Raw genomic sequence first — 53,577 nt, forward strand, 5'->3', positions numbered from 1 at the left:
TTAGCACAACTGATGATAGAGTATGGCCTAGGAGTAATAGAAACAAAACAGTACTCAACATATAAACTTGATTCAGATTATCTTGGTGAAATCTAGTAATATTTTTGCCGACACCTTAGACAACTCCATGCCATCAGCCCTGCATGATCGCCGGGCTTTGTATAAATATCACCAATCACTGAGCTATGTTAAAACAAGCAAAAACCAAGTTACAAAATGAGCGACGCTTAACCCATGCCTATAACAATACTACTTTATGTCATTTTTAAAGAAAAAATCTGCGACTTCTTTTATAAATGGCTCGCTACCATGATCCGCAGCCATGATCATGACATTTAGATGATCATCAATGACTTTGAGTTTTAAATCAGAATAATGAAAATTTAAAAACACTCTAAACCTCAGACCCAATATATAAAACTCAAAAAAATTAAATGATTCTCTAGCGTGACATGAAGGAACTGATATCATATCGCTCAACCCTTCATAAGTATTGACAGAAATCATTACTAGAGACTCTTCAAGATGGGTAAGCCCTCCCAACAGATATTCTTCTACTTTCCTCATGCGTTCGCAACTAACTCGCACATCAGCATCATCGAAGTTGCAGTCCTCACCAGGCCATTTTATTGCACGCCATACGACACTGACAGCAAAATAATGTAAAGATCTAACAATAAATTGATCCAAGTCTTCAGTTGCATATCCATAGCTTTCACCACGCGTACTTACTGGGGAAAGCTTCTGAAGAATATCCAAAAGAGGGAAATCCCCCCCTCTCGCCCAGAGTTTTGAAATTGCGTCCTCACCTCTTGCGGAAAATACCTGTTCACATTGTCCACATAAAAAATAACGTACTATCTGCCGATCCGTTTGTACAACTCTTTTCCGATCAATTTCAACTTTCGTTGGTGGTGCAAGCTTAGTTCCTGAGGATCTGAGCACTTTGTATGCCGACTTGGGCAATAAATGACTTTTCTTGAGGATTGTATGCCTTTTACACAACCCACATATTCCATTTTTCAACTACTTTCCTCTACAAAAATTTTGGACATTTATCAAACCCAGATACTTCAAATCTCAATGTGACATAGCATCTCTGGCGTGTATTTAAATCGCTAGCAAATAAATGACAACGTGCTCAGAGATTCTTAATCTACCATTACAAATGCTATCACCGGTCCAGTACTATCACTAGCAAATCGTTCTGGATTTTCTATGCGCGTTCTTATATCAGCTTTTTTCTACAGGCGATGCCAACCGTCCGGCAAACTAATACCCAGCCTTTCTGTCGCATTCCTCATCTCAGATCGATTGCTCTCCGTCATAGAGACAGATTCGAACGCCCTGCTAGTCATAGATACGACAAATTGCTACCACTCATACGCCTGTAGGCAAGGAATACTACTCTGCGAGGTATTCCATTTAGTATTCCCATCAAAACCTGAAGGCAAGTTTTATTATATTAAACAATGGGATGAACAACTGTTTCAGATTACCCCGGCCCACCAACTCCAGCGAGACGACACCTTACTGCGTCTTCTTTTGGGACTTAGCTTGACTGAATTTAGGGTTTCTCTGGTTTGAGATCTTCGGCATACAACAATTTCCAAAGCGGTCGGGAAAGGGTGAGACGCAACCCACGTCTGTGCGCTCAGACGAAATGAATCCGCAATGCCCTGATCCACCGCGACTACTTTGTCAGCGCCTCGATCCGGATCATGATCTTCGCTGATCGAATAGAATTGATCAGCCCTGGGCACCTGCCTGACGTACTCGACACTGAAAAAATTCGATTCGGCCTGTCCAATCGTCGTAACCCGGCGCTCACCTCCCATGCTGTGCACATCCTGCCCTATCGCGGTTTAGGCACAGGTATCCCGCGCGCAATCGACGCTTGGCCAATGATCACTCTTGACGATGATCGGCCGAGTAACCAATTCAGGGTGGTGATTCAGCGGACCGTTGAGAAAGGGCCTCTTTCGGGCCCAAGCGGGGACCAAGTAGGGACTAAGTCGGGACCAAGCAGGGACTGAGTCCGTTGTCGACGGAGAACAAGCCGTAAATCGCCTGTCTTTGCAGCCAGAGCAGGTAACTCTGCTAAGCAGGATGACAGGTGAGCACACTGTGCTCGAGCTAATGACCTTCGTCGGGCGCAGCAACCGCAGCAAGTTTCGCGAGCAGGTCTTGGCCCCACTACTGGCGAGTGGCGTGGTCGAGATGACCGTTCCAGACAAGCCCAACAGCAGCAAACAACGCTATCGCCTGACAGCGGTCGGCCGAGCGCTGAAGGCTGCCCCCCCCCTCGAACGACTGACCCCGGGCCAAACACATTTTGCGCCAGCGCAATCTGGCGCTTTGTACACTTCGCCACAGGTAAGCGCGGCCGTCGATGGGTTACATTGGGCTAAGCCTTTATCAGGAAGAGAAAGAACCATGTCCGTCCCGACCTACGACCAGTTCATCGAGCCCATCCTGCGGTTTCTCTCGGCTCATCCGGAAGGTGCCACCGCATCCGAGGCCCACGAAGCGGCCGCACAGGCATTAGGCCTGAGCGAAGCACAGCGGCAAGAGACCATCGCCAGCGGTCAGGCTACCTACAAGAACCGTTCAGGCTGGGCGCATGATCGGCTGAAGCGCGCCGGCTACTCCAGCAGCGCAAAGCGTGGCTATTGGCAGTTGACCGACACCGGCCGCGCATTTGCTCAGGCCAACCCTGCCCCGTTGAGCGCAGAACTGGTCGAGCATCTGGCCGTGAATTTCATGAGCGTGAAACTGAAGACGGCACCGGATGCGGCCTCACTGGATGAGAGCACCGACACTTCAATGCCGATTGCATCGACAGAGCTAGCTACGAGCAGCCCACAGGAACGCCTGAACCAAGCCATCCTTGAGCTGCGCACGAGCGTAGCGGGCGACTTGCTGGACAGCCTGCTGCAAGCGAGCCCGACCCGCTTCGAACATATCGTGCTCGACGTGCTGCACAGCTTGGGCTACGGCGCCAACCGTCAGGCGCTGCAGCAAGTCGGTGGCAGCGGCGATGGCGGCATTGATGGCGTGATTTCGCTGGACGCGCTCGGGCTGGAAAAGGTTTACGTGCAGGCCAAGCGCTGGCAGAACACCGTCGGCCGTCCCGACCTGCAGGCGTTCTATGGCGCCCTCGCCGGACAAAAAGCCAAACGTGGCGTATTCATCACCACTTCCGGCTTTACCGCTCAAGCCGTTGACTTCGCGCGCTCGGTCGAGGGGTTGGTGTTGGTCGATGGCGAACGACTGGTCAACCTGATGCTTGACCACGACGTGGGCATCAGCTCGCAGCTTTACAAGGTTCCCAGGCTCGACAGCGATTACTTTGACGAATCGCTCGGATGAGTAAAAATTAGTGCCTGCCAAAGCAGCCACTCCGGGCGTACCGCCCGTAAACAATGAATTTTTCTTCACCACGCTGAATCCGCTCACGCTGTAAAGTCCATCCCGCTCATTCAAGAAACTACGGTTCGCCCGCGCTCCTAGCGGGCTTTTTTTCGTCTGCCATCCAGCACACCTTGCCGCTCCCCACCATATGCGCGACTCTGCCAGCAGATCCCTCGCCAAGGAGCGCTCGATGCCACTGTTATCCCTGCCCTGCCCGCGCCTCACGCTGGCGATCCTCTCCCCCGATCAAGCCGAGCTCGAAAGCGCGTTCTACCAGCGCAACCTCCGCCACCTGGCGCCGTGGTCGCCCATCCGCACCACCGACTATTTCTCAACCGCCAACATCCGCCGTCGTCTCGAGATCCAGGCCAGTGCTTTCGAAGCCGGGTTAGCCATGCATTTCGCGCTGCTGTCGCCGGACGGTCAGCAGATGATTGGTGCGTGCAATTTCAGCGGGATTATTCGTGGGGCGTTTCAGGCGTGTTATGTGGGTTATCACATCGATGAGGCGTATCAGGGGCAGGGTTTGATGCAGGAGGGGCTGGAGGCGGGGATTGGTTATATGTTCGATGTGCAGAATCTGCATCGGATCATGGCCAATTACATTCCCGGCAATGAGCGCAGTGCGCGGTTGCTTGAGCGTTTGGGTTTTGAGCGTGAGGGGTATGCGAAGGCGTATCTGAATATCGCCGGGCGATGGCAGGACCATGTGCTGACGGCGTTGGTCAATCCCGGGTTCGAGGCGCCGGATCAGCGCTGGTCGCGGCGCCTGGGTTGAGTTGCACGAAATCTGTCAGACAAAAATCCTTTCAGCTCTCGGGTTTGCGGCCGATACAGACCTGCTAACACCCCTGCTGGCTCAAAAGAACAACAATCTTCCAGCTTAACTGACGACCAAGAAACCCAACGTTTCTGGAGGATTTGCATGAATAGCTGGTTCGGTAACATCAGCGTGAACATGAAACTCGGCCTGGGCTTCGGCCTGGTGCTGGCCCTGACCTGCGTTCTGGCGCTGACCGGCTGGACCAGTCTCGGCGGCCTGATCGACCGCAGCAACTGGATGAGCGATATCACCCAGCTCAACGCTGGCCTGACCAAATTGCGCGTGGTGCGCCTGCAATACATGCTGACCAACGGCGACGAAACCGCCGCGCAGAATGTGCAGACCACCCTGGAAAGTTTCGCCGCTCAGCAGCAGGCGTTGATCAGCAAATTCAAGAGTCCGGAGAACGTCAAACTGCTCAAGCAGCAGGCGGCGACCATCGCTGAATACCAGACCTCGCTGAACAAAATGCGCAACGCCTATCGCACCGGCAACAGCGCCCGCGACACCATGAGCGCCAACGCCCAGACCGCCTACAACCTGATCGAATCGATCAGCCAGCGCGTGCAGCAGATGGAGTTGAGCGATCAGCGTTTCGAGCAGTTCCAGGCTGTCACTGCGGCCAAGGAAGCGTTCATCCTCGCGCGCTATGAAGTGCGTGGTTACACCGCGACCAGCAATGCCGAGACCGAGCAGAAAGCCGTCGGCCAGATCGACGCGGCCATCGCCAGCCTCAAGCCATTGAATGCGCAATTTGCCGCGACTCAGCAGGATGCCCTGCGCCAATTGGAAACCGCGCTGACCAGCTACCGCAGCGCGTTGATGGCGTACAAGAACGCCAACACCGAGGCCGTGCAGGCGCGTAAGGAAATGACCGATCAGGGCACCACCATCGTCGCCCTGAGCGAGCAGCTGTACCAGATCCAGCTTGATCGCCGTGACGCTGAAAGCGCCCAGGCGCGCACCTTCCAATTGATCAGCACGTTGCTGGCGCTGCTGGTTGGCGTGATTGCTGCGGTGATCATCACCCGTCAGATCACCCGGCCGTTGCAGGAAACCCTCGCCGTGGTCGAGCGCATCGCCAGCGGCGACCTGACCCAGAATGTCACCGTTACTCGCCGCGACGAACTCGGCGTGTTGCAGCAAGGCATCGCGCGCATGGGCGTGACCCTGCGTGATTTGATCAGTGGCATCCGCGACGGCGTCACCCAGATTGCCAGCGCCGCTGAAGAACTTTCGGCAGTGACCGAACAGACCAGCGCCGGCGTGAACAGCCAGAAAATCGAGACCGATCAGGTCGCTACCGCCATGCACGAAATGACTGCCACCGTGCAGGAAGTTGCGCGCAATGCCGAGGAAGCGTCGCAAGCCGCTGCCGCTGCGGACGGCGAAGCACGTGAAGGCGACAAGGTGGTGAATGAGGCCATCGCGCAGATCGAACGTCTGGCCAGCGAAGTGGTGCGTTCGACCGAAGCGATGAGCGTGCTGCAACAGGAAAGCGACAAGATCGGCAGCGTCATGGACGTGATCAAGGCTGTCGCCGAACAGACCAACCTGCTCGCGCTGAACGCCGCGATCGAGGCAGCGCGTGCCGGTGAAGCCGGGCGTGGGTTTGCCGTGGTTGCGGATGAGGTGCGCGGTTTGGCTCAACGTACGCAGAAGTCGACTGAGGAAATCGAAGGTCTGGTCGCCGGTCTGCAGAACGGCACCCAGCAAGTCTCGGCGGTGATGAACAACAGCCGCGCGCTGACCGACAGCAGCGTCGCCCTGACGCGCAAGGCCGGCGCCTCGCTGGAAAACATCACCCGCACGGTGTCGAACATCCAGTCGATGAACCAGCAGATCGCCGCCGCTGCCGAACAGCAAAGCGCCGTGGCCGAAGAGATCAGCCGCAGCATCATCAACGTACGCGACGTGTCCGAACAGACCGCAGCGGCGAGTGATGAGACGGCAGCGTCGAGTGTTGAACTGGCTCGGTTGGGTGGTCAGTTGCAGCAGATGGTCAGCCACTTCCGCGTTTGATGTTCGTCTTGCGCTGAGGCTGAAACCGAATCGCGGGCAAGCCCGCTCCCACAGGTTTTCGTGTTCGAGCACTGTTGATGTGTTCACCTCGATAACTGTGGGAGCGGGCTTGCCCGCGATGGCGATGGGTCAGTCAAATCAACATTGCCTGACACTGCGCCTTCGCGAGCAGGCTCGCTCCCACATTTGGATTTGTGTGGCTCGCTGGATTTTGAGCTCACCGAAAATCCCTGTGGGAGCGGGCTTGCCCGCGATGGCGGTGGGTCAATCAAATCGACGTTGCCTGACACTGCGCATTCGCGAGCAGGCTCGCTCCCACCTTTGGATTTGTGTGGCTCGCTGGATTTTGAGCTCACCGAAAATCCCTGTGGGAGCGGGCTTGCCCGCGATGGCTGTGGGTCAGTCAAATCAACATTGCCTGACACTGCGCCTTCGCGAGCAGGCTCGCTCCCACCTTTGGATTTGTGTGGCTCGCTGGATTTTGAGCTCACCGAAAATCCCTGTGGGAGCGAGCTTGCCCGCGATGGCGGTGGGTCAGTCAAATCAACATTGCCTGACACTGCGCCTTCGCGAGCAGGCTCGCTCCCACATTGGATTTGTGTGGCTCGCTGGATTTTGAGCACACCGCAATACCCCTGTGGGAGCGGGCTTGCCCGCGATGGCGGTGGGTCAATCAAATCGACGTTGCCTGACACTGCGCATTCGCGAGCAAGCTCGCTCCCACATTTGGATTTGTGTGACTCACCGGATTTTGAGCGCACAGCAAAATCCCGGTGGGAGCGAGCCTGCTCGCGAAAGCGGTGGATCATTCAAATCGTCATTGACTGAAACTCCGCCTTCGCGAGCAGGCTCGCTCCCACAGGGGTCTAGGGTGTCAGGACTATTCGGGATACCCGGTGATTTTGCGGATGCTTTGGTACAGAGGTTTGAGCTGCCGGTACATGCGCAAATACACCTCTTTATACAACTGCTCATAAACCTTCTGCGCCTCAGGCTGCGGTGTGAAAACCGCTCCAACCCGAGTCATCGCCGCAATGGCCGATGGAAAATCCCGATGCAATCCCAACCCCACCGCACAGCAAATCGCCGCCCCCAACCCGGACGCTTCATACACATGCGGGCGCTCTGCCGGCAGGCCGAAGATGTTGGCGGTCAGTTGCATGGCGGCGTCACTTTGTGAGCCGCCGCCGGCGACGCGCAGACGCTGGATCGAGACCTTTGAGCGTCGCTCGATGTTCTCCATGCCTTGGCGCAGCGCGTAGGCCAGGCCTTCGAGAATTGCCCGGTAGATGTGCGCGCGGGTGTGTACGTCGCCGAAGCCGATCATCGCGCCCTTGGCTTCCACGCCCGGTTCGCGGATGCCCGGTGACCAGTAGGGTTGCAGCATCAGGCCCATCGAACCCGGCGGCACCGCGTTGACCAGCGCGTCGAACAGTTGCTCCGGTTCGATGCCCTGTTCTTTTGCCTGTTGCATCTCGCGCAGGCCGAATTCGTTCTTGAACCAGCTGACCATCCAGTAGCCGCGATAGATCATCACTTCGCAGTTGTACTGATCGGGCACGGCTGAGGGGTACGGCGGGATCAGCGGGACGATTTCCAGGTAGCGTGAGCGTGTGCTGGTGATGGTCGCGGTGGTGCCGTAGGACAGGCACACGGTGCTGGCATCGACCACGCCGGAGCCGATCACTTCGCAGGCCTTGTCGGCGCCGGCGGCAATCAGCGGCAGGCCTTCGGGAATGCCGGTGTGCCGGGCGGCTTCGGCGCTGATATAGCCAAGGGTTTCGCCGGGTTTGTGCAGGCTCGGCAACTGCTGCGGGCGCACCGCCAGGGCCTGCCATTTCCAGTCGCGCGGCGCCGCCCATTTCAGCCGCTTGAAGTCGAAGGGCAGATAGCCGACGCAGCAGCCGACCGAATCGACGAAGCGTCCGCACAAGCGATGAGTGAGAAAGCCCGAAAGCAGCAGAAACTTGTCGGTCGCCGCCCACACTTCGGGCTGATGCCGGGCGATCCAGTTGGCCTCGGCCTGGGCGCGAAAGTAATCCACCGTTCCTTGGGCGCCGACCAATTTGAACAGCCAGCCCCACGGCCCCTTGATGCCGCCCTCGACCTCGGCCTGACGTTGATCAAGCCAGACAATCGCCGGGCGCAGCGGTTTGCCGCTGGCATCGACATTGATCACCGTGCCGCGCTGGGTAGTCAGGGACACGCCGGCAATCTGCGCACGGTCGATGCCGGTCTGCTGCCAGAGTTGCTGACACGCCTCGCCGAGTTTCGCCCAGTAATATTCCGGATCCTGCTCGGCCCAACCGGGTTGCGTCGAGTAGTACGCCTGCAGATCGACTTTGCCTTTGCCGAGCAGATTGCCCTGCAGATCGAAGAGCAATGCGCGCACGCTCTGGGTGCCGTTGTCGATGGCTAACAGGTATTTCATGGCGTGATCTCCGGCAAGCCGTGATCGCGCAGCCAAAGCAAACGATAGCGCTGGATTTCCGTTTGCCAGCGCTCATCATCCCAGGCCAATCGTGGCTGGCAGAGCGTGCGGATCGCCGGCAAATAATCCTCGCCACCGCGCGGCAGCAACAGGCCCAAACGGGTGCGGCGCAGCAGCAAATCATCCAGGTGCAGAATCATTTCCGCCTCGCAGGCGAACGCCAGTTCGGACCACAACGTATCGCTGGCGCCGACTGTTTCGTGGCCGAGTTCGCCGAGCAATTGCGCCAGCCTCGGCAGGTCTCGACCGTGACGTCCGGCCAAGCGTCGCCATTGACTCGTACTCAGTCCCGCAAGTGTCAGCGGCGGCACAGCGGCGAACACCGGAGCGCCGTCATCGACAAAAGAACGCCCGAGCATCGCCGCACAAGCCTTGAGCACTTCGATCGCTTGCGGGCGAAATGTGGTCAGTTTGCCGCCGGCCAAAGTCACGCAACCGGGCTCCTGCCACAGCACATGTTCGCGGGTCTCGTTGGACGGTTTGTCCTGCTGCGCACCCGCCGCGCTGCCCACCACCGGACGCACGCCTGACCAGGTCGACAGCACGTCGTCGACGCCCACTTCGGCGCCGGGAAATTGCTGCTGGCACGCGGCGAGCAGATAGTCGAGTTCTGCGCTGGAAATGCGCGCGCTGTGGTCGAGGTCTTCGCGGTGATCGAGGTCCGTGGTGCCCACCACCGTCGCGCCTTCCCACGGAAACACGAACACCGGGCGCCGATCGCGCGCATGCAGAAAGGTGAACGCCTGCGCCACCGGCAGACGCCAACCCGGCAGCAACAGATGACTGCCGCGCAACGGTCGCAATTGCCGTGGTGCCTCAGTCGGACGCAGCCGTTCGGCCCATGGGCCGGTGGCAACGGCCAACACACCAGAGCGCAATTGCAGCGTCGCCCCGCCCTCGCCATCTTCCACCTGAACCCCGCACACCCGCCCGCCTTCACGCAGCAGTTGCGTGACCCGCACACCATTGAGCACCACCGCGCCATCGGCCCGAGCCTCGCGTAGTACGCGCATCACCAGCCGCGCGTCATCAGTCAGCGCATCGACAAAACAGCTGCCGCCGAGCAAACCTTTTTCCTTCACCCCCGGGGCGAGAAAGCGCAGTTGCTCGGCGTCATGAAAAGCATGGTTGCGCCGCCCCGCCAGCGCGTCGTAAACCGAGAGCAGGCCGCCCATGACGCGCGGCCCGGGAAAGCCGCCGCGATAGTGCGGCATCATGAAACTCATCGGCTCGACCAGCCCCGGCGCTTCGTCGAGCAGGCGCTGACGCTCGCGCACCGAATCGCGGGTCAGGCGCCACTGGCCCTTGGCGATGTAACGCAAACCGCCGTGGACCATTTTCGATGATCGGCTGGAGGTGCCCCAGGCGAAATCGCGCTGCTCCAGCAGCAGACAGCGCCAGCCCCGGCGCGCGGCTTCGCGGACGATTCCGGCGCCGCTGATGCCGCCGCCGATCACGATCAGGTCCCAGGTTTCATCCGCCAGCGTCGGCAGAATCTGCTCGCGCCACTGCGCGTTCCAGTTCGCCGTCATGGCCGCGACTCTGGCAACAGCGTGCCCGGGTTGAGGCGCCCTTCCGGGTCGAAATGTTCACTCAGTGCTTGCAACGTCTGCATCGCCAGCGGGCCTTTTTCCCGCAGCAGATACGGCGCGTGATCCTTGCCGACGCCATGCTGATGGCTGATGGTGCCGTGGTTGTCGACGATGGTTTGGCTGGCCGCGTGTTTGAGCATCCGCCAGCGCGCCAGCGTCGCGGCATAGTCCGCTGCCGGGCGAAACACGTAGGTGGTGTAAATGCTCGATCCTTCGCCGTAAACGTGCGAGAGATGAGTAAATACATGCACCCGTTCGCCCTCGGCGGCCAAGGCGTCGCACAGGCTGTTTTCGATCAGGCTGAGCAAGTGATCGACGTTGCTCCAGTCGGTGGCGGTTTCGAGGGTGTCGACCACGTAACCGGCGTTCCACAGGTTCTCGCGCAAGTAGGGAAAGCGGAAGCGGTTCTGCGCCCACTTCTTGCCCAGCAGCGTGCCGGTGAACACACCGCCGAAGGCTTTCAGATGTTGGCGCGCGTGTTTCAGCGACAGTGCGTTTTGCTGGCGATTGCCGGTCACGCCGAAGGTCAGCAGGCATTTGCCGGCGCCGGCGCCGCGCAGCTTGAGGTACTTTTCCAGCCAGGCAATCTGCTGCGGATGGCCGGCCAGCGCCAGTTGCGTTTCGGTTTCCACCGCGTTGGACAGGCGCAGCATCGACAGCGGCACGCGCGCCTGCGCCAATTGGCGGATCGCTTGCAGCGCCTGCGGCCAGTCGGGCAGGAACACACCGTAGAAACGTTCGTCCGCCGGCAACGCACTGACCCGCACTTTGACTTCGGAAATGATCCCGAAACGGCCTTCGCAACCGAGCACCATTTCACGCAGATCGGGACCTGCCGCCGACGCGGGAAAGGTTGGAATCTGCAGAGGCCCGGCGAACGTTTCCAAGGTGCCGCCGGCGAACAATTGCTCGATCCGACCGTAGCGCAACGACTGCTGACCGCTGGAACGACTGGCCACCCAACCGCCCAGCGTCGACAGCTCCCACGACTGCGGAAAATGCCCCAGCGTGTAGCCGCGCGCACGCAACTGGCTTTCCACTTGCGGCCCGCTGGCGCCGGGGCCGAATGTCGCCAACAGGCTTTGTTCGTCGAGGTCGGTCAGATGATTCATCCGCGCCAGCGACACCGTCAGCACCGGCCGCGTGGAGTTTGGCGGATTGATGTGTCCGGCCACCGACGTGCCGCCGCCGTAGGGAATCAGGCACAGATCCTGATCATGGGCGAGCGCCAGCAATTGGCGGATCTGCTCGGCGGTTTCGGGAAAGGCCACGGCATCGGGATACGTGCCTAGTGCGCCTTCGCGCAACGCCAACCAATCCGGCAGGCTCTGGCCGCGCGCGTGCAGCAGGCGATCGTGAGTATCGATGCTGTACAAGCGATGCGGCACCAGGCGCGAAGTCGGCACTTGCGCCAACGCCGCTGCCAGTGTCGCATCGGGCAATGCCCGGCCGGCGCCCAGGCGTTCGTGGAGAAATGTCGCGCCCTGGGCCGGCAGTTCGACCACCGTGCCTGCCTCTCCCCAGCCGTTCCAGCGTCGCATGCGTGTGTCCTTTTACTGCCGTTGGATCAAGCTTGCATACTAGTCAGCGCTGGAGATCTGTCACGGTCGCATCCGGCCATAACCTGTAGCGAATGGCGCCAAACGTCCGGGCATTTACTTTCGCCGGGCAATCCACTTACCTTGCGGCATTCATTCGCTCACGCGCCGTCGATCAAAGGACCGCGACCATGCCATCGCTCGGCTTCACTTCCGTTCCGCCGCTGCTCAAATACCTGCGCCATGCCGAACAGTTGGGCATGGCCATCGAGCCTGCGTTGGCGGCGGCCGGGTTGCAGGCGCAGCAGTTGAGCGACAACACCTTGCGCCTGCCGGGTGAGGTTCACGAGCGCTTGCTGGATTATTTCTGCGAGCACTCGGGCGATGGCTTGTTCGGGCTGCATGCGGCGAATTTCGTCCTGCCCAATTCGTGGAGCGTGCTCGGTTACATCACCATGAATTGCGCGACGCTGGGCGATGCGATGAGCCGGATCATGCCGTTCGAAAAACTCGTCGGCGACATGGGCGTCAGCCGCGCCGAGGTGCAGGGCGAGCACGTGCATCTGGTCTGGACCTGCCGCTACCAGCGGCCACGGACTCGTCGGCATCTGGTGGAAAACGTGCTCGGTTCGTGGCTGCACTATGCGCGCTGGATCGCCGACACGCAGCTGTCGCCGGCCTGCGTATGGCTGGAGCATGCGCGGCCGGATGCGGTGACGCAGGCCGAGTACGAGGCGTTTTTTGGTTGCCCGGTGCTGTTCGATCAGGCGTATTCGGCGCTGGTGGTGCCGCTGGATTATTTGCAGTTGCCGCTGCGACAGGCCGATGCGCAGTTGCTGCGAACTCTGGAAGAACATGCGATGGGCTTGCTGGCGACGCTGGAGGATGCGTCGCTCGGGGAGCAGGTGAAAAACATCCTGCGGGGTTTGCTCAAGGAGGGCTTGCCGCGCAAGGAGCAAGTGGCGGAGCAGCTCAGCATCTCGGTGCGCACGTTGCAGCGGCAGTTGCAGCAGGTCGGGACGTCGTATCAGCAGATTCTCGATGAGCTGCGTCAGGAGTTGGCGGAGCATTATTTGCTTAATAGCACGTTGCCGATTCAGGACATTGCGCAGTATCTGGGTTTCACCGAACCGCGCTCGTTTCATCGCACGTTCAAGAGCTGGCGCGGGATGCCGCCGGGGGAGTTTCGGCTGCGGAATCGGCGGTGATGCTGATGACCTCTTCGCGAGCAGGCTCGCTCCCACAGTAGTTCTCGGTTGTCTGCATTTCCGAGTTCACCGCAGATCCCCTGTGGGAGCGAGCCTGCTCGCGAAGGCGTCATTCGCCACACCGATTAAACACGTCTTGGCACAACTGTTTAAAGCGACACGGCATTCCGCGAAACCACCCACAATTCCTTGCGCCGTTGCCTACGCCTGCGCCAGAATCCGCCGGCTTGTGCGCCATGGGGCCTGCCGGTAACTTGATTCGGTCACTGATTTCTCAGTGATCGAGCTTAGCGGCTCGGCTAGTCACTACGGTTGCACATGTCTATCCAGTCGGGCACTCGCCTGCGCTTGATGGTGGCTGTGCGCATGGCACCTCCGGGTGCGCCGGGTTTTGGTGACTACCGGTCCGCTAACTTGCGCATAGCCGCCACCCTTTCGCTTAGCGGCGGAGAGATGGTGGCCTCACAGAGGTTAGTCACCATGTTCAAAGTAACCCCAAACCCGCCCCCCACCGACTCGGCATCCCCCTACGAATCCGCCGACTCAAAGAAATTCCACGAAGCCGCCGACCGCGCCCTCGATCATTACCTCGGCCCATCCAGCGCTGAATTCATGGCCCCGCCCTACAAGTCCAACACGCTGTACATGGCCAATCCCGACGCCGACAACGAATCGCTATTGGCCGACGCCTGCGAAACACTAGGGTCGGCGACGGTGATGCTCAACGATCAGGCGGGGCTGGTGAACGGTTCGCAACGCAAGACGTTGCAGGGCATTGCGCAGATTGTGATGGTCGCGGAGATGGCGGTGAATCGGGTGCTGGATCGGTTGGTGCCGACTGATTGAGGACTTTTGCGGGATTTGGTGTGGGCTGGTTTTTGTGGGGTGTCAGGGGTTGCCCTCACCCCAGCCCTCTCCCGGGGGGAGAGGGGGCCGACCCAGTTGTCTTGCGTTGTCCGTCGACCTGGAAGACCGAGTCGATTACGGATTCGACGCCACGCATTCAATTCGATTATGGATTCAGCACAGCACATTCAGGTCGGCGTAACTCCCGAGCATCCCCCAATCGGTCCCCTCTCCCCCCGGGAGAGGGCTAGGGTGAGGGGCTTTTGATCTTGGGCGCCAAGCTCAAAGACTGATCGCATTGGTAAACACCAACCGATTGCCAAACGGATCGGCAATGGTCATGTCCTGACTGCCCCACGGCATCGCCTGAATCTGCGGATGCGAGAACGTGTAATCCTTGGCCATCAACTGCTGCTGAAACGCCTCCAGCTCATCGGTCTCGATACGCAGCGCCGAACCCGGGCAGGCATCGCCGTGATGCTCGGACAGATGCAGCACACACTCGCCCCGTGACACCTGCAGATACAGCGGAAAATTCGCTTCGAAGCGGTGCTGCCAGTCGATCTTGAAACCGAGAAAATCGACGTAGAACTCGACAGCCTTGGCCTCATCGAAGATCCGCAGGATCGGGGTGGTTTTGCCGAAGCTCATGGGGTGCTCCCTGACTGATTGGCCCCACAGTGTAGACGGGGAGGATGTCAGCAAATCGGCTTATGGATGGCATTCTTTAATCGCAATGTGCCATCACCACAGAAAATCAAAAGATTGCAGCCGGGTGTACACCTGTAGGAGCTGCCGAAGGCTGCGATCTTTTCGCGCCATCACCATCAATGAAATCCTTCGCGCAAATTACCTTCGCGAGCCAGAAACCGCCCTGCCCTGCTGCCATTCGCCTGTCCGTCGCGATAACTCAACACGCCGTTGACCCACACCCCGTCAATCCCCTGCGCCGCCCGTTGCGGATCGTTGAAATCGGCCACGTCACGCACGGTCGCCGGATCAAACAACACCAGATCCGCCCAGTGTCCTTCACGTATCTCGCCTCTTTCCTGCAAACCAAAACGCGCCGCCGACAGGCCGGTCATCTTGTGCACGGCGGTGTGCAGCGGAAACAGGCCGACGTCGCGACTGAAATGGCCCAGTACCCGTGGGAAAGCGCCCCACAGGCGCGGATGCGGGAACGGGTCTTCGGGCAGTCCGTCAGAGCCGACCATCGACAGCGGATGAGCGAGGATTCTTCTGACGTCGGCCTCATCCATGCCGTAGTACACCGCGCCCGCCGGTTGCAGACGTTTCGCGGTTTCTTCCAGCGACAGTTTCCATTCGCCAGCAATGTCGATCAGGTCGCGCCCGCTGACTTCCGGATGCGGTGTCGACCAGGTGATGGTGATGCGGTGGGCGTCGGTGACTTGCTTCAAATCCAGGGTCGAAGAACTCGCCGCGTACGGGTAGCAATCGCAGCCGACCGGATGGGTTTTCGCTGCCTCTTCCAGCGCTGCGAGCAATTGCGGACTGCGCCCCCAGTTACCGACGCCGGCGCATTTGAGGTGGGAAATAATCACCGGCGATTGCGCGTGTCGGCCGATCTGGAAAGCTTCATCCATCGCCTCCAACACCGGGGCGAATTCGCTGCGCAAATGGGTGGTGTACACCGCGCCGAACGCCGTGAGTTCTTCGGTCAGTTGCATGACTTCATCGGTCGAGGCGTTGAAGGCGCTGGCGTAGGCCAGACCTGTGGATAAACCCAACGCGCCGGCCTCGAGGCTGTCGCGCAACTGCTCGCGCATGCCGGTGATTTCGTCGGGGGTCGCGGTGCGGAACAAGTCGTCGAGGTGATTGCTGCGCAGCGCCGTGTGGCCAACCAGCGCGGCGACATTCAGCGTGGTATTGGCCGCTTCGACGGCGGCGCGGTAGTCGCTGAAGCGCGGATAGACGAACGCCGCTGCGCTGCCGAGCAGGTTCATCGGATCCGGCGGATTGCCCTTCAAAGTGACCGGCGAAGCGCTGATGCCGCAATTGCCGACAATCACCGTGGTCACGCCCTGGCTGAGCTTGGGCAGCATCTCGGGTTGGCGGATGACTACGGTGTCGTCGTGGGTGTGCACGTCGATGAAACCCGGCGCCAGCACCCGGCCAGCGGCGTCAATTTCTTCGATGGCGCGGGCGTCAGATAGGTAGCCGATGCGCTCGATGCGGCCATTGAGAATCGCCACGTCGGCGCGGTAGCCCGGCGTGTTGCTGCCGTCGATGAGCAGAGCGTTGCGGATCAGGGTGTCGTACTGCATGTCAGTCTCCCAGCGGCAGGTGATCGTCGCCGCCACGGTATTCGTCGAGGGCGAGTTTGATTCGCCGCAGGCGTTCTTGATTGTCTTCAGGCCTGGCCAGCGCCAGCTCGGTGGCGAGCACGTCGATGGCCAGCAGCATGCCGTAGCGCGCCGCCGTCGGTTTGTAGATGAACGAGGTTTCCGCGCCTTGCAGCGGCAGGACGACGTCGGCCAGTTCCGCCAGCGGTGAGTCGCCGCGAGTGATGGCGAGGATGCGCGCGCCATAGTTGCGCGCCAGCTCCACGGTTTCCAAAAGCTCCGGGGTGATGCCGGTCAGCGAGCAGACGATCAGCACTTGCTCGGCGTTCAAACTGGCGGCGGTGACGCGCATCATCACCGCGTCGTGGCACACCGCAATCGGGTAACCGAGGCGCACCAGGCGCACCTGCAATTCATCGCTGCACAGGGTCGAGCAACCGCCCATGCCGAACGCGTGAATCATCCGCGCCTGGCTGAGCAATTTCACTGCGTCGGCGAAGCGCGATTCATCGAAACCGGCCAGATGCTGGCGCAGCGTGGTTTCGATGTCGCCGACGATCTGCCCATAAAAAGCCGATTGCTCGGGCGTGCTCCCAGGTTCAAGAAAGCGGCTGCCAACGCCGCTGGCCTGGGCCAGTTGCAGGCGCAGATCACGCAGGTCGCGGCAGCCGACCGTGCGGGCAAAGCGCGACAGCGTGGCGGTGCTGACCTCGGCGCGTTGCGCGAGGTCTTCGAGGCTGGCGCTGGCGGCAAAGCCGACATCGTCGAGCATCAGCCGCGCAATGCGGCCCTCGCCAGCACTGAAGGAGTCCTGGCGGGCGCGGATCTGGTAGAGGATGTCCATGGGCGGCGGGCTCCGGTTACAGCAGGTAGGAAAGGCCGACGGTCAGCGCGAAAGCGACCAGCGAAATCAACGTCTCAAGCACCGTCCAGGTCTTGAACGTCTGCGCGACCGTCATGTTGAAGTATTCCTTGATCAACCAGAAGCCGCCGTCGTTGACGTGGGAAAAGATAACCGAGCCCGCGCCGGTCGCCAGCACCAAAAGCTCAGGGTGTGGATAACCCAGACCGATGGCCACCGGCGCGACAACACCTGATGCGGTGGTCATCGCCACGGTGGCCGAGCCAGTGGCAACGCGCATCAGCGCAGCGAACAACCAGCCCATGATCAGCGGCGACAGGTGGAATTCGTGAGCGAGGCCGACGATCTGATCGGTAACGCCGGCATCCACCAGAATTCGGTTCAAGCCGCCACCAGCGCCGACCAGCAAGGTGATGCTGGCAGTGGGCGCGAGGCATTCGTTGGTGAACTTGAGGATCGATTCGCGGTTGAAACCCTGAGCAATGCCCAGCGTCCAGAAGCTCAGCAAAGTCGCCAGCAACAACGCGATCACCGAATTGCCGATGAACAACAAAAACTGGTTGAACGCACTGCCGGGGGTGGAAATCAGATTGGCCCAGCCGCCGATCAACATCAGCACCACCGGCAGCAGAATGGTCGCCATGGTAATGCCGAAACCCGGCAGTTTGTCGCGCGGTTCGCGGTCGAGAAATTGCTTTTCCAGCGGGTTGTCCGCCGGCAATTGAATGCGCGGCACGATGAATTTCGCGTACAGCGGCCCGGCGATGATTGCGGTCGGAATGCCGATGGCGATCGCGTATAGCAAGGTCTGCCCGACCGACGCCTGATAGGCCTGCACCGCGAGCATCGCCGCCGGGTGCGGCGGCACCAGCGCATGCACCACCGAGAGGCCGGCGACCATCGGCAGACCGACCATCAGAATCGACACGCCAACCCGGCGCGCCACGGTGAAGGCGATTGGCACCAGCAAGACGAACCCGACTTCGAAGAACAGCGGCAAGCCGACCAGGAAGGCGATGCACACCATCGCCCAGTGCGCGTTCTTCTCACCGAACCTTTCGATCAGCGTGCGCGCCATCTGCTCGGCTCCGCCGGACTCGGCCATCATCTTGCCAAGCATCGTCCCCAACGCCACCACCAGCGCAATATGCCCCAGCGTCTTGCCGACGCCAGCTTCATATGCGCCGACCACCGCCGACGGCGGCATCCCGGCCACCAGCGCCAGGCCCAGGGAAATCAGGGTGATGACAATGAACGGATTGAGCCGGTAACGGGCGATCAACACGATCAGCGCAATGATGGCGACGGCGGCATAGACCAGCAGCCAATAGCCGAAGGAAGGCGTCATGCGGTACTCCTCGAAAGGGTCACGTTCGAATGGGTTTGAAACTCATAAATCATTTCGAGATCGAGATTTCAAACCGCATGAAAATAATTTTCGTGGAGAGATAAGGTGTGTCGCTAATGGATATGCCAAGTCGCGTTTTATGAAAATCACCCCCATCCATTTTCGCCATCGAAATTTCTTATAAACATTCGCGCCGACGATTGCAGCGCACGTTCGGTAACAAACAACTAGCTGAAGTCGAATAAAACGTCCTGAATACCGAGCCAGAACAATCCTTTCAGAACTTTTCCTACAAACCACTTAGTTCAAGTTTTTTCTTCTTACCCTCAGCAGAGAATATTCCTACACCTAAAATTCTTTGGACTAAGTTATGTTCGCCGCCACGACAACTCACAGCACTAACCGGCGAATAGATCATGAGTACAAGAGAACCAGACATACTCAAAAAGACTTGCGAAACGGCAGACACTTGGACTTTGGCTTATGCCAGCAGTCCTGCCCGGCAAATGACGCGGGAACAAATGGAGCGCCAACTGCACAAAGCTGACAAGACAGACGAGACAGATAAAACACGAAACAAGCGCGACCTGACAAAAATCGAGGCAACTTATAACAATCTGTTCAAAGAAAACTGGGGGGAGTTCTGCGCTCATGACGATATCGCTTCGATCGATTCTCCAGTTGCTTATCTGCGCGCGTTGTACTTGTTTGCCAAGCAATTCGACGCGAAAGCTAAACCCGGGCGAAAAATAACAGACCTTCGTCCGGATATCGCCGAGCAAAAGATAGATGCCAGCACTGTTTTTGAATCACTCTCGACATTGAAACTCGTCAACAATGTACTGGGCCGAAAAATAACAAACGATGCAAAAAACGTCAGCCGCAAGCAAGCATTGGAGATAATGTCGAAAAAGACTAAGCCCCTTTATTTCCCCTACCATCACGCTCACCAGCAATGTGTGGTAGCGCTCGCCGCGAAGAATCTGGGACTGGGCATTCTGGATTACAAATTGCGGTTTGAATGGCCACATTGCCATGTTGCGGATTCCGAAAACCTGAAGACAAAAGAGCTTTGCAAAGCCCAGCTAAAGATGTCGAATCTGAGCAACAGGCAAATCGAAGTCCTCACCGTCAAGCTCGCAGAATATATCGACCGGTCAGATATCCCGACAGGCACAGCAAACACTGTAGTCAACAGATCCGAAATAAACGACGGGCGTTACCCGCTGGACCTGTTCGCTTCTCAAACCCATTGCTCACCATCGGAAATCAAGCAGCTCCTGGACCTTCAAGTTAGCAAATCATACCCGTCACAAAATTCACATCCTGTCGTGGAAGATATAAAGGGTAGCGAACTGAAAAACATTTGTCTGGAACACGAAAATGCCAATGCACACTTGTTTACCGCCCTTGATCGCCTCCAGCGAATAATACGCTTGCATCGATGGAGCAAAATCTCGCTGGGGGATCTCGACACATTGGTCTGCAACGCAATTTCCAGCGATGGCAGTGATGGCAGTGATGGCAGTGATGAATTCATCAGTACGTCCACATTGCGCGCCCTGGGTGTTTATCAATATTTCAAACTACATTACGGGATTGAGGCCGAGGAATTCGCCGCGTTGCTGTATCGGTTACCTACCCACTCGGTCGACGGCCGCACGCCGTTGTCTGATCGTGTTTTGCGTCGCAATTCCCTGACGGCCAATTTGTTCCAACAAGAGGGGGGAGAGATGGAAGCAACTATCGCCTCTCTTGCCGAAGGAATGGATCTCGGGATTTCGTACCATTCGCTCAAGCAGATGGCGCAACTAAGCAAAACATATTCGAAAAACCTGCGTCAAAACTTGCAGACCGCTTCATCGCTTTATCGCCAGGCGCGCATCGCAAAGCTGTTTGGTTTGTCCCCGCTCGAATGCGTCGAGTTGGTCAATGTATTGGGAGGCGAAGCCTTCAAGGAATTGCTGGTATCCGGAAAATTAGGCAATGACAAACCGGACATTCTCCATTTGCTGATGGCACTGGACGGAGTAATGGCATGGTTGCGATCCGCCGGCCTGACTGCCGCGCAACTGTTACGCATGCTCGGGCAGCGCGTTCCTTTTGCGCGTGAAACGCTGCCCACGCATATCGCTGCGATAAGAGCCATGCGCGATGCCAGCGCTGAAGAACCACAAAGGCTTGCCGTGCAGCAAATGCTGCAGGACGTCGCCGGGCTTTCGGCGCAATACATTCCCTGCGTCATGAAAATGGTCAACACCAGCGAACAGGCGCTATGTACGCAAATCAGAGCCGGGGGAATCCTGCTGCTGAAACAATCATTGGCCGCCGCTGAAATCTGCCAGACATTAAACCTGAGCAGCGACGTATTGCTAAAGCTGTTGAATACGCCCCAGCTGCTGAAATCAGGCTGGAACAACGTATTTGCACTGGAAGACTTCTATTGCCTTGAACGCTTTGCCAATTACAGCCGAGGCAACGCGAGAGCAGGCGGAGATCTTCTAGGTTACTTAGACATCGCCTCCACCGATGAAAAAAACAAAGCCAATGAAGCGCTGAAAGACTTTCTTGATATCAAGTATTCGTTGAGCAGCCTAACCCAGACTTTATCCCGGGAGCGTGTTGAAAACATGCAGCAACTGGATTGGGTCACGCGTCACCTTGAAGTCTGCAAAAGCGCTGGGCTTGCATTGGAAAGCCTGCATGAAACGTTGGCTTTGGATAACGAAAGCTCAATGGACGAATGGAGCACCGTCGCAGCCAAACTTCTCCACGCCGCAAATGTTTAAGGAACTGAACATGAACACCCTGAATATGGAAAAGCAGTTGGAGGAAGGCCTGCGCGATGCTCAGGTAGCCTATTACCTTCATCTGAAAGACGGACCAACGAAAAACACTTCTGCTGAAACGCTTTACGATAACTTCCTGTTGGATCCATTCGTCGGTCACGATGTTTCGACGACGCCGGTAAGCTTCGCGATATCCAGTCTTCAACATTACATCGAACTGATCATGACTCGTCATTCCTCTGATCATTCGCCGACCGAGGAGCAGCGTTCCTCGTGGCAAAATATTTTGAGCCACTATTCCACTTGGGCAGCCCACCAGCAACTGATGTATTTCCCGTCGCTCTATCTCGACCCTGCATTGCGGATCGATAAAAGCGAAAATTTCTGCCAATTGGAAAACGACTTGACGCAGGGTCGGCTCGACGCTGCGACCGCGCATAAAGCGATACTGGGTTACCTCACGCGCTTTGAGGAAGTGGCGAACCTGAAAATCCTCAATGGTTATATTGATGGCGATGACGTCACTAACGGTGTTTGTTATCTGCTGGCCAAATCACGCACAGCTGATCGCTACTATTGGCGCTCGCTCGATATGTCGCAGCGACCTGAGAAGCTGATCGGCGAAGGGAAGAAAAAGCGCCAGCGTCCTGAACCTCAGGCCTGGAGCCAATGGAAAAAAGCCGATGTACCGATTTCACAGAACGCCATCGAACATACCATTCGGCCCGTCTGGTTCAACAATCGGTTATTCATATTCTGGGCAGAAAGTTACCGTCAGCACCCCGGCCAGCTTGCAGATCAAAGTGCAACGGGCAAGAGCAACCCGCAGCTGAAACTCAATTATGCATGGCGCAAAATCGACGGGAACTGGAGCCTGCCGGCAACCTGCCTTGAACGTTTTTTTGAGAGCATCTGGAACGCCCTAACACCAGAGCGATTCAATCAATACGTCGAAATCTACGCTTATGAGCTGAACGATAAGATCGCCATAGGAATTGCGTTGGGTGCGGAAAGCCTGACTGGCGATATCGATAAGAATTTTTCGGTTTCGATAACCGCTGGAACTACCGCAGAAAATGATGCAAAGGAGAACGGTGCAAAGGAGGATTATGTAAAGAAGCAATTGAAGCTTACGATCGACTTCCTTTCACTCCGAGAAGTCTTGATGGCGAAAAACCACAAGATCACTGACTGGAAGATTGCCACTAAAGAGTCGTCGCAGACTTTGCAGTACAAGCCCGACGCCAGCAAAACGTCTCCAGACGCTGATGACCAGATCAGCCTCAATACCGGTTTCGCCTCCGAGATGATCCGGCGCGCGGAGAACAGTCTGGACGAACTGTTCAACCTCGACTCACCGAAATCCGAGTTTTCCGCGCCGAGCTCATCCCCCACGCAGGCGCTGGATTTTCATGGCGCTTACGGCCAGTACTTCACAGAACTGTTTTTATACGTGCCATGGGTGGTCGCGACCCGATTGAATACCGAGCACCGTTACGAAGAGGCGATGACCTGGGTCAATTATCTCTTCGATCCTTGGGGGCAGGACAAGGCTAGCCAGCCACAGCACTGGAAGTCAGAACCCCTGAGTCCTGTCGAAGAGCCCTCCTATGCGCAGAACAATCCGTATGACCCGCATCAGATCGCGCTCAGCCATCGCGTGCATTTTCGCAAGGCCGTGTTTTTTCTTTATGTCGACATACTGCTCAATCGCGCTGACGAGGCTTATCGCCGCCTGACAACCGAGAGCCTTGACCAGGCGAAGTCACTCTATCTGCAAGCGCAACATCTGCTCGGTGCTCGGCCAGTGATCAACCGGCGTAACGCCCTCTGGCAAAGCATCACACTGGGCGAACTGGTGACCGATCAGCCTGAACAGGATCTTGGCGAGAACGACAAGATCTCGCCGAAACCCGGATTGCATATTCCCTTCCACCCGCAATTGCTCAAGCGCTGGGATCAGGTGGAAAGTCGCCTGTACAACTTGAGGCATGGTCTGGACATCGCCGGTAAACGCAAACCCGTTCGCGTGTACGAATCGCCTCAAGAGCCGCGCGCGCTGTTGCAGGCCGGCAACGTCGGTGGCGAGAGCGGTACGCGATCGTCTTTTGCCTCGACGCAGATCCCGCATTATCGCTTCAGTGTGATGCATGGGCAGGCGCTGAGCGCCGTTGATAGCCTGATCCAGTTCGGCATTACGCTGCTGTCGCTGATCGAGCGTCAGGAACAATCGCAACTCCAGGAGGTGCAGCAGCAGCAAGCCTGGGCACTGGCGTCGCTGTCGGTTGACTTGCAGACGCAGGCATTGCGCGCCGAGCAGCAGAATCACAAAGCGCTGCTGGTGGGCAAAACAATCGTGCAGCAGCGGTTTGAACATTTTGAAAGCTTGCTCAAACAGGACCTCAGTGTCGAGGAGGCCAGCGCCAGTCAGTTGTACTTGCGCAGCGGTGTAGCCGAACAGCTGGCGTTAGCCTCCCAGGTCGGTGCCGGCGCGTTGATGCTGGCGCCAAACACCTTCGGCCTCGCCAATGGCGGCATGCGCTGGGAAGGCGCGCTGCATGCCTTGACCGCACTCGCCCAAGGCGGAGCGGCCGCTGACCGAACCGCAGCCAGCCATCTGGATCGTACGGCGCAGTTCAGTAGACGACGTGAGGAATGGACGCTTGCGCGCGACCAGGCCGCACTGGAGTTGACCCAGATTGCCTCCCAGTTGACATCGATGGAAGAACAACAGAAAGCCGCAGAGTTATTGATTCGCCAGGCCCAGACAACATTGTCCCAAGCCAGGAGCAACCACGAGTTCCTCAGCAGGCGCTTCACCCAGGCGCAGTTGTATCAGTGGCTTGGTACGCAGCTTGCTCCTCTTTACAGCCAGGCCTACGACATGACACTGGCGCTGTGCCAGGACGCGCAGGCCGCGTGGCAATACGAGATTGCAGATTTCAACACAACGTTCCTGCCGCAAGGCACCTGGCAAAACAATCAGCGTGGGCTTGGAGCCGGAGAGCACCTGAAGCTGGCTTTGATGAAAATGCAGGCTGAATACTTGCGGCGCAATCACCGGGAACTGGAGATTCGCAAAACCGTGTCGTTGCATCAGCTCAAAACCGGGAAAAAAGAAGACTGGAACAGCGTCCTGAATACTTTCAAATCCACGGGCAAGTGCGATTTCGAACTCACAAAAGAGCTGTTCGAACAGGATTACAGGAATCACTATCTGCGTCGGATCAAAACCATCAGCGTTTCCTTCCCGGCAGTTCTCGCTCCGTACGAGAACGTCCGGGCGACCCTGATGCAACTCTCCAGCGAAGTCCAACTGACCTCAGCAACAGACTCCATCCTGAGAAACCAACGGGTCAACGAAATCATTGCGCTGTCGACCGGTGTTGACGATAACGGCCTGTTCACTCTCAATTTCAACGATGAGCGCTACCTGCCCTTCGAATTCACTGGCGCCATTTCCAGTTGGCGGCTGTGCCTGTCCGATAAGGATGGGCAAACGACTTTCATCGACTCGCTGACTGACGTGCTCATACACATCAACTACACGGCCAGGTCGGCAGGAGGCCAGCAGTGAGCCGCCCGGAGCCCTTGTCCATCAATATTCCCGCGTTGCCCAAGGGCGGTGGCGCCATTCAAAGCGTGGGTAAAGGCTGGGGGCCTGTCGGACCGACCGGCGCTTCCAGTTTCCAGCTGGGGTTGCCGATTTCGACGGGGCGCGGGTTTGACCCGTCCCTGACCCTGGGCTACTCGAGTTCGGCAGGCAACGGTGTGTTCGGCATCGGTTGGAGCCTGCCGACACCGGCGGTGACGCGCGTGACCGCCAAAGGCGTGCCGACCTACACCAGCAAGGACGAAATCGCCGGCCCCGACGGCGTCGAGTGGTATCCGGCAGAATCGAGCAAACAAGATCGGTACAACGACCTCGATCTAAAAAAAAGCTATGCGGTTACGCGCTATCTGGCTCGCGTGGAAAGCGCTTTCGACCGGATTGAACATTGGTCTGCCGACGATGACCGCGCCGGCTTCTGGCTGGTTCATGGTGCCGACGGAACCCTTCACCTGTTCGGCCGTCAGGCCATCGCACGACGGGCCGACCCTGCGGATCCACTGCGTGTCGGTGAATGGCTGTTGCAGGAAAGCGTCAACGCTTCAGGCGAGCACATTTTCTATGACTATCAGACCGACATTGAAGATGGAAAAACAACGGCACAGCGTTATCTGAGCCGTGTCTGCTATGGCAACGAGAAATCCCAGCAACACCTGTATCTGTGGCGTCCCAAGCGTCTGGAGGCCGTGCGCTGGCATTTTGAACTGATACTGGACTACGGAGGACGCCATACCGGGTATTCGCAAAAACCCGATTATGCCTCTGGCAATGCGGTCAATCGCGACGATCACGTTCTTGATTACGCGTACGGCTTTGAGTTGCGCACGAAGCGCTTGTGCCGGCAGATTCTGATGTTTCATTGGTTCCCCAACGAACTGGGTGAGGATCCGCAGTTGGTCCGGCGCTTGCTGCTCGACTACCGGCAGACCGAGGCGGGTTACCATTTGCTCTCGGCAGCTCATCAGCAGGCATTCGCTGACGGGCCGGCGCCCGAAAGTCATCCGCCTGTGGAGTTCACTTACAGCGAATTTGCACTGCGACCATCGCCCTCTGCCTGGGAGCCTTTCAGCCAGATGCCCAAAGTGGCCAGCCACCAGATGGAGTGGGTCGATCTGTATGGCGAAGGCCTGCCAGGGTTGCTCTACCAGCAGCATGATCATTGGCGCTACCGTGAGCCGCTGCGCGGCAAACCGAATAGCGAACAAGTCGTTTACGGCGAAGGGCAGCTTCTGCCCGCCATGCCTGTGTTGAACGGAACATCCCGGCAATCGCTGTCCGACCTGACCGGTGACGGACGCCTGGACTGGGTCATTGCGCAACCGGCCATGAGCGGTTTTTTCTCCATGGCGCCGAATCGCTCGTGGACCCGTTTCAGCACTTTCGATTCGTTTCCTCTGGACTTCTTCAACGACAAGGCACATCAAGCCGATCTGATGGGCGCAGGCTTGGCCGATCTGGCAGTGATCGGGCCACGCAGCATCCGGCTGTACGCCAACCAGCGCAGTGACGGGTTCGGCGCTGCCCATGAAGTCGCCCGCTCCGCTGACGAAGATAACCTTCCGGTTTTCAGCCATTCGAAGCAGGAGCTGGTCGCGTTCAGCGATTTGCTTGGCAGCGGCCAGCAGCATCTGGTACGCATCCGTCACAATGAAATCAAAGTGTGGCCAAACCTGGGCCGCGGACGTTTTGGCAAGGGTCGGGTTTTGCGTTGGCCGGGGCGTGCGCGGGAATCCTTCGACGCCTCGCGCATCCGTCTTGCGGATCTGGACGGTTCGGGCGCGGCAGATCTGATTTACCTGACAGCCGAACACGCGCTGATCTTCAGCAATCGCGCCGGCCACGGCTTCGATTCAGCAGTGACACTGGCCTGGCCCGAGAATTGGCGCTTCGATGATCTGTGCCGTGTCGATCTGGTGGACACCCGTGGTCTGGGCTGCTCCAGCCTGGTGATCCATGCGCCTGGCCATTCTCCACATCACTGGCGCTATGACTTCGTCCAGCACAAGCCCTACCTTCTGACCACTTCGAACAACAACATGGGACAGTCCACGAGCATCGCTTACCGCAGTTCCGCGCAGGAATGGCTGGACGAAAAAACCGAGCGCATGAAAGGGAACAAGGTCGACCTGACCTGCCACTTGCCCTTTGCCTTGCATCTGGTCAGGAGCCAGACGCAACGGGATGAAATCACTGAAAACCAGCTGACTCAACGTTTCAGCTACCGCCAGGGCTACTACGACAGCAAGGAGCGGCAACTGCGCGGATTCGGACTGCTGATCGAAAACAGCAGCGAAGCCTTGTCCGGCGCCGATCTCATGCCGCCAGGCAGGACCCGCCAATGGTTTCATACCGGCCAGCCAGGCGAGCCGTCGCGCCGCGGCTACGACGCGTCCGACAAAGACGCGCAGCGCTTGGGCAAAGTCTATGTGAGTCGGTATGAGGGAGAAGAAGAACTCGCCGTCGAAGCGAGCGATGAGGCTACCCGCCGGGCGATTGCCAGAGCCCTGTGCGGCCGCCTGCTGCGGCGCGAGGTCTTTGATCTCGGCGCCGGGTCGAAATCGCGCAAGCTGTTGCAGGTTGAAGAACACCGCTACCAAGTGCGCCTGCTGACCCCTCAAAAGGTTGCGCGAGACCACATCCGGGTACTGCCCCTGGAACTCGAATCGATCAGTTACAACTACGACGGCTTCGTTGCAGATCCGCAATGCGTGCACACGATCAATACCCGCCGGGACCGGTTCGGCGCCATAGAGCAGAGTTTCCAGATCCATTACGCCCGACGCCTGACCGCCAGTGACACCGCCCCCTTCGATCAAAGCCATGAATACCAATGGTGGAAAGATGCCCACGACCCGACGCAACAGCGCTTCTACATCAGTGAGAACCGTGCCCGATACATTCACCTCACCGACGCGCAGGGCTGGCGTCTCGGCCTGCCTTGGCGCCAGCGCAGCCAGGCATACGAAGCTGGCAAGCCAACGGCGGTCGATGGGCTGAAGCCAAGCGACATCAGTTACGAAAAGTTCGAGAAATGGCTCATCGGCTCTGGCGTTGCGAAGAAAGGCGTGTTGACCGGGTTGTCGGTACAACGCTATCAAAACGCCCGGACCGGCGTTGTATTGCCCGACGGCGTGGCTGAATTTGCCGGCATTGGCGCCTACGTCGAAACAGCTGAGTTTGATCAATCTGCTCTGCGCGCTTTCGACACGCTGGCGCCCGATCTCCAGCCAGACGACGCATTGATGACACGTTTTGGCTATGAGCGCATGACCGACTGGCTCGCGCCCGCCGGGACGCAAGACAGGTTCTGGTCGGTCAGGAGCGGTTTCGTGAACGTAGCCTCGGGAAAAGGCTTCCATAAACCCCAGTCCCTGCAAGCCACCGCACTCCAGGGTCGGGTGACCGTAGAGCATGATGCGTATCAATGCTGTGTGCTTGCCATTCGTCAGGAGGATGGCTGCACCACCCGGGCCAGTTACGATTATCGAGTGATGGCGCCAACGCAGATCACCGACGCCAATGGCAATATCAATGAAGTGCTGGTGAACCCTTTCGGTCAGGTAATTGCCAGCAGTGTGCATGGAACCGAGCAGGGCCGACCGGTCGGATTCGCCAGTTTGAGCAGCTACCGACGACCGGACGCGCTCACACCGTCGAGCGCCATTGCCGATCCGCAGGGCGCACTGCAGCAAGCTGCAAGCATTGCCGCCAGCGATGTGTTCAGCTGGATGGGCCGCATCGACGAAAACGCACGGCGCGACAGTGAATGGTTCAAGCGCTGCGTAGCACAGGGACTACTGTTGCCCGACGGCCACATCTGCACACGCGCCCGCGAACTGACCACCAGTGGCGCTCGGCTCAACGGTGATGGGCGACAGCTTGCAGCACTGATTGCGCAGGCACATCGCGAGCCCGTGCACACCGCCATGTTGAGTGCGGACCGTTATCCCGGCGATCAGCAGCAGATCCGCATTTCCCTGACGTGCCTTGATGGCTTCGGCCGGGAGCTGCAAAGCAAACAGAAGGTCGATCCGGGAATGGCCTACTTCGTCGGCGACGACAACCGGCTCGTCCTCGAGAACGATGTCGCGCAGGAACGCGCCACAACCACACGCTGGTGCGTCACCGGCAGGCAGGAATACAACTGCAAGGGCCTGCCAATCCGCATCTATCGACCGTATTTCGCCGATCGGCACTGCTACGTCAACGATACGTCGATGCGCACACTGGACCATTACGACCTTCAGCATTACGACGCACTGGGCCGGCCGACCAAAACACTTCTGGCAAAGCAGGGCGCGATTTCATACCTGCGTCGCCGCCGTTATCACCCTTGGTATTCAGTCATGGAAGACGAGAACGACACCCTTGAGGAAGTGCTGCTCGCCACCTCCAAAGGAGTGCAAGCATGAGCGCCCGCCTGCACAACAAGACACCTGACGTCAGCGTCGTCGACAGCCGTGGGCTGATGGTGCGCCACGTCGCTTATTACCGCAGCAGTGAGTCGCAGGTACCCGCAACTCCCAGGGTCACGCGGCAAGCCTACGACACTGCCGGGCGTCTGATCGAACAATGGGATGCCAGACAAGACGCACGAAAACTGACGCCTAATCGCACAATGTCGTACTCGCTGACCGGCACGCCACTGGGCGTTGTCTGCGTCGATTCCGGATGGAGTCTTTCGCTGGCTCAGGCCACCGGCCAGGCTGGCAGGCGTTGGGATCAACACGGCCACGTCTGGAACATGGAATATGATCGGCAGTTACGCCCTGTGAGGGTCGATGAACAATCGCCCGGTCAAGCCATGCGCGTTGCCGAACGCTTCACCTATGGTGACAGTTCTGCCGACTCCGCACAGCGCAATTGCTGCGGCCGGCTGGTGCGTCACGATGACAGTGCGGGCACGCTGTCGAGCAATGCCTACGCGCTGTGCGCAGAACCGTCCGACCAGACACGGCAACTGTTGATCGCTGCACAATTGCCCGATTGGCCAGACACCGTCGAACAACGTGACGCCCTGCTTGAGGATCGACGCCACACCACACGCTGGGAGTACGACAGCAGCGGTACCACGCTCAAACAGACCGATGCGAAAGGCCACAGCCAACGCTACAGCTTCAATGTCGCAGGGCAGCTCAAAACGCTGCATCTGAAAGTCGCCGACCAGCCCGTCGAACGCGTGATCATCAGCGACATCGAGTACAACGCGTTCGGGCAGATCCAGTCCCAACGGGCGGCAAACGGCGTGATCAATCGCGCGAAGTACGATATGGCCAGCGGTCGCCTCTGTGAGCTGAGTGCCTCGAAGGCTGGCCGGCTCCTGCAGGATTTGCAGTATGTCTTCGACGCAGTGGGCAACGTCTTGTCCATCACCGACAAGGCACAGCCCGCCAGCTTCGCGAACAATCAACAGGTACAGGCCGTCAGCCGCTTCACTTATGACAGCCTTTACCAATTGACCAGCGCCACCGGCCGCGAGGCACAGGCAGCAATCACCCAGCCGAAACTGGTGCCCGCAGCCAGCATGACCATCGGGGTCGGAGAGCTGTTCAACTACACCCAGCATTTTGCTTACGACACGGGCAGCAACCTGACGACGTTGCGCCATGTTCGCGATGGCAATCAATACACGAGAACCCTGAACATTGCCCAAGACAGCAATCGTCTTGTTGCCTGGAACCAGGGCGACCCGGCCACCGACACGGTCATGAACTCGGATGTCCATGGAAATCTGCTGACCTTGCAGCCTGGTCAGCCGCTGCAATGGAATGCCTTGGGCCAATTGGCAGGCGTGACACTGGTCAGCCGTGCCAACGGCGTCAATGACGAGGAACGCTACACCTATGACTGCAGCGGCCAGCGAGTGCGCAAATCCCGCACGTTTCACGGCGGAACGCTTACCCATCGCGATGAGGTGGTTTATCTGCCGGGACTGGAGTTGCGTTCACAGAACAAACAGCGCCTGGAAGTCATTACTCTGCAGGCCGGTCGTTGCAGCATCCGTTATCTGCACTGGACCGAGGGCAAGCCTGCAGCCATGAGCCCGCGCCAGCAACTGCGCTATAGCCTGGACGAACCCTGTGGATCCTGCATGCTGGAGCTTGATGACGACGCAAATCTGATCAGCCAGGAAGCTTATTACCCTTTTGGAGGTACCGCCTGGAGCGCCGCGCGGTCAGTCATCGAGGCGCAATACACAACGGTGCGCCACTCGGGCAAGGAACGTGACAGCAGCGGTCTTTATTACTACGGACACCGCTACTACGCCCCTTGGTTGCAACGCTGGATCAGTGCGGACCCGGCCGGAACCGTCGACGGCTTGAACCTGTTTTGCATGGTGGGCAACAACCCGATCAGGTACAGCGATCACGGCGGCCTGCAGAAGTACGAATCGTTGAACCATCTGGACATTCCCGCCAGCGCGATCGAACGAGCCCCTCTCGCTCATTTGGTCGATCAACCGAACACTTCCTACGGCAGGTTCTCGGCAAAAACCCGGTGGTTGACCGGTACGCAAGCCGAAAATGCCCCGCCCGAGCCGAAGGCCAAGGCCAAATCCAGAAAAAAAGCGCATAAGCGATCCGAGTCCGACCCTGGCCCGCCCAGCGGAAAAAACCTGAAAAAATACATCGCACATGCCAGTTACGTCATGCGCGGCGCTTCTTCGGAAATGGCTACTTTTCATAATTTTCAAGGCAGCCCATCGGGAAACAATGTTTTTCCGGGCATTACCTCAATGCCGACAAAAATCCCCCAGAATCTGCAGATTCCGACGTTTGAAGGCGTTCGCAAGGATCCGCAATCGAGGAAAGACAATGACTTTCTGCCCACGGGTGATCTGGGTTCGTATTCGGTGACGGCGAGGAAACAGTTCAAGTCGGCCCTGCGTGAAGAGTACAAACGCAACGGGGTGATTCTGCATCCGGAAACAATGAAACTGATCATGAATCATGTTCGGGCACATCCCGAAATCCCGATCCGCGCAGGCGTTGCCGGCTTGCATGCTGACGTGCAGACCGTCAACGACATTGCCAATAAATTGCCTCTCAGGGACGGAAAGTTCGATTCGTCGGGCTTCAAACGAGCGCTGTCGGACAGCGTCGTTTTTGTCCAGAAACTGACTAACCCTGGACTCAATCAGGATTTCCCGGCTTGTGGCAACTGCACTGGCATCATCCCTGACATTGTCACTGTTGCCACCGGCATCCTGCCGTTAGGGCGCCACACCGGGACCTCTCGCCGAAGGCATATTTCCGGTTAATCGGAGAACGCCCTGTACCGGCTCAGACAATGGCGCAGGGCTTGGCAGCATCGGGCAGATTCGTCTGCCCGATGCCCCTTGCAGCATCGGAAGATGCCGCTCACACCATTTCTCGACGAATCCATTCCACCACCGACGTACGCTTCGGCACCCAGCCCAGCAGTTCGCGGGCATGTTTGCCGCGTACCCGGCTGTTCGAGCCGAGGCCGTAGTTGGCCATTTCATAGCCCCATTCGGCTTCGGCGTCTTGCAATGGCCAGTCTTGCGGTTTGCCCAGATTGAGGGCTTCGGCCATGGCGGTGGTCATGTCGATGAACGAGGCTTCACCGCTTTCAACAAAGTAGAACGTGCCCGGCACATTCCTGGTCAACGCCAGCAGATACAGGGCGACGACGTCTTCGATGTGCACGTTGGACCAGATGTTCTGGCCGCTGCCGACGTGACGCACCACGCCGCTTTTACGCGCCTGCTTGAGCAGTCGCGGCAGTTGCACGCTGTCGCGTTTCACTCCCAGGCTGTGGCCGTAGATCAGCGTGTTGCAGACCACCGCCGAGTTCACGCCATCCTGCGCCGCCGCGAGCACCAGATTGTCGATGGCAACGCGGTCGGCTTTATCGACGGTCGGTTCCGGCAGGTTGTCTTCGTAGTAAATGACGTCGCTGGATTTGCCGCCGGAAGCATCGCCGACAATGCTCGAACCGCTGGTGTGCAGAAAGACTTTGTTCGAGCCACGCAAAGCACCGAGCAACGCCTCCACTGCGCCGCGATGATCGCTGCTGGCAGCGTTGATGACGGCATCGGCAGCACGGGCCTGTTGCGCCAGCAACTGGCTGTCATCAAGGGTGCCGATTACCGCGTTCATGCCCAATGCTTTCAGCTCATCAGCCTGCTCGGCGCTGCGCACCAGGCCGGTGACGTTGTGCCCGGCCTGCACCAGGCCGGTGGCGATGGAACCGCCGATAAAACCGGCCGCGCCGGTAACGAATACGTTCATGGAGTAACTCCCTGCGTGAATAAGTGATGCAGCGAGTATCGGCCGATGAAACCCGGCGAAAAACCCGCACTCAGCCAATTCACTCTTGCGCAGGGATCACGAATCAGCCTTTGAATTCGGCGCTGGCGTAGGCGGCGAGTTTGCCCTGGATAAAGTCGAGGAAACACTGGATGCGCAACGCCAGTTGCGAGTTGCGGTAGTACACCGCATTGATCGGCTGGCGGTAGCCGCTGTTGAATTCGCCGAGCAGGACTTTTAAGCGCCCGGCGCGGATGTCGTTGATGGTCATGAAGTGCGACAGGCAGGCAATGCCCTGCCCTTCCAGCGCCAGATGGCGAACGGTCTCACCGCTGGAAGCGCTGATCGCCGGGTTGATCGGCCAGCGGTCGCCGTGCACATAGCGCAGCGGCCATTGGTTGAGGCCTTCGTTGTGGGTGAAGCCGAGCAGCGTGTGTTCGCTCAGGTCTGCGACCTGCCGGGGAGCGCCGTGTTTTTTCAGGTAAGCAGGGCTGGCAACGATCATCAACGGACTGCAACCGAGCGAACGCGCATGCAGCGTCGAGTCGGCGAGGGTGCCGATGCGGATGGCGACGTCGGTGCTTTGTTCCAGCAGGTCAATGATCAGGTCGTTGCTGTTGAGTTCGAGCTGAATGTCCGGATAGAGCTGCCGGAATTCGTCGATGTAGGGAACGATGGCGTGGAGCATGAACGGCGAGGCGGCGTTGATGCGCAGGCGCCCGGAGGGAGTTTGCTGGCGCGAAGACAGACGCTCTTCGAGTTGATCCATCTGGTCGAGAATCAGCTTGGCCTGTTCGAAGAAATACTTGCCCTCCTCGGTCAGGTCCATGCGTCGCGTGGTGCGGTTGATCAGCGTGGTGTCGAGCTTGGCTTCGAGCTTCGACAGCGTGCGACTGACGGCCGACGGCGTCTGGCCGACCTGCTCGGCGGCGGCGGAAATCGAACCGCACTCGATCACGCAGACGAAAATCTGCAACTCATCGGATCTGGCTTTCACGGGTTCCCTCTTTGAAATCGCCAAGATCGCAGCCAGTCGCCATGCGCACTGTAGGAGCTGCCGCAGGCTGCGATCTTTTGCTATGACCCCGATATTAGCCTGAAAGCCTCAAGCCTTGAGACCAAACACCTCAGTCAGATGCTGCTCATAGCGCACCACATCATTCTCGATATTCGGACGCTTCATCACGTCAACGCAGAGGAAGGTCGGCAGCGCGGTCATGCCGAGAAATTCGTTGGCCTTGTGGAACGGGAAGTACACCGCGTCCACGCCTTTGGCTTCGAAGAAATCCGTCGGATCATCGAAGGCTTGCTGCGGTGCGTTCCAGGTCAGCGACAGCATGTATTGCTTGCCCTGAATCAGACCGCCGCTGCCGTACTTCTGCGAGGCATCGGACCGAGTGCGGCCGTCACTGGCGTAGAGGCTGCCATGGCCTTCGGTGAAGACTTCGTCGATGTACTTTTTCACCGTCCACGGCGCGCCCATCCACCAGCCCGGCATCTGATAAATGATCACGTCGGCCCAGAGGAATTTCGCCACTTCTTCGGCAACGTCATAGCCCTCGTCGATAAACGTGGTCTTGACGTCGACACCGCCGCGATCGAGCACGCTCAGCGCGGTTTCGTGCAGGGTAGTGTTATAGCGGCCATCGGAGTGGGCGAATTTTTTACCGCCATTGAGCAACAGCACTTTCTTCATCGGAAAACCTCGGCGCAGCCTTCAAGGCTGGATTGAAACAGGAATTGGAATGGCCGCAGATTAACCATCGATCTCGCGCGGAAACAGCCACGTCGACGCAAAATACATTTGATCAAAACGCACGAATCGATCGCCAATTGTTGCCGTAGCATTCAGCGCTTTCTGCATTCGAGGAAGTTGTGATGAATGAACGCCAGGGTTTCATCCTGCACGCCAAGACCCGCCCGGAAAAAGCCGCCGAATTCGAAGCGCTGTTCCGTGCTTACGTGGAGCCGAGCCGCGCCGAACCGGGCTGCATCGAGTACCACATGCTGCGCGACCAGCAGGATCCGACGCTGTTTATCTTCTACGAAATCTGGGCCAGCCAGGCGCATCTGGATGAGCACTCGGCATTGCCGCACATGAAAGCGTTTTTCGCCAGGCGCATGGACTATCTGGAGCGCGATTTCGATATCCGCGCGATCGACATGCTCAGCGAATCGTCGGCTAGCCGCTGATCAGCAAATGGGCGCCGAGCGCGCCCAGTCCGATAAAGAACACTCGCTTGAACAGCACCGCACTGATGCGCTGACGCAACCATTGGCCAAGCCACATGCCGAGCATGGCCGGGATCAGCGCCAGCAGCGAGGCACTCAATTCGCCACCGCCGAGTGCGCCGTGCCAGAACAGCCCGAGCGCCAGCGCCAGGGTCGAAACAGTGAAGGACAGGCCGAGTGCCTGCACCAATTCATCGCGGCTCATCCCCAACGCTTGCAGGTACGGCACCGCTGGAATCACGAAGACGCCGGTGGCTGAGGTGATGACGCCGGTGATCAGGCCACACAGCGGGCCGAGCCAGCGCTCATGACGCAGGTTGACGTGCAAAGTCGGCAGAAACAATCCGCTCAATGCATACAGCAACAGCGCCGCACCAAGTCCGCGCACCACCCAATGTCCGCCGGACAGGCCGAGCCAGAGGGTGCCGATGCCGGTACCGAGGAAGATCAGCAGCAGCATCGGCCAGAGGCGTTTGATCAAGCTTTCCAAGTGGCCACCGAAGGCCAGTTGCCAGAGGTTGGTGAGGGTCGCGGGGACGATCAACATCGCGGCTGCCTGCGCCGGCGCCATAGCCAGACCGAGCAAGCCCATGGCGACAGTGGGCAGGCCGAGGCCGATCACGCCTTTGACCGTGCCGGCGAGCAAGAAGGTGGCGATGACCAGCAGGGACAGGGTCAGGCCGAGGGATTGGTAAAAGTCGGTTAGTGTGTGCATTGGGGTAATGTGCACTGATCCGGGCTGGGGGAAAATCTGCCATATACTGAGGCAGCCTCTTCCTTTGCAAGAGGCTGACATCGGCGTTGAGGCATCTGGCCTCTTCGCGAGCAGGCTCGCACCCACACGGGATCTGCGCTGTACATAAGTCCCTGTGGGAGCGAGCCTGCTCGCGAAAGGGCCAGCCCAGCCACCGCGAAACCACAGGCAAACTCCATGCACTTCGACCTCACCGACCTGCGCCTCTACCTGCACATTCTCGACACCGGCAACATCACCGCCGGCGCCGCCCGCAGCCACTTATCCCTCGCCGCCGCCAGCGCTCGAATCCGCGCGATGGAAGCCTCGCTGGGCGCCGAATTCCTCGAGCGCGGCCGCCGTGGCGTCACCCCGACGCCTGCCGGCAAGGCCCTCGCCCGGCATGCGCGCATCCTTCTGCAACAGGCCGAACGCATGCAGCAGGACCTTGCCGATTACGCGCAAGGCGTGAAAGGTCAGGTGCGACTGTTGTGCAACACCACGGCGATCACCGAGTACCTGCCGGAAGTGCTCGCCGATTTCCTGCGCAGCCATCCCAACCTCGATATCGATCTAACGGAACTGCCGAGCGCGCGGATCACCCATGCCTTGCGTGAAGGCGCAGCGGACTTGGGCATCGTCTCCGACGCGGTCGACACCAACGGCTTACAGACTCAAGCGTTTCGCGACGATCCGCTGGTGCTGATTCTGCCGCTCGATCATCCGTTGTCTGACGCCGCCGAGGTCAGTTTCAGCGACGCGTTGCAGCACGACTTTGTCGGACTCAGCGCCGACAGCGCATTGGCGATCTATCTGGAAGAACAGGCGCTGCACAGCGGCGCACGAATGCAGGTGCGCATTCGCGCCGATGGCTTCGATGGGGCGATGCGCATGGTCGCCCGAGGTGCCGGCCTGGCCATCGTGCCGTTGGCCGCTGTCCAACGCGCGATGCTCGAGCAGTTCAAGTGCGTGACTCTGAATGAGCCGTGGGCGCGCCGCGCGTTATTGCTCTGCGCGAGAGACTTCGCCGCGCTGCCGGGTTATGCCCAGGCGTTGTTACAAGCGCTCACCGCTGCGCGCGTTTCTGAGCACTCCGATGTCGACCCCAGACAACTGAACGACATCCGGGCGCTATAGGGTGCGGCTTCAATCTCAAATCACTTGCCCGGAGTCCCCATGACCGCGACCGCCCCTATCACCGTTCTGCGCGACACCCACCCGCTGCCGGTACTCGACGCCTGCAAATGGGAAAAACTCGAAGGCGACCCGCACACCGTCAACCTCAACGCCTACACCAGCGAAGACGGCAGCAAGATCATGGGCACCTGGATCTGCACACCGGGCAAGTGGCGCGTCGATTATGTGAAGTGGGAGTACTGCCATTTCCAGGAAGGCTACTGCGTGATCACCCCGGACGGCATGGCGCCGATCCACCTGCGCGCCGGCGATATCTTCGTGGTTGAGCCGGGCATGAAGGGCACGTGGGAAGTGGTCGAGACCGTGCGCAAATACTTCGTCTTCGCCTGATAAAGGCTGCGATGTTTTTCTTCCTGCACAAAAAAGCCGGGAAATCACCCGACGTGATTTCCCGGCAAATGTCCCGGCGTTGCTAAAACCTGTGGCGAGGGGATTTATCCCCGCTCGACTGCGCAGCAGTCGCAAACCCTGAGCACTCGGTTTGCCTGACACAATTCAAGGGGGTGCTGCGCAACCCAACCGGGATAAATCCCCTCACCACAAAGGTCTGACCGCGATTACTGCGGCTTGCGATAGCTGTTGATGATCGCCGAGAAATCCTTCCCGCCGTCACCGCGCTGGCTCATCGCCTGATACAACTGCTGCGCCACCGCGCCGAGCACCACCGGTTGATGCGCCTGCCGCGCCGCTTCCGTCGCCAAGCCAAGATCCTTGAGCATCAGCTCTGCACCGAACCCACCGGTATAACCCCGCGAGGCCGGCGCCGTTTCAACGATCCCCGGCCACGGGTTGTACATCTCCGAACTCCAGCAACGGCCGGTCGAGCTGTTGATGATCCCGGCCAGCACGCCGGTGTCGATCCCCAGCGCATCGCCCAACGCCATCGCCTCACTGACGCCGACCATCGAGATCGCCAGCAGCAGGTTGTTGCAGATCTTGGCAATCTGGCCGGTGCCGACTTCACCGCAATGGACGATGTTGCGGCCCATCTGCGCCAGCACCGGTTGCAGGGTGGCGAACAGTTCCGGCGTTGCGCCGACCATGAAGGTCAACGTGCCGGCGGTCGCGCCGCCAGTGCCGCCGGAGACCGGCGCATCGGCCATGGCCACGCCTTGTTTGGCGGCGGCCGCTGCGACGTCGCGGGCGGTCTGCGGATCGATAGTGCTGCAATCCACCGCCGGCACGCCTTGGCGAATGCCGGCAAGCACGCCCTCTTCACCCAGCCAGACACTGCGCACGTGCACAGCCGCCGGGAGCATGGTGATCACCAGTTCGGCATCTTCCGCCGCCTCGCGGGCTGAAGCGCGGATGGTGCCGCCCAGTTGCTCGAGTTCCGCCAGCACGGTTTTGTTCAGGTCGACCAGGTTCAACGAGTGGCCGGCCTTGATCAGGTTGCGCGCCATCGGCGCGCCCATATTGCCCAGCCCGATAAATGCGATTTTCATGATCGAATCCTCAGCGCAGGTTGATGGTGGTGTTCACGCCGTCGTTGACGCTGTCGTCGTCGAACCAGCGCGCCGTGACCGTTTTGGTCTGCGTGTAGAACTGCACCACTTGCTTGCCGTACGGGCCGAGGTCGCCGAGTTTCGAACCGCGCGAGCCGGTGAAGCTGAAGAACGGTACCGGTACCGGAATCGGGATGTTGATGCCGACCTGCCCGACGTCGATTTCAGTCTGGAACTTGCGCGCCGCCGCACCGCTCTGGGTGAACAGGCCGGTGCCGTTGCCGAACGGATTGGCGTTGACCAGCGCGATCGCCTGATCGAGGGTGTCGACTTCCAGCACCACCAGCACCGGGCCGAAGATTTCCTGGGTGTAGATCTGCATGTCGGTGGTCACCCCGGAGAACAGGGTCGGGCCGACAAAATTGCCTTGTTCATAACCCGGCACGCTGATGTCACGACCATCGAGTTCAAGCTTGGCGCCTTCCTTGATGCCGCTTTCGATCAGCTCGAGAATCCGCGCCTTGGCCTTTTTCGAAATCACCGGGCCGACATCGGTGCCCGGCTCGCTGCCAGCATTGACCTTGAGTTTCTGCGCCAGCGCTTTCAGATCCGGCAGCCACTGCTTCGCCGCGCCCACCAGCACTACCACCGAGGTGGCCATGCAGCGTTGCCCGGCTGCACCGAAACCGGCACCGACCAAGGCATTCAGCGCTTGCTCGCGATTGGCGTCCGGCAGTACCACGGCGTGGTTTTTTGCGCCCATCATCGACTGCACGCGTTTGCCGTGTTTGCCGGCCAGGTCATAAACGTGGGTGCCGACAGCGGTCGAACCGACGAACGACACGGCTTTGATGTCTTTGTGCGTGCACAGACCATCGACCACATCCTTGCCGCCGTGAACGACGTTGAGCACGCCCGCCGGGACGCCAGCCTCAATGGCCAGTTCCACCAGCAGCATGGTCGACAGCGGATCCTGTTCCGACGGCTTGAGCACGAAGGTGTTGCCGCAGGCGATCGCCATCGGGAACATCCACAGCGGAATCATCGCCGGGAAGTTGAACGGCGTGATGCCGGCGCACACACCGATCGGCTGGCGCAGGGTGTAAGTGTCGACGCCGCCAGCGACGTTCTCGGCGAACTCGCCCATTTGCAGGGTGCCGATCGAGCAAGCGTGCTCGACCACTTCCAGGCCTCGGAAAATATCGCCTTCGGCATCAGCAATGGTCTTGCCCTGCTCGGCGCTCAGGACCACGGCGATGCGCTTGGAATGCTCGCGGATCAGCGCTTGCAGCTTCAGCATAATGCGCATCCGAGCGCCGATCGGAGTCAGTTTCCAGGTCTGGAAGGCACGCTGGGCGGCGCTGACAGCGGCATCGACCTCTGCCGCGGTGGCGAACGGAACCCTGGCCAGCACTTGCTGGGTGGCCGGGTTGACGATGTCGTGCCACTCGGTGGTCTGCGACTCGACCCATTCGCCGTCGATCAGCAGTTTGACCTTTTGCAGCGTGGTGTCGTTGGGCGTAAGCGATGCGTTCATGCTGGTCTCCAGAACTTGTTTTTATCGTAGGAGCCAAGGCGAAAGGTTCGCCTTGAGATGAGGCGTGTGTCACGAATTGGTTGTCGGACTGTTTTTGGAGTATAGATGTGCAAACTTCTAATAAGAACGCACATATAAGCCCGACCATCATGCAAAAAAACATCACCTCGCTAGGCTCGCTGAACTGGGACGACCTGAAGTTTTTCCTTGAAGTCGCCCGCACCCGCAAGGCCAGCACCGCCGCCAAACGCCTGGCTGTCGACTACACCACGGTGTCGCGACGGATCAGCTCGCTGGAAGCGGCGCTCGGCACATTGCTGTTCGAAAAATCCCGCACCAGCGGCTTCGTCCTGACCACTGAAGGCCAGCGCTTGCTCGGCTATGCGGAGTCGATCGAAAGCACGTTGCACATGGCCTGCGAGCAGGTTTCCGGTTCGGGTGTGGCCCTGTCCGGGCACGTGCGCATGGGCTGCACCGAAGGCTTCGGCAGTTTTTTCATCACCCCGCAGTTGAGCCATTTTGTCGACGCCTACCCGGCAATCTCGGTGGACATCCTGCCGCTGCCGCACTTCATCAGCCTGTCCAAGCGCGAGGCCGACATCGTCATCGCCCTCGAGCGGCCGGAGCACGGGCCGTACGTCTGCTGCAAACTCTGCGACTACCGCTTGCAGCTGTACGCAACCCAGGACTATCTGGACAAACACCCACCCATCCGCCACCCGGCCGACTTGAGCAAGCATCAATTCATCAGTTATGTGGATGATCTGGCGTTCAGCTCAGAGCTGCTTTACCTGGCCAACGTCCTGCCTGGCGCCAGCGCAAACTTGCGCAGCACCAGCGTGATCGCGCAATACGTCGCCGCGCAGCAGGGCCGCTCGCTGGCGATCCTGCCGTGCTTCCTCGCCGCGCAGGATCCACGATTGTTGCCGGTGTTGCCGGAGGAAATCGACATCACCCGGCAGTTCTGGATGTACTGCCGGGAGGATCTGCGCAAGTTGAAGCGGATTACCTTGTTGTGGGATTACATTCGCGAGGTGACTGAGCGTAATCAGGCGTTGTTGATGGGTGAAACGCGGGAGATGCGCTTTGCCGATTAATCGGCGCTGACCACGATCGACACCCGGCGATTTTCCGTGCGCCCCGCTGCGGTGTCGTTGGAAGCCACCGGTTCGCTGCTGCCCAGGCCTTGCAGCTGGATGTTTTCCGCCTTCATACCGACCGTGCCGAGGACGTTGGCGACGCTCTTGGCCCGACGCAGCGACAGTTGCTGATTGTAGGTTTCCTTGCCCGACGCATCGGTGTGGCCATCTACCCGAACGCGCTCGATACCCACGCCGAGCAGCGCCTTGCCGATGCGTTCGACGATTTCCGTGCTGGCTGCGTTCAGGCTTTCGATGTCGCTGCCAAACAGCACTTTGCCCGACAGGCCGAACTCCCAACCGTCGTCGGTCAATTCGAAACCCTGCTGTTTGAGCACGGCAACCTGCGCCGGTGTCAGGCCTTTTTGCGGGGCGGTCTGGCAACCGCTCAGGGTCAGCGCGGCCATCAGCAGCAATGCGGAAAACAGTCGAACGGCAAGTGTGAACACGGGCATCAGCTCCTGGTGTGAACGGTATCGACCGGGCGCTCCGACCCGGCCGTGAATTGCGCGCCGCGCGACAGGCGCTTGGCCTGATACATCGCCGCGTCGGCTGCGTTGAGCAAGGTGCTCGGCGTGCTGCCATGATCGGGATAAACCGAGATGCCGATACTGAGCGAAGTCACCACACTGCTGTCGCCGGGCAAGGTGATTGGCATATCCATGCTGGCGAGGATCTTGTCTGCGATGTGCTCAGCGTCTTCGACCGTGTGCAGCGGCGCGAGCAGCACGGCGAACTCGTCGCCGCCCAGCCGCGCGACCAGATCATCCTCGCGCAATTGCGCTCGCACACGATTGGCAATGGCTACCAGCACTGCATCGCCCGAAGCGTGACCAAAGTTATCGTTGATGCCTTTGAAGCGGTCGCTGTCGAGAAACAGCACGGCGACCCGCTCATCGTGCTTTTTCGCGTTGCGCAGGGCGCGGATCAACCGACCTTCAAAAAATGCGCGGTTGGGCAACCCGGTGAGGCTGTCGTGGGTCGCTTGATGGGCAAGGGTTTCGTTTTCGTTTTGCAGGTGGGTTTGCCACGACTCAAGTTCGCCCAGCAAGGCATTGAAGTCATTGCCGAGGTTATCCAGTTCGGCGATCTGCGCCGGCGGCACGCGCCGATCAAGAGCGCGTTCGCTACGGGCGGCGTGAGCGACGGAGGCGAGGCTGTGCAGCGGGCCGATGATCGCGCGTAACTGCCGCCGCGCCAGATAAAGCGCGACCCAGGCGCTGATCGCGGTGCACAACACAATGCCGGCCAGACCGCTGAGCAGGAAGCGCATCAGGCTGCCGCCGTGGCCGATGAGCAGGACCCGACCGATTTCACGGTCCTGATGCTCAATCGGCAGGCTCACCGGTTTTTCCAGAATGGCGCGGGCGATCCGCATCTCCAGCTCGGAGAACAAGCCGGTTTCAGCGCGCTGCCATTGCGCAATCAATTGGCCTTGCGCGTCGAGCACCCGGGCATCCGCTACTTCCTCGGTGGCGGCGATGATCGCCAGCGCCTCGGTTGCCGCCGCTTTGTCATTGAACACGACGGCCGCTTCGACGGTGTAGCTGATCGAACGAGCGATCAAGTGCAGGTTGTGATCGGCATACACCCGCAGCGCGAGCACGCCCAGCAAGGTCAGCGAAACACTGGCCATCGCCACCGCCACCAGCGCGACAATCAAATGCCCGCGGCCAATGACCGAACCAAGAGTGGGGCGAGCCTTCCAACTGAACAGCTTCATGGCGCCGCCGCTTTGCGACGGGACAACTGCAACACGCTGGGGTGTATGCGCACACCACTGCGAGCCACGGAGTCGAGATTGACCTCGAACGACACTTGTTCATCGCCAACGCGCAGGCAGAACAGACTGCCGACGGTACATTGATCGTCGGCTTCGCTGATGCTCAGCACTGGATGCCCGATCAACGATGCGAACAGGCGACTGCGTTCATCGGCGGTGAGTTTGCCGATGTACACCGCATCGCATTCGCTGACGATGCCCGGGTTGTCCGCCAACAGACGCCGCACGGCCACCGGCCGGCCCGTGGCTTGCGTGGTGCCTTTGACCAGGTCATCGGTGTATTCGGTGGGGCCGACGATGCACAGGCGCAACTGCGCAGGTTCCACCGGCCAGCGTGCATAACTGAGGATGCCGAGGACCACTTGCGTGACCGCTTTGGCCCGCTGCTCGGCCGGCCCGGTTTGCGCTTGTGCGATCGCAATGCCCGTCAACACCCAGAGCAAAACGATCAGCAAGGCGCGCTGGCAGGCAACCACACGCTCTGTCGTCCGGACGGCGACCTTCATGCAGGGATTCTCTTGGAGCGTAACGAAATGATGCCGCAACGATAGCACAGCGCCAGAACACCAGCGAGGCGCCGGCCTCTGACCGGTTGGTCAGTATTCGTTGTCGGTCATTCAGCGCTTCATCCCTGAGGCTCGGTGCCCTCCTCCAGTTCCAGCATCAGCCCGCTCAGACGCTTGACCTTGCGCTGCACCGCCTCTTCAAACACGCCGGCACGCGGCTCGATCAAAGTGAACCAGTCTCTGGCGCGGGTAATCCCGGTGTAGATCAGCTCTTTGGTCAGTACCGGATTCAGCGCATCCGGCAGGATCAGCGCCGTGTGGGCGAATTCCGAGCCTTGAGACTTGTGCACCGTCATGGCGTACACGGTTTCCACGTCGTTGAGCCGACTCGGCAACACGAAGCGCACGCCGCCCTGACCATCGTTACGCGGGAAGGCCACGCGCAGAACCGTTTTACCGATCTCCGCGCCTTCACGCTCGGGCAGTTTCAGGGCGATGCCAATGTCGCCGTTCATCAGCCCCAGACCATAGTCGTTACGAGTCATCAGCACCGGCCGACCTTCATACCACTGCTGATCGCTCTCGATCAGACGCGCCTTGAGCAACGCAGCGGTAATGCGCTGATTCAGACCTTCAACGCCCCACGGCCCCTTGCGTACGGCGCACAACAACTGGAACGTATCGAACGCCTGCAAGACTTCCCGCGCCCAATCGGTCCAGTCCGCATGTTCAAGTGGCCGCGTCGACGGTGGACGCTTGTCGCGTAGGACGCTCAGGTAATGGCGATAACCTTGCGGGCCGTTGCCGTGACCTTCGAGCAACAGGCGTTCGAGCTTGTGATCGTGCTCGCCTTTGAGCGGTAGCGAATACACGTCGTCGTAGCTGCCGGCCGCGAGCAACTGTCGCGCCTCGTCGGCCAATTGCTGATTGACCCGACGCGCCAGCTGACCGATGCCGCTGCCCTCGCCGAAACGGCGCGAGTGACGCAGCATCACCACTTGCTGCGCCAGCGGGTGGGTGCCGTCGCGGTCTTCATGCAAACCGCTGCCCTGCAACGACTCGCCACTGACCGACTCCAGCCATTGCCGCGTCTGCGGGCTGTACCAACCGCCCTCGGCGTCACGGCACAGATCGCCCAGCACCGCACCGGCCTCGACCGAGGCCAACTGATCCTTGTCGCCAAGCAGTACCAAACGCGCGTGGGCCGGCATGGCGTCGAGCAAGTTGGCCATCATTTCCAGGTCGATCATCGAAGCCTCGTCGACCACCAGCACATCCAGCGGCAAGCGGTTACCGGCATGGTGACGAAAGTGGCGGGTACCCGGTCGACTGCCGAGCAAACGGTGCACGGTGGTCACCTCGCTGGGGATCGCCGCGCGCACCGCTTCGGCGACTTGCAGCGATTGCACTTGCTGGCTGATCGACTCGGTCAGGCGCGCAGCGGCCTTGCCGGTCGGTGCGGCCAGACGTATGCGCAGCGGATGGCCAGCCTCGACGGCCGGTGCCTGCAGCAGTGCGAGCAGGCGCACCACCGTGGTGGTTTTGCCGGTACCCGGGCCTCCGGTGATGATGCTGAAGGCGCTGCGCGTTGCGAGAGCACAGGCGAGTTTTTGCCAATCGATGACAGCTGCGGATTCCGCACGGCCGAACAATTCATTGAGGCGCTGCGGCAGATCCTCTGGCGTCGGCTCCTGTTGCATCAAGCGTTGGCGCAACGCTGCATCAATGCGGCGTTCGTAGGTCCAGTAACGGCGCAGGTACAGGCGTTTCGAGGACAGCACCAATGGACGTGTCTGCGCTGTGTCACCCGCATCAGCGGCCAGAGCGACCAGCGAGCTGCTTGCCAGCACTTTGCACCAATGGGCTCCATCGAGCGTTTCGAGCAGTTGTGAGGGCAGCAGCAACACACCGCCCTGCACATCGCCTTCGGGCGGCAATGACAGTGCAAAATCCGGCGCCTTGAGGGTTTCGAACAGGTCCAGACACACATGACCATGGCCGAGCTGGTGACTGGTCAACGCCGCCGCGAGCAGCACCAGCGGATCGGTCTCGGGCTCGAGTTCATGCAGGAAAGCGACAAACGCCCGGTCCAGCGCGCGCAGCCAGCCGCGCTCGACCCAACGGCTCAGCAACAACAGCAAATCATCGGCGCGGGTCAGCGGCGAGAGTTTCGACAGGCTGTCCGCTTCCAGCGGTGTCGGCAGCAGATCGGCGAATGTGCGGCTCATAGCAGGACTCCCTGTTCCCAGGCGGGCTCTGACTTGGGTTCGGGTTTGCCCTGGAACATCCGGTCGAGGCGTTCGATCAATTCCCGTGGCGGACGCACGAAGTACACGCCTCGACTTTCGGCACGCGTACCGCGCAGGAAAAGATAAAGCGCCCCACCGACATGGCGGTCGTAATCGTAATCCGCCAGCCGCGCCTTCAACTGGCGATGCAGTGCCAGCAGATACAGCACGTATTGCAGGTCGTAACGGTTGTCGAGGATCGACTGCTCCATCGCCTGCACGGTGTAGGCCTGATCATCCACGCCGAGCCAGTTGGATTTGTAATCGGCGACGTAATAACGGCCAGCGTGCTCGAAGGTCAGGTCGATAAAGCCCTTGAACATGCCGTTGAGTTGTACCGGCTCCGCCGCCACCCGGGCGACGCCATTGTGGGTGTGCTGGCGCACCTGTTCATCGAGCTTGAGCACGTCGACTTTGTGGCTGGCGAACCAGAATTCCATCTCGACGCGGTATTGCTTCAGTTGCTCAAGAACCACCGGCGGTTGCCCGCCAGCGATTGGCAACGGCGACTTGAGCAAATGTTGCAGCCAGTCAGTCAGCGTGGTAATCCAGCCTGGCCAGCCGCGCAGGTTGCAACGCCGGGCAATTGCATCTTCCAGCGCTTCGCGGGTAACCGAAAAACCTTCAGCGCCCGCCCATTCGAGCAAGCCATGCAAAAAGGTGCCGGGATTCGGTCCGCGAGGAAAACGGTGAATATCGGCGCCACCGCTGATGATTTCGCGGGGTGCGTCGTGGTCGAGGCGCTCGTCGTCGAAGAGCTTTTGCGCCTGCGGACTGTCCGGTGCTTCATCGCTGCCGACGCTCAATACGTCGCTGATACGCAACGCGCTGTAGGAAGCGATCCACCAGTTTTCACTGGCTTTGCGCTTGGGCTGTAGCGTGGCTCGCAGCACTGCTTCATTGCGCGGCGGCTGGTAATGCTCGTCAGTGGGCTGAGGCATTTCGCCGATGCCTATCGCCGCGCAGTCTTGCCGCAGATCCCGTAGCCAGCGGTTCAATTCGGTGGACTCGCCCAAAGCGGCACCGCCACCGAGCAAGTAACCCAACGCAGACAAGTGCAGCACAGAGCTGTTGTTATTGCCGCGTTTGAGATCGGTGACGCCCAGCCAACAGGCATGTTGTGCACGGGTCAACGCGACATACAGCAGCCGCAGATCTTCGGCCAGACGCTCATCGTCAGCCAGAGCGATCAATTCGGGAGTCGGCTTGAGGCTGATCTGCGCCTTGCCCGCAGCGTCGTGGTAATGCAGCGGCAGACGGCTGCCATCCACCGGTTTCGCCGAGCAAATGAATGGCAGGAATACCAGCGGATATTCCAGGCCCTTGGATTTGTGGATGGTCACCACTTTTACCAGTTGCTCGTCGCTTTCCAGACGCAGAATCTGCTCTTCACCGGCCTGACCGGACAGTGCCAGCAGCTCGGCCAGATGACGGATCAAAGCTTGCTCACCGTCGAGTTCAGCAGCGGCCTGCTGCATCAGTTCCGACAGGTGCAAAAGGTTGGTCAGTACGCGCTCGCCGTCACTGCGCTGCATCAGGGTTTGCGGCAAATGGAAGTCGTGAAGCAGGCGCCGCAACATCGGCAGAACGCCCTGTTTACGCCACAGTTCGCGATAGCCGCGGAACTGCATGACCCGGGCTTCCCAGACCATCTCGTCCTGGTTCAGACGTTCCAGCTCGATCAGCGGCAGGTCCAGGGTAGTGCAGGCCAGCGCAGCCTTCAGCGAACGTTCGACATCGGGTTCGGCGCAGGCCTTCAGCCAGGCCAGCAGATCGTGCGCCTCTTGCGCGGCGAACACCGAATCCTTGTCCGAGAGATAAACGCTGCGCACCCCTCTGGCGGCGAGTTCGGCGCGTACGGCCTGGGCTTCTTTACCGTCGCGGACGAGGATCGCAATATCCGAAGGACGCAGACCTCTGAAGTCATCTGCCTGAACGAAACCAGCGCTACCGGTTTGCCCGCCATTGAGCAGTGCGGTGATTTCACTGGCGCAGGCGGCGGCCATTTGCTGACGATAAACCGCGCCAGAAAGCGGCTGATCGCTGGGCAATAGCCAGACATTCAGTGCCGCGAAGTCTTGCCCGACAATCCGCAGCGTTTCCTTGCGTCCCTGAGACTCGACCGGGAGGAACGGCACCGGGTTTTCGCCGGTTTTCTCGCGAAACAAAAACGCGCCACGTCCTTGCTCTCGGGACTCGGCGCGTTCGAATACGTGATTGACCGCTGTCACCATACCGTGGCTGGAGCGGAAGTTGGTGCCGAGCGTATGCAAGCGGCCGGTGGTGGCCTGACGTGCGCGCAGGTAGGTGTAGATGTCCGCACCGCGAAAGGCGTAGATCGCCTGCTTAGGGTCGCCGATCAGGAACAGGCCGGTGTCAGGGTGATTGTCTTCGATGCGGTAGATGCTTTCGAAGATGCGGTATTGCACCGGATCGGTGTCCTGGAATTCGTCGATCAGCGCGACAGGGAACTGCTCGCGGATCAGTGTGGCCAATCGCTCGCCGCCCTCCGTTTGAAGCGCGGCATCCAGACGCAGCAGCATGTCGTCGAAACCCATTTCTGCGCGACGGCGCTTCTCCTCTTCAAAGCGTGCACCGACCCACTTGGCGGCGTGTTGCAGAACAGCGGCATCGGGTGTCGGCAATGCGTCGAGGCTCGACTTGAGTGCGGACATGGCGTCCAGCCCCGGATGACTCGGGGCCTGGCCTTTCCAGGCTTCGGCCATGCCATCGGGTGTCAGACGAGTGAAGCCGGTGCCAATGTCCAGTTGCTCAAGCGCCTCGTCTGCGGCCCAGGTCTTGAGCTTGTCGAACCAGGGCTCGAAATAACGCGCCTGCATCTTGCGGCCATCGACGGTTTTGCTGGCCACGCCCTCATGGCACAGAGCAAGCAGCTCGTCTGCCCAGTCACGCCAAGGCATTTTCAGTTCGACCAACGCCGCTCGCCGCTCCAGCAAACATTCGGCGATCAGCTCCGCCGGCACCTTGCCTTCAGCGGTGTCACGCTCGCTGGCGAACAAGCCGCGCACCCGAGGCAACAACGCTGCGGGGCCACCCCAATTGCTGCGCACCCAGTTCAGCGCATCGCCCTGCATTGGGTAGCAGAACAGGCGCCAGTAATCGCGCAGCACCTCGCCGAGCAAATCGCTGTGATCGGTTTCCAGCGACTGCGTGAACAGGCTGCCGCTGTCGAACGCATGCTCGCGCAGCATGCGCTGACACCAACTGTGAATGGTCGAGACAGCGGCTTCGTCCATCCACTGCGCGGCGATATCGAGGCGGTTGGCACAGCCCGGCCATTGCTGCGGATCGAACTGATCGCGCAGCTCGGCAATCAGTCCGTCGGGGGCAGTGATTTCACCGCGGAAGAATCGCGCGGCCTCAGCCAAGCGTGTCCGAATGCGTTCACGCAGCTCTTTGGTGGCAGCGTCGGTAAACGTCACTACGAGGATCTGCGGCGGCAGCAATTCGCGTGCGAAACCGCTTGTCTCGCCGCCATGACCGAGAATCAGCCGCAGATAAAGTGCCGAGATCGTAAAGGTTTTTCCGGTGCCGGCGCTTGCTTCGATCAACTGACTGCCGCGCAGCGGGAAGGCCAGAGCCAACGGTGTTTTCGTACTCATGCGCGCGCACCTTCGCTGGACAAGGAACGCCAGGGCGCTTCGAATAATGGGCGGTACAAGGCGTCGCACCAGCCGGTGAAGGTTTCGTCTGCCAACAATGCATCGAAGTCGGGATATTGCCGGAGCAGTGCCGGGCTTTCACGCCGCTCGCCCTCGCTGGTCTGGCCGTCACCTTCATAGGCTTTTCGTGCAGCGGCTTCGGCTTTGACCGGGTCAGTTTGAGACAACCAGGCGAACGCGGTTTTTATCGCAATCGGCAAGGGTTGGCGCATTCCGGATTGCCACGCAAGAAGCAGGTCGCCGAGGAAACGCAGCGCTCGGTCTCGCTCCATTGGCTCAAGCAACAATGTGTCGTCACTGGCGACCAATGCCGTGGTCAACGCATGCTCGCTGGCGCAGGCGACCAGATGAGTGACCCACGGTTTGGTCAGCCGGTGCCACTTGCGCGTTTTGATCGAGCCGATGCTGTTGGGAATGGTAGTGACTGACAGCAGGCCGCCATCGGCACGTTGGTGCAGGCTTGAGAGCCAGCCTTCCAGCCGCACACCTTGCAAGTCGAGACTGACCGGGATTGCGCTGGTCAACGGAGTCGGCCATAACGTCAGCAACTGTTGGTACCGCTGCAGAAGATCCGGTAGCGGTTCGATCAACTCTCGCTGTAGACACTCGCCAAAACCGGCCATAGGCAGCAGACCACTGTTTTGCAGGCGCAGCGCCCGGGCTTGCAGCGCCTGATCGATATTGTCCGGCTGGCTCAGTGCGGCTTCCAGCAAGCTGTCGCTCAGCGTGTAGCGCTGTAGGGCGTCCAGCACGAAAGGTTCTTCATCTGCCAACGGCGCTTGCGCCGCCTCGAAATAGACCTTGAGACGTTGTGTGAAAAAATGCCGAACCGGATTACGCAGAAAGTCCTGCAGTAAAGCCAGTGTCAGCGGTTCTTCCTGAACATACGGCGCGAGTAACGGCGCCTCGCTTTGCTGCGCTTTCTCTTGATGCAACACCTGCCACTCGCTGGCGTAGCTGAACAGTTGCTCGCCTTCGTGGAAATAGCGGGCGCTGAAAGGTTGCAGGGGATGTTCTTCGGTCAGCACGTCCAACAGATCCTGGCTCGGGTCGATTGAACGCCAGCCGCTGGCGAGGTGATCGCGCAACTGGCCGATGAGCACCGAGGCAGGTCGTTCGCTGTTGTCACGGATGCTGCGACCGACCCAACTGATATAGAGCTGAGAACGTGCGGACAACAGCGCTTCGAGTAACAGGTAGCGGTCGTCTTCACGTCGTGAGCGATCCCCAGGTCGGTAATCGCTGCCCATCAGATCGAAGTCCAGCGGTGGTTGCGCGCGGGGATAATCGCCGTCGTTCATGCCCAGCAGACAAACCAGTTTGAAAGGAATGGCACGCATCGGCATCAAGGTGCAGAAATTTACCGCACCGGCGAGGAATCGTTGCGACAAACGGCCCTGATCCAGCCCGGCGAGCCAGGCTTCTCGCACGACAGTCAGCGGCAGTTCGTCAGTCAGCCCGACCGCCTCGCAGGTTTCCAGCCAGGTCTCGCGAAGCTCCTCCAACTGGGTCAGCAGATAATCGTCATGCTCGTTGCTGGCTTGGAAAAACACTTGCATCAGCGCCTGCAAGCGCAGCCCCCACTCTTTCGGTTGAGCCGGTTGCGTGAGTTGCTGGTGAGCGATTTCCAAGGCATCCAGCAGAGCCACCAGTGGACCGATCAGGGCAGCATCAAGCCCACCAATTTCATCGTAAGGTTCTATACCTGCACATGCCTCGGCACTGCCGACGGCGTACCCCAGCAGCATTCGGCGCAGGCCGAAATGCCAGCTGTTCTGCTCCAGTTCCTCTGGCAAACCGAGACCGGCCCGTTGCTCGGCGCTCATGCCCCAACGCACGCCGGCGCCTTCGATCCAGCGGTGCAGAGTTGGCAGGTCGCGTTCTTCTACGCCAAAGCGAGCGCGCAGGGCCGGGACATCGAGCAAGTCGAGGATCTCACTGACTGGGAAACGGCTGTCCGGAAGCTTGAGCAGGTGCTCGACTGCGATTAGTAACGGATCGCGGCCACGCTGGCCCTGATCCGCCAAAGTGAACGGAATGAAGCGCGGGTCAAATCGATCGAGCTGACCGAAAACTGCGCGGATATGCGGTGCATAGCTGTCGATATCCGGGACCATGACGATCACATCTCGCGGGCGCAGATCCGGGTCGGCACTGAAACGCGCCAGGAGTTGATCGTGCAGGATCTCGACTTCACGCTGGGCACTGTGGGCGATGTGAAAACGTATTGAATGGTCTTGGGTTGCATCGACCGCAGGCCAGAGTTCGCGTGTCTCGTTGAGTGGACGTAACTCCAGAATGTCGTCCTGAAGCTGGTTAAGCATGTTGTGGGGTTGGGCTTCGCTGAACAGGTCGATGCGTCCGTCACGAAAGGCTGCGCGGTAGCTGTTGGGATCGTCGTAGCTGTCGAGCAGGTTGATATAGTCGCGACCTTGCTTACCCCAAGCGGCCAGCAACGGATGCGCGTGCTGATGCAGGGTCTCGGCATCAAGTACCACTGGCATCCCGCTTTTGCGTTGTTGCCGCTTGTATTGATGCCGCAGCAGATCCTTGTCGGCGACGATATCGGCCCAGTGATGGCGACAAGGGTTATGTACGCAAAGCAGCACCTGGCTGAAACGTGCCAGACCGGCCAGCGCTTCAAGTACCTGCGCGGGCAATGAAGAAATACCGAAGACGATCACGCGTGGTGGCAGCGCAGCCGGAGCCTCATCAAGGGTGTTGATTCGCTCCATGAAGCGTTGATGCACGCCGGCACGACTCTGCGCCATGCCTTGTTCGCCGACGTCATCCAGCAGCGCTCGCCACAACTCGGCCTGCCAGCAGCTGGTCGGTGGCAGCGGCTTTATTTCACCTCGCACATTACGCAGTTGGTGGCGGCCGTCCGCCCAATCTTCGAGCCAGTCGGCCCGGTATACCTGATATTGGTCAAACAGATCGGCGAGACGCTCCGACAACTGATAGCGCTTGCGCAGGTCGCCGTCGTGGGTGAGGAAGCGTTGCAGCGGCTCAAAATGTCGGCGGTCGATTACCTGTGGCAAGAGGCGCATCAGACGCCAGGTCAGCGGTGCTTTATCGAGCAGGGATTTCGCTGGAATCTCTTCCCGTCCCAATACCATGCGATACAGCTGCCACATGAAACTGCCGGGTAGTTGCACGTCAATCGCCGCAGCGATCCCGCAACCGCCAAGGTCGTCGCCTTCGGGATCCTCGGCCAGTGCCAGTTTGAGCCATTGAGCGATGCCGTTGCTTTGCACCAACGCGATTTCGTTTTCCAGGGGTGCCAGTGGGTAGCGCCGCATGATGCTGACCACAAGGCTGCGCAGCTCATCGAGACTGTTGCTCTGAACCACCATGAATGCAGCGTTGAGGGACTGGGCGTCCGACATATGGATTCCTTGGAAAATCGCTAAAGCCGAGGCAGAACCTTAGCATTGTCGGCCGGCTGTGACAGCCGGACGAGGTCTGCAAAGGCTGTAAGAACTTTCTCGCAGGCAAAACAAAACCCCAACTGCTTTCGCAATTGGGGTTTCGGAATTTAATCTTGACGATGACCTACTCTCACATGGGGAAACCCCACACTACCATCGGCGATGCATCGTTTCACTGCTGAGTTCGGGATGGGATCAGGTGGTTCCAACGCTCTATGGTCGTCAAGAAATTCGGGTACTGACTCGGGACCGGATGGCCTCGCTTCAGCAAATTGGGTATGTGACAGCTGTCGGTGTTTGTGCGTTTCGAACTTTCGGTTCGTTTCGTCTTCACACACCGCAATCTGGCTTTTAAGCGCAAATTGCTTGGGTGTTATATGGTCAAGCCTCACGGGCAATTAGTATTGGTTAGCTCAACGCCTCACAGCGCTTACACACCCAACCTATCAACGTCGTAGTCTTCGACGGCCCTTCAGGGAACTCA

The 53,577-nt window shown here is 59.3% G+C and carries 35 protein-coding genes, 2 rRNA genes and 2 pseudogenes (1 of these 39 running past the window's edge); 17 read left to right on the forward strand and 22 right to left on the reverse strand.

The window, feature by feature from the left end:
- On the forward strand, positions 1–96 hold the final stretch of the coding sequence (locus ND528_RS25445) for a restriction endonuclease (protein WP_263471466.1). Its footprint begins 711 nt before the window's first position; only the last 96 of its 807 coding nucleotides appear in the window; its start codon lies beyond the left edge, outside the window; the stop codon is at positions 94–96.
- Between the two features lie 153 nt (positions 97–249).
- Here the strand turns inward: ND528_RS25445 and ND528_RS25450 are convergent, their stop codons facing one another.
- Positions 250–1,026: a hypothetical protein gene (locus ND528_RS25450; protein WP_263471467.1), complete on the reverse strand. Its 777-nt coding sequence runs from the start codon at positions 1,024–1,026 to the stop codon at positions 250–252.
- A gap of 695 nt (positions 1,027–1,721) precedes the next feature.
- On the opposite strand from ND528_RS25450, the gene ND528_RS25455 reads away from it, so the two are divergent.
- The 6 genes and pseudogenes from ND528_RS25455 (at position 1,722) to ND528_RS28555 (ending at position 6,259) form a co-directional block, all read left to right on the forward strand.
- Positions 1,722–2,036: an ATP-binding protein gene (locus ND528_RS25455; protein WP_263471468.1), complete on the forward strand. Its 315-nt coding sequence runs from the start codon at positions 1,722–1,724 to the stop codon at positions 2,034–2,036.
- A 103-nt stretch (positions 2,037–2,139) separates the two neighbouring features.
- Positions 2,140–2,211, forward strand: a pseudogene (locus tag ND528_RS28315) (hypothetical protein); the annotation flags it as partial.
- 225 nt (positions 2,212–2,436) lie between these two features.
- A complete protein-coding gene (locus ND528_RS25460) occupies positions 2,437–3,372 on the forward strand; it encodes a restriction endonuclease (protein ID WP_263471469.1) in 936 nt (311 codons plus the stop codon).
- 232 nt (positions 3,373–3,604) lie between these two features.
- On the forward strand, positions 3,605–4,192 hold the full coding sequence (gene rimJ / locus ND528_RS25465) for a ribosomal protein S5-alanine N-acetyltransferase (RefSeq protein WP_263471470.1): 588 nt from the start codon (positions 3,605–3,607) through the stop codon (positions 4,190–4,192).
- Positions 4,193–4,474: 282 nt separating this feature from the next.
- Positions 4,475–5,401 (forward strand): annotated as a pseudogene (locus tag ND528_RS28550) (methyl-accepting chemotaxis protein); the annotation flags it as partial.
- A 144-nt stretch (positions 5,402–5,545) separates the two neighbouring features.
- Positions 5,546–6,259: a methyl-accepting chemotaxis protein gene (locus tag ND528_RS28555; RefSeq protein WP_371915160.1), complete on the forward strand. Its 714-nt coding sequence runs from the start codon at positions 5,546–5,548 to the stop codon at positions 6,257–6,259.
- 880 nt (positions 6,260–7,139) lie between these two features.
- Here the strand turns inward: ND528_RS28555 and ND528_RS25475 are convergent.
- From ND528_RS25475 to ND528_RS25485, 3 genes are read right to left on the reverse strand one after another with little or no spacing between them, the layout of a single operon-like run.
- The gene (locus tag ND528_RS25475; RefSeq protein ID WP_263471472.1) at positions 7,140–8,690 is read right to left on the reverse strand and encodes an FGGY-family carbohydrate kinase; all 1,551 of its coding nucleotides are present in this window, start codon (positions 8,688–8,690) and stop codon (positions 7,140–7,142) included.
- Entirely contained in the window at positions 8,687–10,282 is a 1,596-nt protein-coding gene (locus ND528_RS25480) for a glycerol-3-phosphate dehydrogenase/oxidase (protein ID WP_263471473.1), read from the reverse strand. The genes ND528_RS25475 and ND528_RS25480 overlap by 4 nt, the downstream gene beginning before the upstream one ends.
- Positions 10,279–11,883: an FAD-binding oxidoreductase gene (locus tag ND528_RS25485; protein WP_263471474.1), complete on the reverse strand. Its 1,605-nt coding sequence runs from the start codon at positions 11,881–11,883 to the stop codon at positions 10,279–10,281. The genes ND528_RS25480 and ND528_RS25485 overlap by 4 nt, the downstream gene beginning before the upstream one ends.
- Before the next feature lie 188 nt (positions 11,884–12,071).
- On the opposite strand from ND528_RS25485, the gene gliR reads away from it, so the two are divergent.
- Entirely contained in the window at positions 12,072–13,088 is a 1,017-nt protein-coding gene (gene gliR, locus ND528_RS25490; protein ID WP_263471475.1) for an AraC family transcriptional regulator GliR, read from the forward strand.
- A 480-nt stretch (positions 13,089–13,568) separates the two neighbouring features.
- Positions 13,569–13,934 (forward strand): DUF6124 family protein, encoded by a 366-nt coding sequence (locus ND528_RS25495; RefSeq protein ID WP_024011494.1) that lies wholly within the window; start codon positions 13,569–13,571, stop codon positions 13,932–13,934.
- 282 nt (positions 13,935–14,216) lie between these two features.
- On the opposite strand, the gene ND528_RS25500 is transcribed toward ND528_RS25495, so the two are convergent.
- The 4 genes from ND528_RS25500 to ND528_RS25515 all read right to left on the reverse strand — a co-directional run bounded on the left by ND528_RS25500 (position 14,217) and on the right by ND528_RS25515 (position 18,447).
- Positions 14,217–14,585 carry a glyoxalase superfamily protein gene (locus tag ND528_RS25500; RefSeq protein ID WP_042608820.1) on the reverse strand — a complete coding sequence of 123 codons (369 nt, stop codon included), beginning with the start codon at positions 14,583–14,585 and terminating at the stop codon, positions 14,217–14,219.
- Between the two features lie 176 nt (positions 14,586–14,761).
- On the reverse strand, positions 14,762–16,219 hold the full coding sequence (locus tag ND528_RS25505) for an N-acyl-D-amino-acid deacylase family protein (protein ID WP_263471476.1): 1,458 nt from the start codon (positions 16,217–16,219) through the stop codon (positions 14,762–14,764).
- A 1-nt stretch (position 16,220) separates the two neighbouring features.
- Positions 16,221–17,081, reverse strand: coding sequence for a MurR/RpiR family transcriptional regulator (locus tag ND528_RS25510; RefSeq protein ID WP_263471477.1), 861 nt, complete (start codon positions 17,079–17,081; stop codon positions 16,221–16,223).
- A gap of 16 nt (positions 17,082–17,097) precedes the next feature.
- Positions 17,098–18,447, reverse strand: a complete 1,350-nt coding sequence (locus tag ND528_RS25515) for a GntP family permease (RefSeq protein ID WP_039759733.1) — start codon at positions 18,445–18,447, stop codon at positions 17,098–17,100.
- Between the two features lie 416 nt (positions 18,448–18,863).
- On the opposite strand from ND528_RS25515, the gene ND528_RS25520 reads away from it, so the two are divergent.
- The 4 genes from ND528_RS25520 to ND528_RS25535 are packed head-to-tail and all read left to right on the forward strand — an operon-like array spanning position 18,864 to position 32,107.
- A complete protein-coding gene (locus ND528_RS25520; protein WP_263471478.1) occupies positions 18,864–21,236 on the forward strand; it encodes a Tc toxin subunit A in 2,373 nt (790 codons plus the stop codon).
- Positions 21,237–21,246: 10 nt separating this feature from the next.
- A complete protein-coding gene (locus ND528_RS25525) occupies positions 21,247–24,813 on the forward strand; it encodes a Tc toxin subunit A-related protein (RefSeq protein ID WP_263471479.1) in 3,567 nt (1,188 codons plus the stop codon).
- Positions 24,810–29,258, forward strand: coding sequence for a SpvB/TcaC N-terminal domain-containing protein (locus tag ND528_RS25530; protein ID WP_263471480.1), 4,449 nt, complete (start codon positions 24,810–24,812; stop codon positions 29,256–29,258). The genes ND528_RS25525 and ND528_RS25530 overlap by 4 nt, the downstream gene beginning before the upstream one ends.
- Complete coding sequence (locus ND528_RS25535; RefSeq protein WP_263471481.1) at positions 29,255–32,107, forward strand: RHS repeat-associated core domain-containing protein; 2,853 nt, start codon at positions 29,255–29,257, stop codon at positions 32,105–32,107. Before ND528_RS25530 ends, ND528_RS25535 begins: the two co-directional genes overlap by 4 nt.
- A 100-nt stretch (positions 32,108–32,207) precedes the next feature.
- Here the strand turns inward: ND528_RS25535 and ND528_RS25540 are convergent, their stop codons facing one another.
- The 3 genes from ND528_RS25540 to ND528_RS25550 all read right to left on the reverse strand — a co-directional run bounded on the left by ND528_RS25540 (position 32,208) and on the right by ND528_RS25550 (position 34,815).
- Positions 32,208–33,101, reverse strand: coding sequence for an NAD-dependent epimerase/dehydratase family protein (locus tag ND528_RS25540; protein ID WP_263471482.1), 894 nt, complete (start codon positions 33,099–33,101; stop codon positions 32,208–32,210).
- Positions 33,102–33,204: 103 nt separating this feature from the next.
- Positions 33,205–34,116, reverse strand: a complete 912-nt coding sequence (locus ND528_RS25545) for a LysR family transcriptional regulator (protein ID WP_263471483.1) — start codon at positions 34,114–34,116, stop codon at positions 33,205–33,207.
- Between the two features lie 108 nt (positions 34,117–34,224).
- Positions 34,225–34,815, reverse strand: coding sequence for an NAD(P)H-dependent oxidoreductase (locus ND528_RS25550; protein WP_042608814.1), 591 nt, complete (start codon positions 34,813–34,815; stop codon positions 34,225–34,227).
- A gap of 182 nt (positions 34,816–34,997) precedes the next feature.
- Between ND528_RS25550 and ND528_RS25555 the strand changes: the two genes are divergently transcribed.
- Complete coding sequence (locus ND528_RS25555) at positions 34,998–35,312, forward strand: putative quinol monooxygenase (protein ID WP_130000080.1); 315 nt, start codon at positions 34,998–35,000, stop codon at positions 35,310–35,312.
- Here ND528_RS25555 and ND528_RS25560 read toward each other — a convergent pair.
- Complete coding sequence (locus ND528_RS25560) at positions 35,302–36,066, reverse strand: sulfite exporter TauE/SafE family protein (protein WP_263471484.1); 765 nt, start codon at positions 36,064–36,066, stop codon at positions 35,302–35,304. The two genes, ND528_RS25555 and ND528_RS25560, sit on opposite strands and share 11 nt — an antisense overlap.
- Before the next feature lie 216 nt (positions 36,067–36,282).
- Here ND528_RS25560 and ND528_RS25565 point away from each other — a divergent pair, with 216 nt between their 5' ends.
- The gene (locus ND528_RS25565; RefSeq protein ID WP_263471485.1) at positions 36,283–37,221 is read left to right on the forward strand and encodes a LysR family transcriptional regulator; all 939 of its coding nucleotides are present in this window, start codon (positions 36,283–36,285) and stop codon (positions 37,219–37,221) included.
- A 39-nt stretch (positions 37,222–37,260) separates the two neighbouring features.
- Positions 37,261–37,611: a cupin domain-containing protein gene (locus tag ND528_RS25570; RefSeq protein ID WP_016770579.1), complete on the forward strand. Its 351-nt coding sequence runs from the start codon at positions 37,261–37,263 to the stop codon at positions 37,609–37,611.
- A gap of 227 nt (positions 37,612–37,838) precedes the next feature.
- Here ND528_RS25570 and mmsB read toward each other — a convergent pair whose 3' ends face one another.
- Positions 37,839–38,726, reverse strand: a complete 888-nt coding sequence (gene mmsB, locus ND528_RS25575) for a 3-hydroxyisobutyrate dehydrogenase (protein ID WP_042608810.1) — start codon at positions 38,724–38,726, stop codon at positions 37,839–37,841.
- A gap of 10 nt (positions 38,727–38,736) precedes the next feature.
- Positions 38,737–40,263: a CoA-acylating methylmalonate-semialdehyde dehydrogenase gene (locus tag ND528_RS25580; RefSeq protein WP_064364537.1), complete on the reverse strand. Its 1,527-nt coding sequence runs from the start codon at positions 40,261–40,263 to the stop codon at positions 38,737–38,739.
- Between the two features lie 149 nt (positions 40,264–40,412).
- Between ND528_RS25580 and ND528_RS25585 the strand changes: the two genes are divergently transcribed.
- A complete protein-coding gene (locus ND528_RS25585; RefSeq protein ID WP_051600376.1) occupies positions 40,413–41,360 on the forward strand; it encodes a LysR family transcriptional regulator in 948 nt (315 codons plus the stop codon).
- Here ND528_RS25585 and ND528_RS25590 read toward each other — a convergent pair.
- From ND528_RS25590 to ND528_RS25625, 8 genes are all read right to left on the reverse strand, one after another.
- The gene (locus ND528_RS25590) at positions 41,357–41,857 is read right to left on the reverse strand and encodes an OmpA family protein (protein WP_269077068.1); all 501 of its coding nucleotides are present in this window, start codon (positions 41,855–41,857) and stop codon (positions 41,357–41,359) included. The two genes, ND528_RS25585 and ND528_RS25590, sit on opposite strands and share 4 nt — an antisense overlap.
- The gene (locus ND528_RS25595) at positions 41,857–43,125 is read right to left on the reverse strand and encodes a diguanylate cyclase domain-containing protein (protein WP_137215568.1); all 1,269 of its coding nucleotides are present in this window, start codon (positions 43,123–43,125) and stop codon (positions 41,857–41,859) included. The genes ND528_RS25590 and ND528_RS25595 overlap by 1 nt, the downstream gene beginning before the upstream one ends.
- Positions 43,122–43,691, reverse strand: a complete 570-nt coding sequence (locus ND528_RS25600) for a YfiR family protein (protein ID WP_130910266.1) — start codon at positions 43,689–43,691, stop codon at positions 43,122–43,124. The genes ND528_RS25595 and ND528_RS25600 overlap by 4 nt, the downstream gene beginning before the upstream one ends.
- 119 nt (positions 43,692–43,810) lie before the next feature.
- A complete protein-coding gene (gene recD / locus ND528_RS25605) occupies positions 43,811–45,919 on the reverse strand; it encodes an exodeoxyribonuclease V subunit alpha (protein WP_263471487.1) in 2,109 nt (702 codons plus the stop codon).
- A complete protein-coding gene (gene recB / locus ND528_RS25610) occupies positions 45,916–49,602 on the reverse strand; it encodes an exodeoxyribonuclease V subunit beta (RefSeq protein WP_263471488.1) in 3,687 nt (1,228 codons plus the stop codon). The genes recD and recB overlap by 4 nt, the downstream gene beginning before the upstream one ends.
- Positions 49,599–53,051 (reverse strand): exodeoxyribonuclease V subunit gamma, encoded by a 3,453-nt coding sequence (gene recC / locus ND528_RS25615; RefSeq protein ID WP_212615248.1) that lies wholly within the window; start codon positions 53,049–53,051, stop codon positions 49,599–49,601. Before recC ends, recB begins: the two co-directional genes overlap by 4 nt.
- A 153-nt stretch (positions 53,052–53,204) precedes the next feature.
- Positions 53,205–53,320 (reverse strand): 5S ribosomal RNA (gene rrf / locus ND528_RS25620).
- 150 nt (positions 53,321–53,470) lie between these two features.
- Positions 53,471–53,577 (reverse strand): 23S ribosomal RNA (locus ND528_RS25625); the annotation flags it as partial.

Origin of the sequence: Pseudomonas mercuritolerans (genome assembly GCF_025706525.1) — a bacterium.
Taxonomy (GTDB): Bacteria; Pseudomonadota; Gammaproteobacteria; order Pseudomonadales; family Pseudomonadaceae; genus Aquipseudomonas; species Aquipseudomonas mercuritolerans.

Coding starts and splice junctions, on each gene's coding strand:
- ND528_RS25455 (WP_263471468.1), top strand. CDS start 1,722: ATGATCTTCGCTGATCGAATAGAATTGATCAGCCCTGGGCACCTGCCT.
- ND528_RS25590 (WP_269077068.1), bottom strand. CDS start 41,857: ATGCCCGTGTTCACACTTGCCGTTCGACTGTTTTCCGCATTGCTGCTG.
- ND528_RS28555 (WP_371915160.1), top strand. CDS start 5,546: ATGCACGAAATGACTGCCACCGTGCAGGAAGTTGCGCGCAATGCCGAG.
- ND528_RS25485 (WP_263471474.1), bottom strand. CDS start 11,883: ATGCGACGCTGGAACGGCTGGGGAGAGGCAGGCACGGTGGTCGAACTG.
- ND528_RS25555 (WP_130000080.1), top strand. CDS start 34,998: ATGAATGAACGCCAGGGTTTCATCCTGCACGCCAAGACCCGCCCGGAA.
- ND528_RS25570 (WP_016770579.1), top strand. CDS start 37,261: ATGACCGCGACCGCCCCTATCACCGTTCTGCGCGACACCCACCCGCTG.
- ND528_RS25535 (WP_263471481.1), top strand. CDS start 29,255: ATGAGCGCCCGCCTGCACAACAAGACACCTGACGTCAGCGTCGTCGAC.
- ND528_RS25550 (WP_042608814.1), bottom strand. CDS start 34,815: ATGAAGAAAGTGCTGTTGCTCAATGGCGGTAAAAAATTCGCCCACTCC.
- mmsB (WP_042608810.1), bottom strand. CDS start 38,726: ATGAAAATCGCATTTATCGGGCTGGGCAATATGGGCGCGCCGATGGCG.
- ND528_RS25480 (WP_263471473.1), bottom strand. CDS start 10,282: ATGACGGCGAACTGGAACGCGCAGTGGCGCGAGCAGATTCTGCCGACG.
- ND528_RS25475 (WP_263471472.1), bottom strand. CDS start 8,690: ATGAAATACCTGTTAGCCATCGACAACGGCACCCAGAGCGTGCGCGCA.
- recB (WP_263471488.1), bottom strand. CDS start 49,602: ATGAGTACGAAAACACCGTTGGCTCTGGCCTTCCCGCTGCGCGGCAGT.
- ND528_RS25595 (WP_137215568.1), bottom strand. CDS start 43,125: ATGAAGCTGTTCAGTTGGAAGGCTCGCCCCACTCTTGGTTCGGTCATT.
- ND528_RS25515 (WP_039759733.1), bottom strand. CDS start 18,447: ATGACGCCTTCCTTCGGCTATTGGCTGCTGGTCTATGCCGCCGTCGCC.
- ND528_RS25495 (WP_024011494.1), top strand. CDS start 13,569: ATGTTCAAAGTAACCCCAAACCCGCCCCCCACCGACTCGGCATCCCCC.
- ND528_RS25540 (WP_263471482.1), bottom strand. CDS start 33,101: ATGAACGTATTCGTTACCGGCGCGGCCGGTTTTATCGGCGGTTCCATC.
- ND528_RS25510 (WP_263471477.1), bottom strand. CDS start 17,081: ATGGACATCCTCTACCAGATCCGCGCCCGCCAGGACTCCTTCAGTGCT.
- ND528_RS25460 (WP_263471469.1), top strand. CDS start 2,437: ATGTCCGTCCCGACCTACGACCAGTTCATCGAGCCCATCCTGCGGTTT.
- rimJ (WP_263471470.1), top strand. CDS start 3,605: ATGCCACTGTTATCCCTGCCCTGCCCGCGCCTCACGCTGGCGATCCTC.
- gliR (WP_263471475.1), top strand. CDS start 12,072: ATGCCATCGCTCGGCTTCACTTCCGTTCCGCCGCTGCTCAAATACCTG.
- ND528_RS25585 (WP_051600376.1), top strand. CDS start 40,413: ATGCAAAAAAACATCACCTCGCTAGGCTCGCTGAACTGGGACGACCTG.
- ND528_RS25580 (WP_064364537.1), bottom strand. CDS start 40,263: ATGAACGCATCGCTTACGCCCAACGACACCACGCTGCAAAAGGTCAAA.
- recD (WP_263471487.1), bottom strand. CDS start 45,919: ATGAGCCGCACATTCGCCGATCTGCTGCCGACACCGCTGGAAGCGGAC.
- ND528_RS25560 (WP_263471484.1), bottom strand. CDS start 36,066: ATGCACACACTAACCGACTTTTACCAATCCCTCGGCCTGACCCTGTCC.
- ND528_RS25600 (WP_130910266.1), bottom strand. CDS start 43,691: ATGAAGGTCGCCGTCCGGACGACAGAGCGTGTGGTTGCCTGCCAGCGC.
- ND528_RS25520 (WP_263471478.1), top strand. CDS start 18,864: ATGAGTACAAGAGAACCAGACATACTCAAAAAGACTTGCGAAACGGCA.
- ND528_RS25500 (WP_042608820.1), bottom strand. CDS start 14,585: ATGAGCTTCGGCAAAACCACCCCGATCCTGCGGATCTTCGATGAGGCC.
- ND528_RS25565 (WP_263471485.1), top strand. CDS start 36,283: ATGCACTTCGACCTCACCGACCTGCGCCTCTACCTGCACATTCTCGAC.
- recC (WP_212615248.1), bottom strand. CDS start 53,051: ATGTCGGACGCCCAGTCCCTCAACGCTGCATTCATGGTGGTTCAGAGC.
- ND528_RS25525 (WP_263471479.1), top strand. CDS start 21,247: ATGAACACCCTGAATATGGAAAAGCAGTTGGAGGAAGGCCTGCGCGAT.
- ND528_RS25505 (WP_263471476.1), bottom strand. CDS start 16,219: ATGCAGTACGACACCCTGATCCGCAACGCTCTGCTCATCGACGGCAGC.